Source organism: Escherichia whittamii (assembly GCF_014836715.1).
Taxonomy (GTDB): Bacteria; Pseudomonadota; Gammaproteobacteria; order Enterobacterales; family Enterobacteriaceae; genus Escherichia; species Escherichia whittamii.
Genome location: NZ_JACSQI010000004.1, coordinates 346,030 through 388,458, shown reverse-complemented (window position 1 = coordinate 388,458; position 42,429 = coordinate 346,030). Strand labels below are relative to the sequence as shown.

Sequence of the window (42,429 nt, the reverse complement as noted above, 5' to 3'; positions counted from 1 at the left end):
TAAGGAATATCTCAATTATTGAACATAAAATGCGAATCATTTAGTACAAAAAAGCAGCGTTACGTGATCTTTCCCTGGGCATAGAGGTGATCTCATTGAATTTGTTAACGCAATCAGTCGATCACAAAACCCTATGCCTGTCTTCTTTTCTGGGGATTCCTCAGCCTCAAAGAAGGAGAGACAAAAAACAGCGCTATTAAATACACGCAATTGATATTATAGCATTTAATCAAGGCTACTTATTAACATCTCTTTGCTTTTAAGAATACTAGTTAACTATTTTTGGATATTTCAAGCAATATATTTAATTCATCTTTTGGTAAATTCATTTTCCTCAGATATTGCTCTGGCATGGCTATTTTTTTCTTTTCCTCCAGCGAAAGTTTCTTATAGTAATCCATATTGAGTTTCTCATAGGGATAAAGCTGATAGGATTGAAGTTTAGGGATATACAAATCGAAAATCTTTTTTAAATGCTGGGGATGATCCTCATAAATAACAGAAGAGTATTTTTTAAAATACTCTTCCTGAGGTAGCGTTGCATCAGTTGTTGCCAGAGGATTGTTCCTTGCCACATCAGATCTTCTGCTATAATATTTTAAATAAACATGATCGCCTTCACGAAAAACATAAAACATATTAACATCATGGCCTTCCCTGGCATTTTTTGGAATCTCAGCATCTATTTTAAACATTCCAACCTGCTGCCTGTAAGTATAATGGATCACATAGTTTACTATGTCATCATTATTTTCAGAGAATTGAAATCGCTTGCCTTTGCATAAGAGACTGACGACTTTCCATATAGAAAATCCTGGATACTTTTCACTGTTAGCATAGATTTCTATATTAATTGTCATGTCATCAAGAACACTTTTCTCACCATAGACCTCAAATACTGGATTGATCATGTCTTTTTTCATATCGCACCCGCATATAATAAAAACACATACTAACAAATAAAAACAGTTAACTGACAATTTTCGATTTATGGTCATTAAATACCCCCTGGTGATTGCTTCCTACCTTAACACCATTTATGAACTTATTCATAAATCTGGCATTCGGATGAGGGCCTGTTATCGCTTTACTACCTTCCCCCGGGCCACCACCGACCAGGCACACCTTCCTTTTTATGCTATGCCAATAATGACAATTTATGTTCTACTTCCCGGGCTTGTCTGTAATCGGGGATAATCGGAATATGTACTATTTATTTTTCAAATTCCATTTCCCTCTCCTTGTTTATATAAGGAGTATTTGATTATACAATTTCAAGCAATGAGGAATATCTCATTTTTTGAACATAATATACAAATCATTTAGTACAAAAAGCGTGTCCCCGATGTTCTTTCCCTGGATTACGATCCCTTAACATTAAGCCTCAATACCCTTATTTATTTATCTTCAGCATCAATAATTGAGATACATAATTGCACAGATAACATAGCTTATATATCAATTAATTAATATCCGTAAACGCTACCGCCCCACCCTGATATTTTAATCTGCACCTGGCTATCTTAACGTTATGCCCCAAACATTAGTAATGTAAATTAAGAATTAGGAATATATCAAATTCACTTCACAAATTAATATCGAGAATGATATACACATTAATTATATTGAAGTAATTTTTAAGAGTCGTAATACCCATGGAACAGGACTAATTCAAGAAGTTTCTGTTGGGCAATAGCGCGTTTATCAACCAGCATTCCTCTTACATTTTTTGTCACTTTCTGTAACGTCGGCAACTGGCACATCAAATCTGCAATTGTATTGGTATTTGGCGTATTACCCCTGAAACCAGTCCCCTCACTATTCAATGATAATCAGCGAAGGGGTATGTTGGCGACCAACCACACTAGTGTTCACTGCAACCACTGGCGTTCAGAGCGACGAACGAGTGACGAAAGAGTCGGACTGCAGCCGAGTATCATCAAAGCAATAGTGCTTGTTTCTGTCATGATTTCATCAGGTTGCTATTTTGTCGCCAGCCGCCTTTATCCCCGTACATCTATAGTGGGATTATTTTGCATCGTTACACGATAAAAGGTAGGATTCTGCGCCGACCGTTATACCCATAAAGAATAATGGTGAATATTGTCATCGCCAGGATGAATAAACATTGTTCATGGCGACATAAAAGACTTTTTTCATTAAAGCAATCAGGGAGAGCAATGAGTAAACACGACACCGACACTTCAGATCAACACGCCGCGAAACGCCGCTGGCTTAATGCCCACGAAGAGGGGTATCACAAAGCGATGGGCAATCGCCAGGTGCAGATGATCGCCATTGGCGGCGCGATTGGTACTGGTTTGTTTTTAGGCGCAGGGGCCCGACTGCAAATGGCGGGGCCAGCACTGGCACTGGTCTATTTAATCTGCGGCCTGTTTTCGTTTTTTATTTTGCGTGCGTTGGGTGAGTTGGTATTACATCGCCCTTCCAGTGGCAGTTTTGTCTCTTATGCTCGTGAGTTTTTGGGAGAGAAAGCCGCTTATGTTGCTGGCTGGATGTACTTCATCAACTGGGCGATGACCGGGATTGTCGATATCACCGCCGTCGCACTGTATATGCATTACTGGGGCGCATTTGGTGGTGTACCGCAGTGGGTGTTTGCCCTTGGCGCTTTGACTATCGTTGGCACCATGAACATGATCGGCGTGAAATGGTTCGCCGAGATGGAGTTCTGGTTTGCACTCATTAAAGTACTCGCCATTGTTACTTTCCTGGTGGTAGGTACGGTGTTTCTCGGTAGCGGTCAACCACTGGATGGCAACACGACTGGCTTTCATTTAATTACCGATAATGGCGGTTTCTTCCCCCATGGTCTGCTGCCTGCTTTGGTGTTGATTCAGGGCGTAGTGTTTGCTTTTGCCTCCATTGAGATGGTGGGTACTGCCGCTGGGGAATGTAAGGATCCACAGACCATGGTGCCAAAAGCAATTAACAGCGTGATTTGGCGTATTGGCCTGTTTTACGTCGGCTCCGTAGTGTTGCTGGTTATGTTATTGCCGTGGAGCGCATATCAGGCTGGGCAAAGTCCGTTTGTGACGTTCTTTTCCAAACTGGGCGTGCCTTATATTGGCAGCATTATGAACATTGTGGTACTGACTGCTGCCCTCTCCAGCCTGAACTCGGGTCTGTACTGCACCGGACGTATTTTGCGCTCAATGGCGATGGGCGGTTCTGCACCAGGTTTTATGGCGAAAATGAGTCGCCAGCATGTGCCGTATGCCGGGATTCTGGCGACGCTGGTCGTGTATGTCGTCGGCGTATTCCTCAACTATCTGGTACCTTCGCGCGTATTTGAGATTGTGTTGAACTTCGCGTCGCTGGGAATTATCGCCTCCTGGGCGTTTATCATCGTTTGCCAGATGCGTCTACGTAAAGCCATCAAAGAAGGCAAAGCTGCGGATGTCAGTTTTAAACTCCCAGGCGCGCCCTTTACGTCATGGCTGACGCTACTGTTTTTACTGAGTGTGCTGGTGCTGATGGCGTTCGATTACCCTAACGGGACTTACACCATCGCGGCGCTACCGATTATCGGTATTCTTCTGGTTGCAGGGTGGTTTGGCGTACGCAAACGCGTTGCCGAAATTCACAGCACTGCGCCGGTAGTCGAAGAAGAGAAACAGGATATTGTCTTTAAGCCTGAAACGGCGAGTTAATTGCAAAATTTGCCCGGCGCAGTGCCGGGCAAATTGAAGTGCTCTTTGTTCATGCCGGATGCAGCGCTAGTGCCTTATCCGTCCTACGAGAGACACACTTCCCCATGTCTGTTACAGCGCAATACGAATCACATCGTCCGGCTGGGTGGCTTCTTGCTGTTTAGTGGATTTTTGTTTCACACTGACATACAGCGTTTTGCCATCGGCAGACAGCGCCAGACTGTTCGGATGAGTCGGCGTATCGAACGTTTTAACCACTTTGTAGGTTTTCGCGTCAATCACACTCACTTTACCCGCCTGACGATGAGTCACGTAGGCTTCATTACGCGCGGGGTTAAACAGCACAGCCAGTGATTCCGGTGCCGAAACCTTCGCCAGAACATTACCATCACGGGTATCGACCACTAACACTTCTGCAGCTTTAGCGTCGGTGATAAATGCGCGGTTGTTGTCGGTATCAAGACTGATATTGATAAAGAAATGCTCTTTGCCATCATCCAGAAGCTTTTTACGGCTTAGGATTTTGTTGTTGGCAGTGTCGACGGTGATCAATTCACCATCAGCGTTGGTGGTGTAAAGACGCTTACCTTTGCTATCCAGCGCTAAACCAGTGCTCATTTTACCGGTGTTCTGGATGGCGGTTTTCAGTTTGATATTCTCGCCATCAACGACCCAAATTACGCTCTCTTTACCAATACCACTGATGTAAACGGTATTCGTGGCATCGTCTGCCACCAGCTCACGCGGTTGCAGCGGACGCACCTCTTCCGTGCGCTTACGATCATCCAGCACCAGACGGCCTTTCACCGCCCCCGTTTTGGCATCAATTGCAGTAACCGCGCTATTTACCGTGTTACCAAACCACAACGTTTGAGTAGCGTTGTTAATGGTGGCACCAAACGGCTTGAGATCGTTATGGATCACCTGAGTCACTTCCAGAGTGACCGGATCGAGACGATAAACCACCCCGCCTTTATCCAGTTTTCGGCTTTGCGAAGTAGCAAGCCACAGCGCGTTCTCCTGCTGGCTATAAGCCATTTCGTAGGCACCTTTACCTACCGCTTTACGCAGCATTTCTTCTGCGGCCTGCGTACTGAATGATGAAGCAACGAGCAATGAACCTAACAGTAATGAACCACGCAGGCGCGATGAAAACAGATGACGTAAATGCATGACGACTCCCTTTGATGAACCGATATTTTTGCTGCTTCACAATGCTTCGCTGAACGTAATCTTCGTTACGCTCTTGTTATAAATGGGAATGGTAATCATTATTTTCTCAAATGTGGAGTATTTCTTGCCGTTACGACTACAATTTTTTCAATCAATTAACGTATTGTGCCGTTTCGTTTCCCATAAATTTACATTTTCATTACCATGGCAGCGTTTTTCCATCCTTAACCTGGCTTTTTTCATGAAGATTTTCTCCGTCCGACAAACCGTTTTGCCCGCACTGATTGCCCTTTCACCTTCCGCTTTTGCAACCAATGAACAAACCATGATTGTCAGTGCCGCGCCACAGGTGATTTCCGAGCTGGATACCCCAGCAGCTGTAAGCGTGGTGGATGGCGAAGAGATGCGCCTGGCAACACCGCGCATTAACTTGTCTGAATCACTGACCAGTGTGCCAGGTTTACAGGTACAAAACCGGCAGAACTATGCGCAAGATTTACAGCTGTCGATTCGCGGATTTGGTTCCCGTTCCACTTACGGTATTCGCGGTATTCGCCTGTATGTGGACGGTATTCCCGCCACTATGCCAGACGGACAAGGGCAAACATCCAACATCGATTTAAGCAGTGTGCAAAATGTGGAAGTGCTGCGTGGTCCCTTCTCTGCCCTGTATGGCAACGCGTCTGGCGGTGTAATGAATGTCACCACCCAGACCGGGCAACAGCCGCCAACCATTGAAGCCAGTAGTTACTACGGCAGTTTTGGCAGCTGGCGCTATGGACTGAAAGCAACGGGCGCAATGGGCGACGGCACACAGCCTGGCGATGTCGATTACACCGTTTCAACCACGCGCTTTACGACCCACGGCTATCGTGACCATAGTGGCGCACAGAAAAATTTAGCCAATGCTAAATTAGGCGTACGTATTGATGAAGCCAGCAAATTAAGCCTGATTTTCAATAGTGTGGATATCAAAGCAGATGATCCTGGTGGATTAACCGAAGCAGAATGGAAGGCCAATCCACAACAGGCGCCGCGGGCTGAACAGTACGACACGCGAAAAACCATCCAGCAAACTCAGGCTGGGTTACGTTATGAACGTAGCCTGAGCGCGCAAGATGATTTGAGTGTAATGATGTATGCCGGAGAGCGAGAAACCACACAGTACCAGTCGATTCCGATGACTCCGCAGCTTAATCCGTCACATGCGGGCGGCGTGATTACTTTGCAGCGCCATTACCAGGGTATAGACACCCGCTGGACACACCGTGCTGAACTGGGCGTTCCAGTCACGTTCACCACCGGTCTGAACTACGAAAATATGAGTGAAAACCGCAAGGGCTACAATAACTTCCGCCTGAATAATGGCGTGCCAGAGTACGGACTAAAAGGTAATTTGCGCCGTGACGAACGCAATTTAATGTGGAACGTCGATCCCTATTTACAAACCCAGTGGCAACTGACTGACAAACTGTCGCTGGATGCTGGCGTGCGCTACAGTTCCGTATGGTTTGATTCTAACGATCATTACGTCACGCCTGGAAATGGCAATGACAGCGGTGACGCCAGTTATCACAAATGGCTACCGGCAGGCTCACTGAAATATGCGATGACCGATGCCTGGAATATCTATCTGGCGGCTGGTCGAGGTTTTGAAACACCGACCATTAATGAGCTGTCTTATCGTGCTGACGGTCAAAGCGGTCTGAACTTTGGTTTAAAACCATCCACCAACGATACAATTGAAATCGGCAGTAAAACGCGTATTGGTGATGGGCTGCTTAGTCTCGCATTGTTCCAGACCGACACCGATGATGAAATTGTTGTCGATAGCAGTAGCGGTGGACGCACTACGTATAAAAATGCAGGAAAAACACGTCGTCAGGGCGCAGAACTGGCGTGGGATCAACGTTTCGCCAGAGATTTCCGCGTAAAAGCATCATGGACCTGGCTCGATGCGACCTATCGCAGCAATGTTTGTAATGATCAGGACTGTAATGGTAACCGGATGCCAGGAATATCCCGTAATATGGGCTTTGCGTCTTTGGGGTATGTGCCAGAAGAAGGCTGGTATGCAGGCACAGAAGCGCGTTATATGGGCGATATTATGGCGGATGATGAAAACACAGCCAAAGCACCTTCTTATACCCTTGTCGGCGTGTTCACCGGATACAAATATAATTTCCATAATATGACCGTGGATTTATTTGGCCGTGTTGATAATTTATTTGATAAAGAATATGTCGGTTCAGTGATTGTTAATGAATCAAATAGTCGATATTACGAACCTGCGCCCGGGCGTAATTATGGCATTGGAGTAAATTTCGACTGGCGGTTTGAATAAAAATCAAGATGCCCGGTCATTACTGGGCATCTTTTCGTCGTTATCATTCATGAGTATACTGCTGGTTAATAATCGCAATATTCTTTTTCATAATATCTGTCAGATAATGACAGCTTTGCTTTTTATCTTTTTCTTTCAACGCTGCGAGTAGAGCCTGATAAATTTCAATACCATCGCGCAATTCGTCAGGATTTACCGCTTCATAAAGATAATGTAACCCAGGCCCCATCCGAACCCACAGTTGCTCAATCATTTCACACAGGATGGGCATTCTTGAGTAACGATAAATTACAAAGCGGAATTGCCGATTAGTATTAATGAGTTGTGCCATATCGCCATTTTCTTGTGCCTGCTGTAATTCTTTGAGTAAATCCTGGAGCTCTGCTATGCCTTCCGGGGAAATATTTTCAACCGCTAAAGCGACTGCCATTAATTCCAGTTCGTAGCGGATACGATTGATTTCATCTAACCGCCCCGCCCCCACTTCCGGTACCGTAAAGGCCTGTGCCGGCGCGACAGATAGCGCATTAACAGAAACCAGACGCAATAACGCTTCGCGCACTGGTGTAATACTCATACCCAGTTGCTCCGCCAGATTTTTGGTGACCAACCGTGCGCCAGGTTTCAGTGCACCAATACTAAGTTGGTACTTCAGATTATTTTCAACCTGCATGGTCAAACTGACATGCTGCATTTTTTCAGTTCCAGGCATTTTACTTCCTTAAAAGTGTATTCTTTCCGACTCTGCCCACAAGGCAGAAGTAGTTTACCTGGTGTAATAATTAGATAATTAACAACCAATCACTTTTTTAGTTATTAGCAGTCGAGCAGTGACGTGGTTAGTTAATTAAAGCTGGGATTAAGATTTTTGCCTGGGTTTTTGTGGCGGCTTTACGCCGCCGTTGAATTGTTAGCCGTCAGCCGCGACACGGATCACCACCTTGCCGAAGTTTTTACCGTTCAACAGACCGATAAATGTCTGTGGAGCGTTCTCTAAACCGTCGGTAATTTGTTCACGATAGTGAATTTTTCCCTCTTTTACCCACTGCCCCATCTCTTGCTGGAACTCATGGATGCGATGACCATAATCCTGATTAATAATAAATCCTTGCAGACGAATACGTTTTTTCAGCACTGTGGCCATCAGCAGCGGTAAACGATCCGGACCGGAGGGTAATTCCGTAGCATTATAGCCGCTCACTAACCCGCAAACGGGGATCCGCGCGGATGTATTGAGTAAAGGCAGCACCGCATCAAATACCTTACCGCCAACATTTTCATAATAAATGTCCACGCCTTTCGGACACGCGTTCGCCAGTTGTTCGGCGAAATCATCTGCGTGATGATCAAGGCAAACATCAAAGCCCAGTACCTCGGTAGCATGGCGGCATTTTTCCGCGCCGCCTGCTACCCCCACTACGCGACAGCCTTTCAGTTTGCCGATTTGCCCCACCGTTGCGCCAACCGGACCGGTCGCGGCAGCAACCACCAGCGTTTCGCCCTCTTTTGGCTGGCCGATATCCAACAATCCCATATAAGCCGTAAAGCCTGGCATCCCCAGCACACCCAGTGACCACGAAGGATTTTCTGGCTGATCGCCAAGTTTCACCAGCTCATCGCCGCTGGATATGTCGTAGTCCTGCCAACCGCTGTAACTCAGCACCCAGTCGCCTGGCTGGTAATCAGGATGATTCGATTCGACTACCCGGCTCACCGTACCACCGACCATCACGCCCCCAATATCAACTGGCGGTGAATAAGAGGGCTCATCGCTCATACGTCCACGCATATACGGGTCCAGCGACAGATAAACAGTACGCAGTAACACCTGCCCCTCACCTGGTGTTGCGACCTCGTCTTCTTCAAGACGGAAATTCTCGGGAACCGGTGCGCCATGCGGACGCGAGGCCAGAACCCAACGGCGGTTACGCTGCTTTTGTTGCCCCATAATGCTCTCCTGTGCTTTTGGCATGAATCGATCAATGGTAGCAGGCTCACGGGATTGGATTTGTTTACGACCGTCACAACGCCTCTGCGACACGCAATAATTTCATCGAGGAATCCGTTGCTTCGGGCTGTTTTCGATAGTATTGATAACGTCATCATCAATATTTAATCGAGGCCAGATATGTCCATCCGTTTTGCCCGCAAAGCCGATTGTGCTGCAATTGCGGAAATTTATAACCACGCCGTGTTGTATACGGCAGCTATCTGGAATGACCAAACAGTGGATGCAGACAATCGCATTGCCTGGTTTGAAGCGCGGACTTTATCGGGTTATCCGGTGTTGGTGAGCGAGGAAGACGGCGTAGTGACTGGGTATGCCTCATTTGGCGACTGGCGTAGTTTCGACGGTTTTCGCCATACTGTGGAACATTCAGTTTATGTTCATCCTGATCATCAAGGCAAAGGTCTTGGGCGCAAATTGTTAAGCCGATTGATCGATGAAGCCAGGGACTGCGGTAAACATGTGATGGTTGCCGGAATCGAATCGCAAAATCAGGCCTCGCTGCATCTCCACCAGTCGCTGGGATTTGTCGTCACCGCACAAATGCCGCAAGTAGGCACTAAATTTGGTCGCTGGCTGGATCTGACATTTATGCAGTTGCAACTCGACGAGCGCACTGAACCGGACGCGATTGGATGAATCAGTCGCTCACCCTTGCCTTTTTGATTGCCGCCGGAATTGGTCTGGTGGTGCAAAACACGCTGATGGTGCGCATCACCCAGACTTCCTCAACTATTCTCATCGCCATGCTGCTGAACTCACTGGTGGGGATTGTGCTATTCGTCGCCATTTTATGGTTTAAACAAGGGATGGCAGGGTTTGGCGAACTGGTTTCCAGCGTGCGTTGGTGGACACTGATTCCTGGCTTGCTGGGATCGTTTTTTGTCTTCGCCAGTATCAGCGGATATCAAAACGTTGGCGCGGCAACGACCATTGCAGTATTAGTCGCCAGTCAGTTGATTGGAGGGCTGGTGCTGGATATTTTGCGTAGCCATGGTGTGCCGCTGCGGGCGCTGATCGGCCCAATTTGCGGAGCGGTTTTATTGGTAGTAGGCGCCTGGCTGGTGGCCAGACGCACGTTTTAATCACAGGATGGTGCCGCCTTTGGTTAACTGTTCGTGACGAGCTTCCATATCTTCTTTATGCTTACGCCCGTGATGAGCGATTGCTGTACGCAAACGCTGCTGCTGGGTGTAACGCTCTTCCCGACTTAACTCTGCGTCATCGCTCAGGGCGATTAATAATTCGTTCATATGGGCAATGACGCTCTCCTCAATCGCGGCATCCACGCGCGCGATGACTTCATCCAGATGCGACATACTTTCTCCTTAGCCACTTGTGAAATTTATCGATTCACTCAAATGATATAAGTCTGCGTTGTGCCGTCAAGCTAGCGCTCAAGATTTAAAATAGCGAAATCAGCAGTGCCACCGGAAAACTCATCGGCCAGGTCACCGCCACCAGGAAGGCGCTCAGAAAGCGAATACGCTTCTTATCGTGGGAAAGAAACCAGGTAGTAACAAACGCGATCGCTGCCATAACAGCATAAAAAACAAGCAGGTATTGATAAAGAGACATGTACGGGCGTCCAGCCAGAGGAAGAAAACGCGCGCAAATATGCGTTATTTTTTGATATACATCAAGTTTCCCAACCGTTTTGAGATATGTCTATAACCTGGGGTCTGCCCTTGTCCATCTTCAGAATGAGTATTATTGCGGATTTACTTAACCCGTACTATACACATAAGGGCTATGACAAAAGGTGGCAAAATATGAATGTTTCCAGTAGAACCGTAGTGCTGATAAATCTCTTTGCTGCTGTTGGGTTGTTCGCTCTTATCTCTATGAGATTTGGTTGGTTTATTTGATGTAGCAATATTGCACGCAGTACACACTGTCAGAGAGATATCAACTCTCTGACAGTGTGTTAGATCTTCTCACACTCTTCCAGGCTACAACATTATCCTTAGTGTTTAACCATTACGTGGCGGACAACGGTGTAATCTTCCAGCCCATAAAGTGACATATCCTTGCCGTAACCGGAAAGTTTCTGGCCACCATGCGGCATTTCACTTACCAGCATGAAATGAGTATTGACCCACGTACAGCCATATTGCAGACGTGCACTAACGCGATGCGCCCGCCCCACATCTTTCGTCCACACCGAAGAGGCTAAACCATACTGGCTGTCATTTGCCCAGTTAACCACTTGTTCTTCGTTGTCGAAGACAGTCACGCTCACTACCGGCCCAAATACCTCTCTTTGGACGATGGCATCTTCTTGTAACGCACCTGCCAGCAGTGTCGGCGCATAGTAATAACCGTTACCTTTTCGTTTCTCCCCGCCGGTAATCACTTTAATGTGTCCCGTCGCTTTTGCCTCTTCCACTGCTTTACTGACGCGGTCGAGATGCGCTTGTGAACTCAACGGCCCCAGTTCCGTTGATTCGTCATCCGGCGCGCCCGACTTCAGGGTTGCGACAGCGGCGCCGAGTTTTTCCACCAGCGCATCGTAAATGCCTTTTTGCGCGTAGATTCGACAAGCTGCGGTGCAATCCTGTCCAGCGTTGTAATAGCCAAACGTGCGTACACCTTCGACCACAGCTTCAATATCAGCATCATCAAAAACAATGACAGGCGCTTTGCCGCCTAACTCCATGTGGGTGCGCTTAATGGATGGCGCAGTATGGCTGATGATGTGCTCACCGGTGGCAATAGAGCCCGTCAGCGACACCATGCGCACTTTTTGATGCCCGGTCAGCGGATCGCCCACGGTTTGGCCTCTGCCAAACAGTACGTTGATCACGCCCGGCGGGAAGATATCTTTCGCCAGCTCGGCCAGTTTTAGTGCAGTCAGCGGCGTGATTTCTGATGGCTTCAGTACCACGCAGTTCCCCGCCGCCAGTGCCGGAGCCAGTTTCCATGCTGCCATCATCAGCGGATAATTCCACGGCGCGATAGAGGCCACAACGCCCAGCGGATCGCGACGGATCATCGAAGTATGTCCCTCGAGATATTCTCCTGCCGCCAGACCATTCAGGCAGCGAGCAGCTCCGGCGAAAAAGCGAAAAACATCGACAATCGCTGGAATTTCATCATTGAACGCACTATGCAGAGGTTTGCCACAGTTACGGGACTCCAGTTCGGCAAAAACCTGACCGTTTTCTTCAATAACATCAGCCAGTTTCAGCAGGCATTCTGCGCGCACCTTCGGCGTGGTTTGCCCCCACTCAGCAAATGCCGCATCTGCCGCGCGAACAGCAGCATCAACTTGCTCTGCAGATGCCTCGGCGATCTCCAGTAAAACGTCCCCCGTTGCCGGATTATAGACAGGCTGTTTTTCCCCTTCGCCGCTAACCAGTTCTCCGTTAATCAGTAACTTATGTTGCATAGCATATTCCTGTATCAGTGGTTATTGACCATTGTCGCCTTCGCGGGTTAGCCACCAGGCTCCCAGGATCGGCAAGGTTGTTACCAACATAACCAGCAGAGCCACGACGTTCGTTACCGGTACATCACGCGGTCGCCCAAGTTGATTGAGCAGCCACAGTGGTAACGTCCGTTCATGACCTGCCGTAAAGGTCGTAACGATGATTTCATCGAACGACAAGGCAAACGCCAGCATTCCTCCTGCCAGTAGCGCCGAACTGAGATTGGGCAGCACCACATAACGAAAGGTTTGCCAGCCATTGGCCCCAAGATCCATTGACGCCTCCACCAGACTCCATGAGGTGCGGCGAAAACGGGCGATGACATTGTTAAACACCACCACTACACAAAAAGTCGCATGACCGACCACGATGGTGAAAAAGCCAGGCTCCAGATTGATGGTTTTAAACGCAGTTAATAACGCCAGACCAGTAACAATACCTGGTAGCGCAATAGGCAGCAGCAGTAACAGTGAAATAGCATTTTTGCCGAAAAAGTCTCGTCGCCAGAGCGCAGCAGCTGCCAGTGTCCCCAATACCAGCGCAATTAATGTTGCCAGCGACGCCACTTTAAGTGACAGTGTCACGGCATCAAGGATATCGCTACGCTGCGCCGCCACGCTGAACCAGCGCAGTGTCAGGCCTTGCGGGGGGAAGCTAAATGCTGCCTCTTCAGTATTAAAAGCATAGGCAGCAATAATAAGGATAGGAAAGTGAAGGAAAACCACGCCTCCCCAGGCTGCCAGTTTGAGGAAAAACGGTGCGCGTTCAGAGTGCATCGAACGCTCCCAGGCGTTTCACAAACGCCAGATAAAGTGCGATAAGGACTATCGGAACCAGGGTGAAGGCCGCAGCCATCGGCATATTGCCTATTGCCCCCTGCTGTGAGTAGACCATATTGCCGATAAAATACCCTGGCGGGCCAACCAGTTGTGGGACGATAAAATCACCAAGCGTCAGCGAGAAAGTAAAAATAGACCCGGCTGCTATCCCCGGGATCGCCAGCGGCAATACCACATAACGGAAGGTTTGCCGTGGACGCGCGCCGAGATCTGCCGACGCCTGTAACAATGACGGAGGTAAACGCTCCAGCGCCGCCTGCACGGGGAGAATCATGAACGGCAGCCAGATGTAGAGAAACACCAGAAAGCGGCCCAGCCCTGAAGTTGACAGCGTATTACCGCCCACTGCCGGTAGTGTGAGAAACGCCGTGAGTAGTGGCTCCAGCCCCAGATGCTGTAAAAACCACTGCGCTACACCGTCTTTAGCCAGCAATAAGGTCCAGGCATAGGCTTTGACAATGTAGCTTGCCCACATGGGCAACATCACCGCAATGTAAAAGAACGCTTTCATTTTGCCACTGGTATAGCGCGCCATATACCACGCCATCGGGAAGGCCAGAATGGCACTGGCGACAGTCACTGCCACTGCCATCGTCAGTGTGCGGATGATGATGTCGTAATTAGCCGGGTTAAACAGCGCACGGATATTCGCCAGTGTCAGTTCTGGCATTACTGACATGGTGAAATCGTCAAAGGTATAAAAACCCTGCCATAACAGCGTCAGCAGCGAGCCAAAATAAACGATGCCAAACCACATCAGTGGACCAAGCAGTAGTAAAAATAGCCCCAGTCCTGGTTTACGCCAGAAAAATCCGGATATCTTTCCAACTCCCGGGCGCGAAGGTGACTGCAATACGTTCATCGCCATTCACCTCTCCTCAACCAGCGGCACCATCACATCACGCGCCCAGGAAACCATCACCTGTTGACCAGGTATGAGCGTGTTAGGTAAGTCTTCGCCCGTTACATTTGCCCGGCTAACCAGCAGTTTTTCTCCACCGCTAAGTTTCAGTTCAAAACGTGTGGCTGCTCCCTGATATTGCACCGCCTGAATCGTGCCATTGGCCTGCACTTCACCAGGTGTATTCAGGCGGATATGTTCCGGCCGCAGGGCAAAACTGCCCATCATGCCGCAAATATTCTCGGCCATTAGCGGATCAAAAACGTTGGATGTCCCGACGAATCCCGCAACAAACGGCGTGCGTGGGCGCATATAGAGATCGCGCGGGGAATCGACCTGTTCAATGCGTCCATTATTGAAAACCGCCACACGATCGGACATCGATAACGCTTCGCCCTGATCGTGGGTAACGAAGATAAACGTGATGCCGAGAGACTGTTGCAGCTTTTTCAGCTCCAGCTGCATTTGCTCTCGCAATTTGAGATCCAGCGCGCCGAGCGGTTCATCCAGCAACAATACGCGCGGTTCGTTCACCAGTGCTCTGGCGATGGCGACTCGCTGGCGCTGACCACCAGAAAGCTGTGACGGCTTACGTTGCTGAACAAAACCAAGCGCCACTTTCTCCAGCGCTTCTTGCGCCATAGCATGTCGCTGTTTTTTATCCACGCCTTTAACCATCAGCCCGTAAGCCACATTCTCGAGAATCGACATATGGGGAAACAGCGCGTAGTCCTGGAAGACGGTATTCACATCCCGCTCCCAGGGCGGCAGATTACTGGCCGGTTTGCCGAAGATAGCAATCGCGCCGCCGGAAAGCTGTTCGAAGCCAGCAATCAGGCGCAGGCAGGTGGTTTTGCCGGAACCGGACGGCCCCAGCATAGAGAAGAACTCACCATCTTTTATCGCAATACTGACGCCATCTACCGCGCGCACGTCACCGTACAACCGCGAGACGTTGTCAAACTCCACTGCGTACGTCATAAAACACCCCAGTGAAGTTAGCGGCCGCCCATAATGGCAATGTAATCCTGCGTCCAGCGACTGTACGGGACAAATTTGCCCCCTTGCGCAATGGGCGTTTTCCAGAAGGCGATTTTATCGAAATAGTTAAACCCGTTGGTTTCACAGCCTTTATCGCCCAGCAACGGACTGGCTTTGCAGCCTTCCGGCACTACCGGAAGCGAACCAAACCAGGCTGCTACATCGCCCTGCACCTTCGGCGTTAATGACCAGTTCATCCATTTGTAGGCACAAACCGGATGTTTCGCTTCACTATGTAGCATGGTGGTGTCAGCCCAGCCGGTAACGCCCTCTTTCGGGAAGACGGTGGCGATCGGTTGCCCTTCTCCTTTCAATGCGTTGGCCTGATACGGCCATGCACTGGAAGCCACCACCCCCTCGTTCTTGAAATCGCTCATTTGGACGCTGGTGTCATGCCAGTAGCGATGGATCAAGCCATGTTGATCGCGCAGTACTTTCAGAACCGCCTGATACTGTTCTTCGGTGAGTTGGTATGGATCGGAGATGCCCAACTGTGGCTGAGTCGCTTTGACAAACAGCGCAGCGTCCGCAATGTAGATAGGACCGTCATAAGCCTGTACGCGACCTTTATTGCTTTGGCCGTCTGGCAGATTTTGCTCAACAAAAACCACTTGCCAGCTATCTGGTGGTGTCGGGAAGGTTTTGGTGTTGTACATCAACAGGTTAGGACCCCATTGATATGGCGTGCCATAAACCTTTCCCCCCACGTTAAACCAGTCGCCCTTCACGACCCGAGGATCAAGCGTTTTCCAGTTGGGGATTAACGCAGTATTAATCGGCTGCACGCGTTTGCCCATAATCAGGCGTAGCGAAGCATCGCCGGATGCCGTGACCAGATCGTAACCGCCTTTGGTCATCAGGCTGACCATTTCATCGGAAGTCGCCGCAGTTTTCACGTTTACCGCGCAACCTGTTTCTTTTTCAAATTGCGTCACCCAGTCGTATTGTTTATCGGTTTGTCCGCGTTCGATGTATCCCGGCCAGGCGATAATATCCAGTCGCCCTTCCGGTTTATCTAAATTTAAGGGAGGTTCGGCGGCGTGAGCGGTCATTAATGTCATGGTAAGCGCACACAAGCTGCTGCGGGCAAATGTCTTGCTCATAAAGTCTTACTCCTGTCGTAATTAATTGTTCAGCCGCCGTGCCGTAAAAATATCTCCTTGTTTAACCATAGACGTCGGCTTGCAGGCGCACCCTCGCCCCCGAGAAAATTTAATCAGGATGTGAGCTAACGCGCATTATGCCGTTTGTGAAGCTATCTTCTGGAGTATAGACAAGGGGTTAGGAAATATAGCTTCTATTCGAAATTCATATTACCCAACCTGAGAGAAATTAAATGAGGATCTATTTCAGGTATTCTTTAATAAGGTGGCCTAATTGTTTAACCGCCTGTTCTTCACGCTCGCCCCACTGCCATGCAGTATTAAAACGGAAAAAACGTGACCAACTTTCGCCAGTAGAAAACATTTTACCCGGTGCGATGCTGATGTGATGCGCCAATGCCTGAACACTTAATTCGCCCGCATCTAACGGTTCGGGAAGCTCCAGCCAGAGAAAATAACCACTGTCGTTATGGTGTATTTTGACTTCCGCAGGCAGGTATCGCAGCAGCGCCTGCCAGGCGCGTTGTTTACGTTCGACAAGCTGGCGACGTAGACGACGAAGATGGGCATCGTAACGGCGAGTAGAAAGGTAATCCACCAGTGCAAGCTGCATCGGTGAACTGGTGGAAAGCGTGCTCATCAACTGCAATCGCTGGATTTTGCGTGCATGTTTTCCTGCAGCGACCCAACCAATGCGAAAGCCTGGCACCAGACATTTAGAAAATGATGAGCAAAGCAGAACACCATCGTGACGATCCCACGCTTTCGCGGGTAGCGGTTTTTCCCGGCCAAAGAAAAGCTCACTATAAACGTCATCTTCAATTAACATCACATTGTACTGATTGAGCAACTCTACCAGTTGCGCTTTTTTCTGCGGTGTTAAGGTAAATCCGAGTGGATTCTGGCTATTAGTCATTAGCCAGCAGGCTTTGACCGGATACTCCTGTAACGCCAGTTCCAGCGCCTGAAGATCTATCCCTTCTTTAACATCCGTCGCTACCGACAACGCCTTCAACCGTAGCCGCTCCAGTGCCTGCAACGCGCCGTAGAAACAAGGATTCTCTACTATCACCCAATCGCCCGGTTCAGTTACCGCTTGCAAACTGAGGTTTAATGCCTCTAACGCCCCGGCGGTGATAACGATTTCATCGGGCGAAATAGTCATGCCCTGTAAGGCATAGCGGCGAGCAATAGCCTGACGCAGTTCTGCATTCCCTGGCGGCAAGTTTTCAATCACGCTCATCGCCGTTGCGGTTTTGCTTACCTGTGCCAGTGAGCGGTTCAGTTGCTGTAGCGGAAAAAGGTGTGGATCGGGAAAGGCCGAGGCAAACGGCACCACTGACGGATCGCGACTGGCCTGCAACATGTCAAAAATATAGGTGTTAATATCGACCGTTTCATCACGCGTTACCGGAATAGCTGGTGCCTGCGGTGATTTCACCGTGCGTGGCGCAACGTAATAACCTGACTGCGGCCGCGCAATAATATACCCCTGACTTTCGAGCAACTGATAAGCATGACCGACGGTCATAAAACTCATGCCAGAAAGCGCAACCTGTTCACGGAGAGAAGGCAGGCGATCGCCGGGTTGCCAGATATCCGACGCAATTTGCTCGCGTAATTGTTCTGCCAGTTGCTGGTATTTTTTCATTATCGGATCGTTTTTATGTACAGGTGATCCGGCAGTCTATATCAGTTGTTAAAAATGACAACTTTTCGTTAACTGTAATTAAACCATCACCAGCGATAACTCTTTGCCCAGGGCTTTAGCCGCAAGCTGGACGGCGTCGATTTTCGTCGCGTGATGTAAATCAAACAAGCGGGTGATCTCCTGCTTAGGTTTACCAATTCGCTTCGCCAGCTCTTGCTGGGTGATTTCTGACTGCAAAAAAGCATTTAGCAGCAATACCTTAGAGGCAACGCTTAAAGGTACTTCAATAAAGTGGTCGTTATTATTTAATGGCGAAGGTAACGGGATAAGCTCGTTGTCTTCAAAATAAAAATCAAATGCGGTGATTAAGGCATCTTTTGCTGCCTCCATCGCTTCAGCGACAGTTTCTCCCTGCGTCAACGCTTCAGGGATATCTACAAAAGAAACCACATAACCGCCTTCCGGCGCGGGTGTAAGAGTGACGGGATAACGCATAATTTCGACTGTCTCTCGCATGTCATTAACCTTTTAATTGGCGATTAACTCAAACCGAGTTGTTTCAGAATTGCTTTACGCAACGGTTCTTTGATCTCATCGCCAGGGTGGCGTGGCATAACACTGCGCCTCCCGCGAAACCTGAGTTTCAAATGGTTGCTGCCATTCGCCACATCGACGCCCTGAGATTCGAGCCAACGTCTGAACTCGTTTTGTTTCACATCGCCTCCCTGCCGCTGAGTATACCCATAAAGTAAACATAAATGCTTACCTCCTTTTGTGGTTTTCTCGAAAATAGCACTTATTCGCCGCACCGACAGAAAGCAATGCCAAATCAGGAAGGCTGATTCCAGAATTTCTTTGCGCTAATTTGCAAAACTGAATAATAACCTAAAGAAACTATCGGCATCATAGCGGCAAAGAGTAATAAAAGGGTGGCGGGATGTTTACGAAAGCGTTATCAGTTGTCTTATTAACCTGTGCACTGTTCTCTGGACAGTTGATGGCAGGACACAAAGGGCATGAATTTTTATGGGTGAAGAATGTAGATCATCAACTGCGTCATGAAGCGGACAGTGATGAATTGCGCGCCGTGGCGGAAGAGTCGGCAGAAGGTTTGCGCGAGCATTTTTACTGGCAAAAGTCACGCAAACCAGAAGCGGGACAGAGTTGAGTCGTTTGTTGCCGGATGCGGCGTGAACACCTTACCCGGCCTATAACATCTGTAGATTCAATGAGTTGTGAATAACCCTGAAAACTTGCGTTTTATCCTTTCCGCTTCGGCAATGTTTTCAGCAGGTCATCCGGGCTTACGGATGCGACAACGCTTCCCGGTAACGGCATTTTCAGAATGTGATTTTTGATTTTACCGATGACGTGCATCTCACACGGGCGGCAATCAAATTTCAGCGTTAGCACTTCATCGCCGTTAACCAGTTGCATCGGCGTTGCCTTCCAGCTTTTAATGTTGCCTTTCGCCTGTTTCGGACACAGATTGAAGGCAAAGCGCAGGCAGTGTTTGGTGATCATCACCGGGACTTCGCCCTTCTCTTCATGCGCTTCATACGCCGCATCAATCAGTTGTACGCCATAGCGATGATAGAACTCGCGTGCTTTATGGTTGTAGACGTTCGCAAGGAAGCTCAAATGCGTTTGCGGATAAACCGGTGCAGGTTCAGCAACCGGTTTACGACTGCCGCGCTGGTAGCTGGCAAGACGTGCAGCATCCAGCATTTCGACGGCTTCACGGCGGAACTGATTTAACAGACTGTTTGGCACAAACAACGCCCCCGGCAAATTAATTTGCACATCGCGGGCGTAATAGATGGTTTGCCCCAGTTTTGCTAGCCCATCCTTAAGGTTGTTCAGCGCTTTTTCGGCGTTATTCGCTTCGTCGAACTGCCCATCCAGGGTATGAGTGATGCTGACGCCCTCTTCGCTGGTTAATGTCAGAATGAGCTGTTCTTGCCAGCCACCCAGTTCAATATCTACCACGACCCGACGTTCACTGGAGGTTTTGGTCAGTGCCTGTTGCCAGTTATGGTCAAGGTTACGGTTAAGTGGATGGTGTGGGCGAATTTTATGCAAATCCGCAGGCATTTCATTTGGCCAGACGCGGTACTGATTTTCCCCTGTTTTCTCTACCGTATTGGCGCGAAAGCCAACCACTTCACGTTTAATCATCACGTTCAGGCCATCGCCGTTAGCCAGCGGTTCGGTAACCTCAACATCGAGATGATCTTTCGCCACTTTCAATACTTCACCCACCGGCAGGCCGATGAATTTTGGTGAATCGAACGCGCCAATGTCGCCTTTACGCGCGTTAACAAAGTAGTCGGTGCTACCACGATGGAAGGTTTTTTCTGTCGAAGGCACAAAGAAATGTTCAGTACGGCCTGATGAAGCACGAGCCAAATCGCCGCGCTCTTCAATAATAGCGTCCAGCATCTGGCGATAATGGGCAGTGATATTCTTCACGTAACTCATATCTTTGTAGCGCCCTTCAATCTTGAAAGAACGCACGCCCGCATCAATCAACGCGCCCAGGTTGGCAGTCTGATCGTTATCTTTCATCGACAGCAGATGTTTTTCATAGGAAACCACCCGCCCCTGATCATCTTTCAACGTGTATGGCAAACGGCACGCCTGGGAGCAATCACCACGGTTGGCGCTACGCCCCGTTTGTGCATGAGAGATGTAGCACTGACCGGAATATGCCACGCACAATGCGCCATGAATAAAGAACTCAATAGTCGCGTCCGTGGCCTGATGAATCGCACGAATCTGCTCCAGGTTAAGCTCACGCGCCAGCACAATCTGGGTAAAGCCGACGTCCGAAAGAAACTTCGCTTTCTCTACAGTACGAATATCACACTGCGTACTTGCGTGCAGTTCAATCGGCGGAATATCAAGTTCCAGAATCCCCATGTCCTGAACAATCAGCGCATCTACGCCTGTCTGGTAAAGATCGGTAATCAGTCGTTGCGCCGGTTCCAGTTCATCGTCATGCAAAATGGTATTAAGCGTGACGAAAATTTTTGCGCCATAACGGTGGGCAAATGGCACCAGTTCGGCGATATCTTTCAGACTATTACTGGCGTTATGACGGGCACCAAAACCAGGGCCGCCGATATAAACAGCATCGGCACCGTGCAAAATAGCTTCGCGGGCAATGGCGGCATCGCGTGCCGGACTTAACAGTTCAAGGCGATGAGAAGATACGGTCACTTTCTTATCCAGTAGCTGAAAAAAGGCGGTTATTTTAGCCACAAGCGCGACGTTGCGAAATAGTTTTCCTGTTCAACTACGCGGGTAATGGATAATGGAATGAAAATGCACGGTTTGCTCGCCACGGTTGCAATAGGCATGGGCGACATCTGCGGCAAAGCGTTCACCTTCTCCACTTTTAAGGCTTCGCCACTCACCATCAACGCACAGGTCAAGCTGCCCATCAATGATGACAACATGCTCGATAACTCCCTTTTCGTGCGGTGTTGATTCGCTTACTGCACCGGGGGCCATCATGATCGAGAAGTGTTCATAGCAGAGTTGCGGATCATAAGGAAATAGAGAAGTGATCACCATTGCCTGCTGTTGTGGATCATAAACGGATGGCGTAGCGGTCTGCGGCGGCGAAATAAACGTCGAAAACGGTACGTTCATTCCGGTAGCTATTTTCCACAATGTTGCGACCGTCGGGCTGGATTCATTACGTTCAATCTGTCCTAACATCGCTTTTGAAACGCCCGTAGCTTCTGCCAGTCGCGAAAGACTCCAGCCTCGCTGCTGACGAAGATGTTTAAGCGTAGTGGATAAAAAGCGAGCGAGATTTTCCATATGACTCCTCCTGCAAAACGGGAGTTTATCACTTGTGCGTTATAACGGACAAATGCTACGGTGCCTGTACGTTATAACGCACGAGGTAACTATGCGTCTGTTTTCCATTCCTCCTCCCACACTGCTTGCTGGGTTTCTGGCGGTCCTGATTGGCTATGCCAGTTCTGCGGCAATAATCTGGCAAGCGGCGATCGTCGCGGGAGCCAGCACAGAGCAAATTTCCGGCTGGATGACGGCGCTGGGACTGGCGATGGGCGTCAGTACTCTTGCCCTGACATTATGGTATCGCGTGCCTGTTCTTACCGCATGGTCAACACCCGGTGCTGCGTTGCTGGTCACCGGGTTACAGGGACTAACGCTAAACCAGGCCATCGGCGTTTTTATTGTCACGAATGCGCTAATTGTTCTCTGTGGTGTGACAGGATTATTCGCCCGTCTGATGCGTATTATCCCGCACTCGCTGGCAGCGGCAATGCTGGCAGGAATTCTGTTACGCTTTGGTTTACAGGCATTTGCCAGCCTGGATGGTCAGTTTACATTATGCGGTAGTATGTTGCTGGCGTGGCTGGCGACAAAAGCTTTTGCGCCGCGTTATGCAGTAATTGCGGCGATGATTGTTGGGATCGTGGTCGTTATCACGCAAGGTGACGTTGTCACAAAAGATATCGTTTTCAAACCAGTTCTCCCCACTTATCTCGCCCCTGAGTTTTCATTTGCTCACAGTCTTAGCGTTGCCTTGCCTCTGTTTCTGGTGACGATGGCATCGCAAAACGCGCCAGGGATTGCAGCAATGAAAGCCGCTGGTTATTCAGCTCCGGTTTCTCCGCTGATTGTCTTTACTGGATTACTGGCGCTTCTGTTTTCTCCTTTCGGCGTCTATTCCGTAGGTATTGCAGCTATCACTGCGGCTATTTGCCAGAGCCCGGAGGCGCATCCGGACAAAGACCAGCGTTGGCTGGCTGCCGCTGCGGCTGGCGTCTTTTATTTACTAGCGGGTCTGTTTGGCAGTGCCATTACCGGGATGATGGCTGCACTGCCTGTAAGTTGGATCCAGATGCTGGCTGGCCTGGCGCTGTTAAGTACCATCGGAGGCAGTTTGTATCAGGCTTTGCATAATGAGCGTGAGCGCGATGCTGCTGTGGTGGCCTTTCTGGTAACGGCAAGTGGGCTGACGCTGGTAGGTATTGGTTCGGCGTTTTGGGGATTAATTGCTGGTGGTGTCTGTTATGTCGTATTGAATTTGATCGCTAACAGAAACCGATAATCAGAAGCGCCATCTTGCGATGGCGCGACTGGCATTACTTTTTGTTCACGTCAAACATGGTCGCATCGGTCGCCATGTCATCAATAACTTGCTTAATATTTTCGAAAGCCATTGGTGTGCTTTCGTTGTTCAGGTCTTTACCTTCGCCCTGACGAACCACTTTGATAACCGGTTTGTTGGTAGCCGCATCAATCAGCTCACCTTCAAAGTACAGACGGGTATCCATGGTACGGTGACCGGTTGCCATTTGTGTTCCCGCTACCACTAATGCAACAGGAACCACTTCATAGAATTGCAGCCCTTCTTTGCTGGTATCTACACCAGTAATAGCACCACGGAAAATCAGACTACGAGGCCCAGCAGTAGTAACCAGAGGTTTACGCTGTGAGATGGCTTCTTTCATTTCAGTGTTGGTATAGCTCAAAATTCTATCCAGAACTTTCTGCCCTACCTGGGTAGACGGTTTAGGCACCGGATAATAGGTGATTGGGTTCCAGACGATACTGTCATATTTGCTTTGATCAAAATTTGGATCAACCCAGCGTAATACCGGTTTACCCGTTGCTGAAGTTGTTTCTTGAAGGTTGGAGTAATTGTTTAAAAAGCCAGAATATTTATCTGGCTGGGTGATTTTAGAGGCACAACCTGACAGAGCCAACAAGCCGCATAAAGCCGCAACTTTCGCAATTGATGTGGTACGCATGAATAGTTTCCTGAGATGATTATATTACTTTTTAAGTTATAGCAAAAAGTACCGCTTCGTGTTGTGGCAAAAAAAGTGTTGGTGAAAATTAATTTTCCAGCCCCTTTTCTGACAATATAGTCAATGACGAAAAGGGGGCTGAGTCAATCTTCAGTTGTTAAATTTCAGGCATTTAAGCCGATAAAAAACTTCAACCACTGTGATTTATTTCACATCACATCGATAAAAAATATGCTTACCGAAAAAAAACAGCAGTTACACATCTCAACGTGAGCATTTTCATGCGCCTTTGCCCTGCTAGCTTATTTTTTACGAGCCAGCATCGTGGCGAAACGTAGTTTAATGCGGTTGCCGTTGGCGTCGGTGCGGTGTAATTCACCCACGTTTTCATTGTATTTCAGCATCTCCCAGCCTTCGTAATATCGACGTAACTCCCCTTCTTTAAAGGCAAAGGGGAAGCCGACGGTACATGGAAAATCAGCTGTATCCATTGCTGCCACAATCAGATTATAACCACCGGGTTTGGTGCAGTGCTGCATATTGGCAATCAGCCCAGGAATGGTTTTAGCCTCCAGGAACATGAGCACCACGGTAGAAAGAATAAAATCGTATTGTCCATCAAACGTCAGGTTATTCAGATCAACAACCTGGGTGCGTAAATTTTCCAGTTTTTCAATGGATTTGATGCGCTCGACGTTGGCAATGCTCATGGCATTTTTATCCCATGCGTCGACATCATAACCATTGGCAGCCAGATAAAGGCTGTTACGGCCATTACCACAGCCCAGATCCAGCGTTTTACCCGGCTTAACCACTTTCACCGCTTCCAGAACTTCAGAGTGTGTGCGGGTTAATTCATATTTATCAGTGAAGTAGTTTTCATCACGAATGATCATTCTTTGTCCTCAGCTTTCATTAAAACGGCGCGCTCTGTTCTGATTAACAATTTTCCCTGCATCAGAAGCGCGAAAGTACGGATGAGCAGTAATGCGATAATAAAATTGGTAAAAATAAATAGCGGCACCGCCAGTGTATGGAAAAAACCATTGTCGTTACCGCTCCCTAAATGCAACCCGGTAGTTGCCAGTGCGGAAACGCCAAACGAGAAACTCCAGAATGAGGCATTAAACGGCTGGGAGAGATACCACGGCATCAGACGTAACATAAAAAGAAGTTGCAGCAGACCATAACCAAAAAGCATTTTCGCCAGCGTGTCGCCCTCGCCACCATTGACGCTCAACCAGGCGCTACATGCCACCAGTGCAGGTGCAAGCTGAATACCCAGCGATGTACGCAGTGCCGTGGGTAATTCTCCCGAGCTGCGCAGACGCTGAAGGATCACCGGCTCAAGACTTAACCAGGAGAAAACACCAGCCCCTAAAAATACCAGACCGGCATCGGTGTAACCCAATGCGCCACAGGCCATCGCGCTAATGAAGTTATTGGCAACAGTCGGTAAATAAAGTCCGGGTGTCGTAGCTTCCTCAGGATGGGAACCACGCCATAAACCGGCTGTTTGCCAGGCGGCATAAGCCAGTTGTACCACCACACCAATACTGAACAAGCCCACCGCCAGCGGGTGAAACCAGGGGACAAAACCAATTGCCACCAGCATCGTTGTTGCCGGAAATAAACTAACAAAACTACTCATCACCGGATGGCGTACTTCCGCCAGCACGCTGTGAGGAAAGCGTACCAGTCGGGTAATAAATGCCGTAGTCAGTAATCCCCAAATGATCATCGCCAGAATCACTAGCCCATCGCCCAACCAGTGACTGACCTGCCAAACCTGACTGGCATAGCGCCAGGCAAATCCCATCCCTATCGTCCCCAACACAATGCCAAAGTAGCCTGCCGGTAAATTGAGCACTTTATCGCTCTGCATCTTCTTACTCATTTTGTTTAATTTATAAAGTATATTTGAAATGCATTTTATGGAAATTTGCTAAACATAGCCAGAGTCACAGGATTTGCTACGGTTATAGTAGGTCACCTGCAGGAAAACGCTATGCGCAAATATCGTCTTAGTGAAGAACAACGAGCTTTTAGTTATCAGGAAGATAGCGATAAAAAAAGTGTTTTATTGCGGCAGATTATTGCCGTCGCTGATTTTAATGACGTAATAGCCGGAACGCCTGGCGGCTGGATTGATAATGAAACCGTATTGGCCCAGGACGGAAATTGTTGGATCTATGACCAGAATGCCATCGCGTTTGCCGGAACGGTGATATCCGGTAATACACGCATCACCGGAAGCAGCGAGCTATGGGGCGATGTTTACGCGACGGATAACGTGTGGATCGATAATAGCAAAATCAGTCAGGGCGCCCTGATAAGTGACAACGTCACAATTCATGATTCATTAATATGCGGAAATTGTAGAATTTCTGATCACGTCTGCATTGATCAGAATTCAATGATTGTCGCTGCACAAGGTTTAACGCCCGACCACCATCTTCTGTTGCAAATTTATGATCGCGCAAGAGTCAGCGCCTCGCGCATTGTTCATCAGGCGCAAATATATGGTGATGCCATTGTGAAGTTTGCGTTCATTGAGCATCGCGCCGAAGTTTTTGACTCTGCCCATATTGAAGGTAATGAAGAGAACAACGTCTGGCTGTGTGACTGTGCGAAAGTTTACGGACACGCACGTGTGATCGCCGGAACAGAAGAAGATGCCATTCCCACGCTTCATTACAGTTCGCAGGTAGCGGAATATGCCTCGGTGGAAGGCAATTGTGTGTTAAAACATCATGTTCTGGTGGGCGGTCATGCACTCGTACGTGGTGGACCGGTTTTACTCGATAATCACGTCACCATACAGGGGAACAGCCGCATTACAGGTGCGGTGATGATTGAAAACCATGTCGAAATAACCAATGACGCCGTCGTTGAAGCCTTTGATGGCGACACTGTTCATGTACGCGGTCCAAAAGTCATTAATGGTGAAGAACGCATAACCAGAACGCCTCTGGCAGGGCTATTGTGAATCAATGATGCGCGCATATATATTTACATCATCATAAGTGTCGTTGAGAAATTCAGCCTGTTTCAGACATCCTTCAAGCGTGAAGCCATTACGCAGCGCTACTTGATTGCTTTGTAAGTTCGCTACCCGACATTTAATGACGAAGCGTCTGATTTCTCCACGTTTTGCGTAATGATGAATAAGTGCCTGCAAAGCTTGCGAAATAATCCCCTGCCCCTGATGGGATTCATCCAGCCAGTAACCGATTTCTGCGGTTTTGTTCAGCGGTTCAATGCGGTTAAAAGACAGGACGCCAACAAGTTCATCTTCACTAAAGATCATGAACATTTTGGCATATCCACGCTGATGCAACATCATATTACCCTGCACCGTTTTCCGCGTGTCATCTTCGGTATTAACAGACTGTGGCCAGTTTAGCGAATTCTGCAACCAGCTTTTATTTTTACAGATCAAGTGATGGAGCGGCGTGATGTGATTTTCTTCAACGGCACGTAATTCAATTGAGTCACTAACTTTTATCGTCTCGGTCATGTCAATTTCGGTCAATCTGCGCGGCGATTTAAAAAGCCGCCTGCAAGGCGGCTTAAGGAAGTTTACACCTCTTTGACGCTCTCCTGTTGCAGGATTTTGAGCATCTCATCTTTCAACTGGAGCTTCTGTTTTTTCATGCGGACCACCTCCGCATTGTATCCACGACCATCAGATCCTTCCATTCTGGCAATCTCATGATCAAGTTTGTTGTGCTTATCGAACAAGGACATAAAGCGAGGATTTTCGTTTTTCAGGCGGGATATCAAATCTCGGTATTCTGGAAACATACGCACTCCCTGTTAGTGGCTGACAAAGTGTACATGAAATACACATCATCAGATTACTCAGATAGCTTGGGGAAAAATGCGAGCGGGATCGTGTTTCACCAGACGGCACCTTCCATGAGAAGGTGCCGAAAAAAATGACGAATCAATTCATCTCGCGATCGTCAACGTATTTGCGCTTATCAGGTGCTGGTGGGAAATACTGATACAGCCATGTTTCACTGATGGCATCGCCCTGACAGCGGAGATACATCCGCATATCAACCGGATCAGTAGAGTCCGAAGTCGGATACCAGTCAAACTGAATACGGTAACCATCGATCGGTTCAATGTAGAGAATTTCGATTTGCTTCGCTTCACCGCTGGAGAGCGTAATAACAGGTTCAATCCCCTTAGGTGCAGCCGCTTTCAGGTCACCACCAACAAAATCTACAGCAAAACGACGCGCCCATTTTTCTGGATAATGCTCACCCGGCGCCCAACCTTCCGGAAAACCTCCCATGCCGGTACGCGTCGCCATAACACGAGCCAATGGACATTGAACGGGGGGATGTGCGCTCCAGTACAGACGATACTGGAATGCAAGCTCATCACCTGCTTTTACTGCTTTTTCTGGCTGCCAGAAGCAGACAATGTTATCCAGCGTTTCACCCGTTGTTGGGATTTCCATCAGACCAATGGTGCCTTTACCCCATTTATTACGCGGTTCCACCCACAAACTTGGTCGTTTGTTGTACCAGCCCATGATGTCTTGATAATGGGAGAAATCACGATCCAGTTGCAACAAACCAAAGCCTTTCGGGTTATTGTCAGTGTAGGCATTGAACTGCAATTTCTGGGGATTATTTAGCGGACGGCAGATCCACTCACCATTGCCCCGCCACATGGAAAGACGGTCGGAATCATGGATTTGCGGATGAATAGTATCGCACATACGACGTTCGTTAGTGCCGCAGCTAAACATGCTGGTCATCGGCGCAATGCCTAATTGCTTGATGTCTTTACGCGCATACAGATGATTTTCAACATCCATAATCACCTGACTCTTTTCACACTGGATGGTGAACTTGTAAGCACCGGTAATGCTGGCGCTATCGAGTAAGGCATAAACGGTAAAAGTGGTAGCACCTGGTTTTACGGTATCAAACCAGAAGGCGGTAAAGTCGGGGAACTCTTCTTTGCTGTCGGTATAAGTATCAATCGCCAAACCACGGGCCGATAAACCGTATTGATACGTGTCATCAACGGCGCGGAAATAGCTTGCACCGAGGAACGATACCACATCGCGGCGAGCCAGTTCCGGTGCTTTAAATACTCGGAAGCCAGCAAAACCGAGATCGCTTTGCCCTTCTAATTGTTTGGTATCAACACCCGCATCATTGTATTTGAACAATTCTGGACGAAAGTGAATTTCACGCGCCAGATGTGTTGCAGGATCAACCGAGAACATACGAACGCGGCGGCGGAATCCCATCCCCATATGGAAGAATTGAGCGTCCAGCTGGCGGTTCTCAACGTTATGCCAGAGCGATTTTTCGGCGTCGTATTGAATGCTGTTATAAGCCTGCGGGGTCATTGTCGCCAGTGTGTCAGGCAACGGACGCGGCGCACCACGCCACGCTGTTTGCGCTAAGTCGTGCGCCATTGACTGTAAAATGGAGAAGTCAAAACGCTGAGTTTGCCCATCGGCAATATCAGAATCTGCCGCGAATGCCGCCTGAGAAAAAAGAGAAGCAATGCCGCTGGTACCGCACACGGCGGCCATAGCCATTGAACCTTTAATAAATCGTCTACGATCCATACCTGAAAGTGAGTCCTTCTGGTGTTGTGAATGGTCCCGCGCTGGTCTTTTTCAGCGGCAAGAAAGTGCTTATTTATGACCGCTCACTCTAGACAATATTTATTAATAATCCAATTGCTGAACTCAGAGAATATGCATAAATCGGCAATTTTTTTATGTCGATGGGATGAGCCTGATTCGTTTGTAAAATCAGGCAAATTTTTGCAAAGCAGGATGGTCCTATTTTAAAGCAAACCACAGCGGCGTTTACTGCGTTCTTCCGCTTCCTGATAAAGCTGGAACTCATCAAAAACCGGGCAGCCCAACGCTTGTTCGAAGGCTTCGCGGCTGGCATTACCGTGACTGCGTGACTGCGTTTCATTACCCAGATTTGACTGGAAGATCCCCGCCGCACTAACGGGCAAGAAATCTTCATAGGTAATGGGCTGTGCCACTACCCAACCGCGTTCAATTAAGGGCTGTGGATCGTCCCCTGGATGAATCGCCTGACGATGCGCTTCACCCGATGGTGTCAGTCGATAACGGAACCATGCCAGCCCTTGCTGGCGCATCAAAAATTCGCTGTCCGGGAAAGCGCGAAAGGTTTCCTGCAAATGCAGTTGATGAGTGAGATTATCCTGTCCGGTTCCGGCATTACGCAGAAGTTCATCATACAGTTGCCGCCCTTTCGGCGTTAACGCCACTCCGCGCTGCTCTATCTCACCAAATCGCGCGGAATGTCTCCCCTGCTGTTGCCCCACAAACAGAACCGTTTCCTCCAGAGCCTTAAAGCTGGTCTGACGCAATAAAATCGGCACCTCGCGGCGCGGCGGCCCTTCGATGAGAATTTTTGGCTCAATACCGCATTCCGGCATCATCGACTGCACCCGATCAATGTCCAGCGTGCGTGGCGTCAGGTGGTTGATATGACAGCCCGGAAAGCAGACTACATCAGCGATCAGCCGATGCTCGTTATGTAATGCGTGATAGGTTTCTTCATCTACCGTTGCTGACTGATGCCAGCGAAATGTCTCCAGGGCTTCCTGCACAAACTCCCGCGCCTGCGCTTCGCTAAAACCGCCCTCTCGATCATGTTCATCTAACAGTTGCCGACAACGTGGGGTAAAGATATCGCGCTGGCGTAAAATTTCCGCCGCCTTATGGCGCAATGTTTTGTTTTCGATAAGTTCAAGACGGAGCAATGAGGTAAAAACGCGGAAAGGATTACGCGTAAGCGAGGCATCATTGATGGGCCGAAATGCCGTAGAATGTACCGGCACGCCGGCCTGCGAGAGATCGTAATAACTCACCGGATACATTCCCATAATGGCGAATATCCGCCTTAATGTGGCAAGTTCCTGCGCGGTTCCCACACGTATCGCCCCATGACGTTCAACGTTAAGCCTCGCCAGCTCATCCGCATTCACCATTTTTTCATGCAGTTGGGGGTTATTTTCCAGCACAGCCAGATTCACGTCAGCGACCAATTCCAGCAACGTACCGTACTGTGGAACTTCTTGTTGATACATGGCTGACATTGCCTGCGAAAACTGTTCCCGAATCTCATCCGCTGTGATGCTGTTCGCCATGATGTCTACCCCCAGTGGTCAATAATCTGGAGTGTAGGTAACCGCATTCATTCTGGTGGGAAGAATTTACAAACTGTGATCTCGCCGCGAAATCATCAATATTATCGATATTGATGTAACATAATTACTTTAAATGTTAAAAATATTTTGCAATCAAGTTATCATAATCAAACAACATCACTTGTCAGCGGCACTGCTTCGTTTTTAACATCGCTTATGGAAAAAAATAGTCTGTTTAGTCAGCGCATCCGTTTGCGCCACCTTCATACATTCGTAGCTGTCGCACAACAAGGAACTTTGGGGCGCGCGGCTGAAACCCTTAACCTGAGTCAACCGGCACTGTCTAAGACATTGAATGAGCTGGAGCAATTGACGGGAGCTCGCCTGTTCGACCGTGGACGTCAAGGCGCGCAGCTTACCTTACCTGGCGAGCAATTTTTAACTCACGCAGTCAGAGTTCTTGACGCCATCAATACCGCAGGACAGTCATTTAATCGTAAAGAAGGCCTTAACAAGGATGTCGTCAGAGTGGGCGCGCTACCTACCGCGGCGCTGGGGATATTACCTTCTGTTATAGGTCAGTTTCATCAGCAACAAAAAGAAACCACACTGCAAGTTGCCACCATGAGTAACACGATGATCCTGGCGGGATTAAAAGCAGGTGAAATCGATATTGGTGTTGGTCGGATGTCAGATCCTGAACTGATGACCGGACTTAATTACGAACTGCTGTTTCTCGAATCACTGAAGTTAGTTGTTCGGCCTAATCATCCTCTGCTTCAGGAGAACGTAACGTTAAGTCGGGTACTGGAATGGCCTGTTGTCGTATCACCAGAAGGCACCGCGCCACGGCAGCATTCAGAGGCGCTAGTAAAAAGTCAGGGATGTAAAATCCCTTCAGGCTGTATTGAAACGTTGTCTGCATCGCTTTCACGTCAGCTTACGGTTGAATACGACTATGTGTGGTTTGTTCCCTCTGGCGCTGTGAAAGACGACCTGCGTCATGCCACGCTGGTGGCCCTGCCTGTTCCGGGGCATGGAGCAGGCGAACCTATTGGAATACTGACCCGCGTAGATGCAACACTCTCTTCCGGTTGCCAGTTGATGGTTAACGCCATTCGAAAATCAATGCCATTCTGAAAAAAAAGGGATCTTGCGATCCCTTTTTTAGCATTATCACACCGTTGCCAAATCCACTGGATCACCAACACCGCGTTGTTCTGCCAGCACAGCGCGTTTCTTCAGACGGAACACATCTACGGCTTCAGTTAACCGCGCCGCCTGTTCTTCAAGAGACACCGCCGCAGCTGAAGCCTCTTCCACCAGAGAAGCGTTCTGCTGCGTCACTTTATCCATTTCAGAAATCGCCTGGCTAACCTGTGTGATACCTCTGCTTTGTTCATCCGATGCGGCGGCTATTTCTTGCATGATATGCGTGACGCTCGCCACGGCATCAACAATAGCGCTCATGGTTTTCCCTGCCGTTGCCACTTCATCGGCCCCCTGTCCAATTAACCTGACGGACTCACTGATCAAGCCTTCAATCTCTTTCGCCGCTTGGGCGCTGCGGCTTGCAAGTGTACGCACTTCGCTGGCGACAACGGCAAATCCGCGTCCTTGCTCACCGGCTCGAGCGGCTTCAACGGCGGCGTTGAGCGCCAGGATATTGGTCTGGAAGGCAATACTGTTGATAACAGCCGTGATTTCAGAAATTTTCTTCGAGCTACTGGAGATATTCCCCATTGTCCGCACTACACCGGAAACTGTTTGTCCGCCAGCACCGGCTTTACTTGAGGCCTCTTGCGCCAGTTTGCTGGCATGATGTGCGTTATCAGAATTTTGCTTCACTGTTGCGGTGAGTTGCTCCATGCTGGCGGCGGTTTGTTCAATTGCCGCCGCTTGTTCTTCGGTACGTGAAGAAAGGTCATCATTACCAGCAGAAATCTCACTGGTGCCACGATAGATCGCTTCAGCCCCCTGGCGCACCGTTCCCACCGTCAGCGCCAGCGAATGCTGCATTTGCTGTAGATGGCGACTTAAGCGGCCAATTTCACTGCGGCCAGTGGGTTCGTCAACTGAAGTCAGATCGCCACTGGCTATTTTTTCAATCCGTTGGGCAGCATGTTGCAGAGGACGAATGACAATCCGGCGTAACACCATAAAGGTTATCAGCGTCATAACCAGCGCAAGTAAAAATGCGCCAATCATAAACATCCCTCCCTGACGAGTACGCTGATGCGCCAGTTCCGCAAGCTGGTTTGCTCTGGCGCTACGTATCTCAATGGCTTTGCTTAACTGCTGGTTATAGGCGTTATCAAGCGTTCTGATCTGCTCACTTTCATGATTGATAATGGCTTCAAACATGCCATTTTTGGCATATTTCAACATGGGTTGCAGGCCGGAAATATAAGCCTGGAATCGCTGATTTAATTCGCCGTCCAGCGCATCGTCAGCGGGAGTTTTCACCATGCGAGTACGGTAAACGTTATAGCCTTGTTGCGATCGCTTTATTTGCAATTCCGCTTGCGCAATATTTCGCTTCATCTCTTCCATTTCAGCGATACGACTCGCTGCCCCGGCCTGAATCATATTGATCCGAGCTGAACGCAATAAATCAGAGCTGTTTGCTAAACCCGTGCGTATCTGGATCTCGTCGCTGACATCGCGCTGATCGCGGTCTGCCTGCCAGAGAAAATACCCTGCCAGGGATGAACTCAATGCAAACAGAAACAGGATGCCGCCAAGAATGCAGGCAAATAACGGAACCAGCCTGATGTGATGTAAAAAGCCTAAGCGGTGTGCGGATGTTGTATTCATGACCGTTGTCTCTCTTCCTGGTTTACTCCCGATAGAGAGTCATCGGCAATTAATGGTAATTGCTTACTGCCAAAAACCTGCTCATATCACATTTTTACAACAATTATTTATTACCGTCGGAATGAAGAGACTTACGAGTAGTTATACCTTGTAAGGCGTATTACGAAAAATTCTGGAAAATGCCACGCAATTTCGTGAAGTGATTATTTCGTTGATAAGGGTAATTGCATAGGATGTTTGCGGGCGCCTGAGACTTTCTGTTTTCAGGCTTACCGGGAATCAGAAAGACGAAGGCCCCGACCGATATTTCTATCAACCGAGGCCAACGAATGAACCTAGCAATTCAGATGTTAGCCTCTTACCTGCCATCCGGCAAGGAGAAAGGCTATGAAGCGAAATCCCCTGGTAGTGTGTCTGCTTATTATCTGTATCACGATTCTGGCATTCACCCTCCTGACCCGACAAACGCTCTACGAACTGCGATTCCGGGACGGTGATAAGGAGGTGGCGGCTCTCATGGCCTGTCAGTCCAGGTAAGGGCCTGCGCGGGGAACTCTCCCCACGCATCTGGTTGACGAGTTCATTTTCTCATGACGCCCCTTATTCATGCCTCAACTGGAAGCTCACTCGCATTAAGTCTTGCAGCGAGTGTTCTCTGATAACGATTTACCGGAAGCCGCCACACAATTTCGTGAAGTGATTATTTCGTTGATAAGGGTAATTGCATAGGATACTTGCGGGCGCCTGAGACTTTCTGTTTTCAGGCTTACCGGGAATCAGAAAGACGAAGGCCCCGACCGATATTTCTATCAACCGAGGCCAACGAATGAACCTAGCAATTCAGATGTTAGCCTCTTACCTGCCATCCGGCAAGGAGAAAGGCTATGAAGCGAAATCCCCTGGTAGTGTGTCTGCTTATTATCTGTATCACGATTCTGGCATTCACCCTCCTGACCCGACAAACGCTCTACGAACTGCGATTCCGGGACGGTGATAAGGAGGTGGCGGCTCTCATGGCCTGTCAGTCCAGGTAAGGGCCTGCGCGGGGAACTCTCCCCACGCATCTGGTTGACGAGTTCATTTTCTCATGGCGCCCCTTTTAGTTAGTGCATGTTTTTTTCGATGCGCTGATAGAACCATCGTTACAGACAAATTTGCCGCCAGTTGTACAGTGAGAGATCCCCCCTTTTGCACCAGAACAGGGTTTGCGCCCGGCATCAACATAAAAAGACATCAGTAATCCCATCAGTAGAATAAATAGCAACTTTTTCATACAACCTCCATGGTTTGCCGAATCTTATGTTCGGTATAAAAGTTATACGCTGTGCGGTTTTTATTTCACTTAGGGAGATCAATGATTGGGGAAATTGAATTTCAATCTTAACAGAAGATATTTTGATTAAATATCAATCAACTAAACATATAAATTCGGATTATGGTTTTATTTGTCATACAAATAAATATAATAGGCGCTTCCGATGTAGGCCCGTATTCTTCGCCTGTACCACGGGTCTGGTTTAGTACAGGCGCTTTCTTCTAATACCCTCAGGAGCGCTTGCGCGGCATCATGCGCAAAAGCGTGTTGTCTTTCCATAAATAGTGGTGTGCCAGAGCGGCCGCCGCATGAAGCCCTATAACGAAATATCCCAGATTCGCTAACGTTTCATGCCACCACTTCAATCTATCCACCAGGTCAAAATTGGTCTCTGACGCGTAAGGCATCGTCACACCAAACGCAAACCACGGATTACCCCGGTTATACATCATCACCAAACCAACCACTGGCAACACAATAAACAGGAGATAGATCACCAAATGTCCCAAATGAGCGAGTCCCGTCATCATGGGCCTGGGTTTCGGTACAATAGGCGGCGTTGGGTATTTCAATCTAAGTAACAGACGAACCACCATCAGCACGAGAATTGAGATGCCACATGAAACGTGGATCATGTTGATCACCGGTCGATCGCTACGCGGGAAAAAACCACGAAACTCCATTGCACAATAGGCTGCGATAACCAGCAAAAAGACCAGCCAGTGAATGCCAATTTGTAACCTTGAATATCTAATTCCCATAACATTTCCTGCTTTAACACAATTTTCCGTTAACATAACGAGCTTTTCTTAAAATTTCATTAAATATTGTTCACCCGTTTTCAGTGCGTTATGTTTCACGGCAAAAATGTAGATTGCCCATCCCGTCATCCTGGTCTAAGCCTGGAAAGGACTCATTTTTACCCATAAGTTCTTGACAGGAGAAAACCATGAGCAAAGTTGGCATTAACGGTTTTGGTCGTATCGGCCGGCTGGTATTACGTCGGCTACTTGAGATTAAAAGTAACATTGACGTTGTCGCCATTAATGATCTTACATCTCCGAAAATTCTCGCCTACCTGCTAAAGCACGATTCAAACTACGGTCCTTTCCCCTGGAGCGTCGATTTCACAGAGGATTCACTTATTGTTGATGGAAAAAGTATTGCGGTTTACGCCGAAAAAGAAGCGAAAAATATCCCCTGGAAAGTAAAAGGTGCTGAAATTGTCATTGAATGCACTGGTTTTTATACTTCCGCAGAAAAATCCCAGGCGCATCTGGACGCTGGCGCGAAGAAGGTGTTGATTTCCGCTCCAGCAGGAGAAATGAAAACCATCGTTTATAACGTCAATGATGACACTCTGGATGGCAACGACACCATTGTTTCTGTGGCGTCATGCACAACCAACTGCCTTGCGCCGATGGCCAAAGCATTGCATGACAGTTTCGGGATAGAAGTTGGCACAATGACAACGATTCATGCCTATACTGGCACCCAGTCTCTGGTGGACGGTCCGCGTGGTAAAGATTTACGCGCATCGCGGGCGGCGGCGGAAAATATCATCCCCCACACTACCGGTGCGGCAAAAGCCATTGGCCTGGTGATCCCGGAACTTAGCGGCAAACTTAAAGGCCATGCGCAACGCGTGCCAGTAAAAACAGGTTCAGTGACCGAGCTGGTGTCTATCCTGGGGGAAAAAGTGACTGCTGAAGAGGTGAATAACGCACTTAAAAAAGCCACGACCAATAACGAGTCATTTGGTTATACCGACGAAGAAATTGTCTCTTCCGATATCATTGGCAGCCATTTTGGTTCGGTGTTTGACGCTACCCAGACGGAAATCACCGCCGTGGGCGATTTACAACTGGTGAAGACCGTCGCCTGGTACGATAACGAGTATGGTTTTGTCACTCAACTCATTCGTACCCTGGAAAAATTCGCCAAACTGTGACCAGCACAGGCGGAGGAAAAACCTCCGCCTCTTTCATACATTACGACTGTAAATAGACCACCTGAGTCTGCAGATACTCATGCAAACCATGTTTGCCATCTGCGCCGCCAATACCCGACTTACGCCATCCAGCATGGAAACCTTGCATAGCTTCGAAGTTTTCTCGGTTGATGTAGGTTTCGCCAAACTTGAGTCCTTTGATGGCTTTCATCGCCACGTTAAGATTCTCGGTATATATCGATGACGTCAGGCCATAATCGCTGTCGTTGGCCATGGAGATAGCGTGTTCCAGCGTGTCAAAAGCGACTACCGGCAGCACTGGCCCAAAGGTTTCTTCGTGCATAATGGACATTTCCTGGCGGACATCCAACAGCAACGTTGGCGGATAATAATATCCTTTCCCTTCTACAGCCTTACCGCCCAACGCGATTCTCGCGCCCTCTTCTACTGCCCGCGCCACCTTTTGTTTCACCCTTTCCAGAGCCGCAGCGTTAATCAGCGGCCCCATGGCAATGTCGTTACGTTCGGCGGGGTTACCAAATTGAACTGCCTGCATTGCCTCACCCAGTCGATTAACAAAGCGATCGTAAATACCTTTCTGCACATAGACACGTTCCGCACAGTTGCACACCTGTCCGGTATTTATCACGCGTGAATCAACAATGGCTTTAACTGCCAATTCAAGATCGGCGTCATCCATGACGATAGCAGGGGCTTTGCCCCCCAGCTCCAGACACACTTTGGTGATATTTTTCGCCGCGGTCGCCATGATTTTTTCTCCGGCAGCGACGCTGCCTGTCATACTGACCATTGCGACCTTCGGGTTCCCCGCCAGTTCCTGACCAACCGTTTCACCGCGCCCTAATACAAGGTTAAACACGCCACGCGGCAGGCCAATTTCGTCGACGATTTTAGCAAATGCGATCGCATTGTTTGGCGTAAATTCACTGGGTTTAATAACAATGGTATTGCCTGTAACAAGTGCAGGCGCCATTTTGCGGGCAATAAGGAAAAACGGGAAATTCCACGGTAGGATACCGGTCGTTACGCCCAACGCACGTTTAAACAGCAGGATGTTTTCCCCGGGACGATCACTTTGAATAATCTCGCCCTCATAGCGACGAGCCCATTCCGCCATGTAATCGATATAGTCAGCAGTAAAAGCGACTTCGACTTCGGCCAGCTGTTGAATTTTGCCACCTTCCTCGACGATCAATGAGCTAATTTCACTGGCCCGTTCGCGGATCCCCGCAGAGATTTTCCGTAACCAGTTAGCTCGTTCGATCGCGGGTAATGCTTCCCATTCTGGCTGCGCACGCTCTGCTGCGTCGATAGCTTTGCGAGCATCTTCAGCCTGACCATCAGGAATACGCGAAATCACTGCCTCTGTTGCGGGGTTAATCACATCAATCCATGCGTCGCCGCGCCAAGTGACAAACTGTCCATCGATATACATAGGATGTTGAACGGGTACAGACATGAGCTACTCCTGTGATTGATGTGTTTATATTTTGTAATTCGCATGTTAATTAACATCAATCACAGCAGAGAAGGCATCGTAGATGTGCAATTTTGTGAAAGGCTTCATAAAAAGAGATGCGACGGGAATAAAGAGAGGAAGAAAAAGATGAGATTATTACCCGTTTGCAAGCATGTGTTCACAAACGGGCAATTATTAGCGCAGTGAGCGACTCTCCATTGCCTCAATAAGCACAGCGTCATGCTGTAATATCTGCCATGCCTGCGTAACTTCTGGCGGGAAATCAACGTGAACGATAAAATCGCGTCCACGTGGCCCATAGCCATCGCTGTCATCGCGCAAGCGTGGCAGCTCGCCAGTAAGTAGGGACAAATATCGTTCAACTGGCCATAGTCCTGTCAGCGGATTAGCAAACGTCACACTGCCTGCATCATTTTCCAACAGTGGAACGAATCCCGGATAACTTAGCCAGCGAGGTGCATCAGGGTTATCTCCTGTAATACGACGAAACGTCGCCATGGTTCGGCGTTGCATAGTGGGATCCTGGACGACGATCGTTGTGTGGACTCGCTCTGCTAACTGATCCAATAATGCGATACTGAAACGGGCATTTTCTCCACAGTTAGTTGACTGATCTTCAATCCAGATTTTTTCACGTGGAATATGCCAGAACTGATGGGCGATATCCGCAAGGATGGTAGCCTCTGATCTGCCCGTAGTGCGAATGGTGTTGTAATGCGGATGCTGTGCGACAGCGCTATACAAAAAAGTTGTCGAGTGACCTATACCACCACTGATCATTAATGGAATTTGCTGATCTCTTGCAATTTTACAAGCGGCATCGATAGTGGGAATGACAGCATTGCCTGCAAGTATTACGCAATCGGCCTGATACGGAGCTTCACCGGAGAAATCATCCTGCGCCAGCCATCGACCGATAACGTTTATAGCATCAATGGTTGACGCTGAAAGCGTCGGAAACGGGTTAATATTCATGGTCCCTCCTTCTCATTTCCTTAAGAATACTGCGTGAGATAATAATGAGAAGCGGAGCACTCTGAAAGGAAGAACTCGAATTTTTTCAACCGCCCCTTTACCAGGTTGCTATTAAGTTTACTCATACTGTATATGCGGAGAAAGCGTAGATAAAACATCAACGACATCATTAGATGCTGCAATCACATAATGCTCGATCATTTTATTTTCATGGATCCCACAACTTTGCTCAATAAACCATGCCAGGTAAGATGAATTGACTACCCGATAGATCCCCGTTTGATTAATACCGTGTACTCCCAACATATCTAAAAGGTCACCTTCATCAGTGACGCGAAATGAATGTATCCAGTCAAAGGATATTTTGATATCTGACTTGATCGCCGGGCATATCAGCGTGATTTCAAGCCTGGCATTCTTATAGCTTAATCCAGACAGGTCAGCGTTTTTAAACGATAACGAAGTTGGTGTGATATTTATATAATATTCATTCATATCGACAGCCCTCAATATATTATGCTGCACTCGATAGCAGACACATTAACTTGCTGCAAAAATGGTGCGAGTGTGTTTAAGTACCATGAGTAATCAATAATACGTTTCAGCTCATTGATATAAATACGCTTGATTTTCTGTGACAGTGATAAACACTCATGGTTAATTATTTAAGATAGATGCAGTAGAGATGCCCATCAAATTTACTCACCACTTCCTGAGCATTAACAATTGCCCATCTGTATTCATTTTCCCAAAAAACAAGATTGGGCGTACGTTTTGTATATCTTTCTAAAATTTTCTGAATACTCTGTTTTTGGTTCTCATAAAATATTGTGTTCGCACTTGAAATTTGTCGACTCATTCGCCAACGGATTTTTTCTTCATAAAAAAGGAAATTCTCACCTTCATAAGGGGTAGTATTCATTGTCTATGATTCACAACTTCCTGAATGAGAATTTCAAAAAAAAGAATAAATTAATCATTATTTTATATTTACCCTTCTTATACAAAATCATTGCATCTTTAATATTCCCAGCACCAGGGTAAGATTACGAAAGCCCGCACCCCGCAAGGACTGACGCCAGGTAGTTTCTGTCCATGGCTGCTTTTCGCATCTTACTAATTTCACCGGTAGCAAGATTTTTATACGCAATAAAGTCAGCGCTCGCCGTCCGCAGGCGAGCGTCTTTAATTCGCCCGGCATCTCCGCCAGTATCGCTAAATAGCACCAGTATTTCTTCGTCATCATGTTGATACAGCCGCATAACTTGTTGATATTCTGTTGAATAAACGACCATCCTGGATCTCCTTTTCATTTAGAATTGCGCCCTGCTCCACGGCTTATCCCATCGGCACATGGCGTGCTACCGCCCCACCCTGATTGATGTATCTGCACGCAAAAAGGTTACACTTATCTCCGGGCTTACCCTATTGCACGGGGGCTTTTTCGGAATTCATAAAGAAAAAACCCGGCAGCTTTGAACTGACCGGGTTTAGATTTATCAACCAGATAGCAGCGTTATCAGCTAATTTGCTCCATCGCCTGCAAAATACGCTTATCTGATATCGGATACGGTGTACCGAGTTGTTGGGCGAAATAACTGACGCGCAGCTCTTCTATCATCCAACGGATCTCTTTTACGTCTTCATCCTCACGACGTGCTGGCGGCAGTTTGTTGATCCATTGCTGCCATGCCTGTTGAACGTTTTCAACTTTCAGCATCTGAGCGCGATCACGATGCGGATCAACCGCCAGTTTCTCCAGGCGTTTTTCAATCGCCTGCAAATAACGCAGCGTGTCGCCCAGACGTTTGAAGCCATTCCCGGTGACAAAGCCGCGATACACCAGCCCGCTCATCTGCGCTTTAATGTCCGAGAGTCCCAACGCCATCGTCATATCAACACGCCCTTTCAGCCGTTTGTTGATATTGAACACCCCCGTGAGGATTTGTTCGACCTGCTTCGCAATATCCACCACCGTGTCGTTCAGTTCTGCCCGCACTTTTTCATGCAACGCAGCAAAACCTTCTTCGGTCCAGACCGGACCACCGTTGGCGTCAATCAGTTTATCCACGCCACAGGAGATACAATCGTCGATCAGCTCCAGAACTTTACCATACGGGTTAAAGTACAGCCCCAGCTTGGCTTTGTTTGGCAACTTCTCATGCAAATACTTGATGGGCGATGGAATATTCAGCAGCAGTAAACGGCGAAGACCATTCCACATCGCTTGCTTCTGTTCGAGCGGGTTATCAAACAGTTTGATCGCCACGCTGTCGCGTTCATCCACCAGAGCAGGCCACGCCTTGACTTTGTAGTTGCCACGTTTCTGCTCGTAGCTTTCCGGCAGTTTACCAAAGCTCCAGATATGCAGGCCACTCTGCTCAATGCCGTCATCGGCCACTGCAGACAACGTTTCCTGTACTTTGCCTTTCAGCGCATCTTTCAGATCCTGTAATGAGCGCCCTTCTTTTAGCTTCTTGTTTTTGTCATCCACTACACGGAAGGTGATTTTCAGGTGATCGGGCACCTGATCCCAATGCCAGTCTTCGCGGTCAACGGTGACGCCAGTCATCCGCCTCAGTTCGCGCTCAAGGCTGTCGAGCAACGGCAGTTCCAGCGGCGTGACGCGGCCTAAAAACGCTTCGGCGTAGTTTGGCGCAGGTACAAAATTACGGCGTACCGGTTTCGGCAACGATTTTATCAGTGCAATAACCAGCTCACGGCGCAGGCCTGG

At 48.4% G+C, this 42,429-nt stretch carries 43 protein-coding genes and 2 pseudogenes (1 of these 45 only partly in view); 12 read left to right on the top strand and 33 right to left on the bottom strand.

Going from position 1 to position 42,429, the window contains the following annotated elements; translation table 11 throughout:
* Window positions 1-272: 272 nt before the first annotated feature.
* On the bottom strand, window positions 273-923 hold the full coding sequence (locus tag H9644_RS09650; RefSeq protein ID WP_191774325.1) for a hypothetical protein: 651 nt from the start codon (window positions 921-923) through the stop codon (window positions 273-275).
* Window positions 924-2,180: 1,257 nt separating this feature from the next.
* Between H9644_RS09650 and ansP the strand changes: the two genes are divergently transcribed.
* Entirely contained in the window at window positions 2,181-3,674 is a 1,494-nt protein-coding gene (gene ansP, locus H9644_RS09645; protein WP_191774323.1) for an L-asparagine permease, read from the top strand.
* Between the two features lie 111 nt (window positions 3,675-3,785).
* On the opposite strand, the gene yncE is transcribed toward ansP, so the two are convergent.
* The gene (gene yncE / locus H9644_RS09640; RefSeq protein WP_191774321.1) at window positions 3,786-4,847 is read right to left on the bottom strand and encodes a 7-bladed beta-propeller protein YncE; all 1,062 of its coding nucleotides are present in this window, start codon (window positions 4,845-4,847) and stop codon (window positions 3,786-3,788) included.
* Between the two features lie 241 nt (window positions 4,848-5,088).
* On the opposite strand from yncE, the gene pqqU reads away from it, so the two are divergent.
* Window positions 5,089-7,191 (top strand): TonB-dependent receptor PqqU, encoded by a 2,103-nt coding sequence (gene pqqU, locus H9644_RS09635; protein WP_191774319.1) that lies wholly within the window; start codon window positions 5,089-5,091, stop codon window positions 7,189-7,191.
* A 43-nt stretch (window positions 7,192-7,234) separates the two neighbouring features.
* On the opposite strand, the gene H9644_RS09630 is transcribed toward pqqU, so the two are convergent.
* Both H9644_RS09630 and curA read right to left on the bottom strand, forming a co-directional pair.
* The gene (locus H9644_RS09630; protein ID WP_191774317.1) at window positions 7,235-7,903 is read right to left on the bottom strand and encodes a GntR family transcriptional regulator; all 669 of its coding nucleotides are present in this window, start codon (window positions 7,901-7,903) and stop codon (window positions 7,235-7,237) included.
* 198 nt (window positions 7,904-8,101) lie between these two features.
* Window positions 8,102-9,139: an NADPH-dependent curcumin/dihydrocurcumin reductase gene (gene curA, locus H9644_RS09625; RefSeq protein WP_191774315.1), complete on the bottom strand. Its 1,038-nt coding sequence runs from the start codon at window positions 9,137-9,139 to the stop codon at window positions 8,102-8,104.
* A gap of 180 nt (window positions 9,140-9,319) precedes the next feature.
* On the opposite strand from curA, the gene H9644_RS09620 reads away from it, so the two are divergent.
* Window positions 9,320-9,838, top strand: a complete 519-nt coding sequence (locus H9644_RS09620; RefSeq protein WP_064527461.1) for a GNAT family N-acetyltransferase — start codon at window positions 9,320-9,322, stop codon at window positions 9,836-9,838.
* The gene (locus H9644_RS09615; RefSeq protein WP_064527459.1) at window positions 9,835-10,284 is read left to right on the top strand and encodes a DMT family transporter; all 450 of its coding nucleotides are present in this window, start codon (window positions 9,835-9,837) and stop codon (window positions 10,282-10,284) included. The genes H9644_RS09620 and H9644_RS09615 overlap by 4 nt, the downstream gene beginning before the upstream one ends.
* On the opposite strand, the gene ydcY is transcribed toward H9644_RS09615, so the two are convergent.
* Window positions 10,285-10,518, bottom strand: a complete 234-nt coding sequence (ydcY, locus tag H9644_RS09610; RefSeq protein WP_000018638.1) for a DUF2526 family protein YdcY — start codon at window positions 10,516-10,518, stop codon at window positions 10,285-10,287.
* Between the two features lie 85 nt (window positions 10,519-10,603).
* The gene (locus H9644_RS09605; RefSeq protein ID WP_064527458.1) at window positions 10,604-10,777 is read right to left on the bottom strand and encodes a GhoT/OrtT family toxin; all 174 of its coding nucleotides are present in this window, start codon (window positions 10,775-10,777) and stop codon (window positions 10,604-10,606) included.
* A 194-nt stretch (window positions 10,778-10,971) separates the two neighbouring features.
* Here H9644_RS09605 and yncL point away from each other — a divergent pair, with 194 nt between their 5' ends.
* Window positions 10,972-11,067, top strand: coding sequence for a stress response membrane protein YncL (gene yncL / locus H9644_RS09600; protein ID WP_074399477.1), 96 nt, complete (start codon window positions 10,972-10,974; stop codon window positions 11,065-11,067).
* A gap of 98 nt (window positions 11,068-11,165) precedes the next feature.
* Here yncL and patD read toward each other — a convergent pair whose 3' ends face one another.
* From patD to hicA, 8 genes are all read right to left on the bottom strand, one after another.
* On the bottom strand, window positions 11,166-12,590 hold the full coding sequence (gene patD / locus H9644_RS09595; protein WP_135487800.1) for an aminobutyraldehyde dehydrogenase: 1,425 nt from the start codon (window positions 12,588-12,590) through the stop codon (window positions 11,166-11,168).
* Between the two features lie 21 nt (window positions 12,591-12,611).
* Complete coding sequence (locus H9644_RS09590; RefSeq protein WP_064527454.1) at window positions 12,612-13,406, bottom strand: ABC transporter permease; 795 nt, start codon at window positions 13,404-13,406, stop codon at window positions 12,612-12,614.
* Entirely contained in the window at window positions 13,396-14,337 is a 942-nt protein-coding gene (locus H9644_RS09585) for an ABC transporter permease (RefSeq protein WP_191774313.1), read from the bottom strand. The genes H9644_RS09590 and H9644_RS09585 overlap by 11 nt, the downstream gene beginning before the upstream one ends.
* Complete coding sequence (locus H9644_RS09580) at window positions 14,338-15,351, bottom strand: ABC transporter ATP-binding protein (RefSeq protein ID WP_191774311.1); 1,014 nt, start codon at window positions 15,349-15,351, stop codon at window positions 14,338-14,340.
* A gap of 17 nt (window positions 15,352-15,368) precedes the next feature.
* Window positions 15,369-16,514 (bottom strand): putative ABC transporter substrate-binding protein YdcS, encoded by a 1,146-nt coding sequence (ydcS, locus tag H9644_RS09575; RefSeq protein WP_064527448.1) that lies wholly within the window; start codon window positions 16,512-16,514, stop codon window positions 15,369-15,371.
* A 241-nt stretch (window positions 16,515-16,755) separates the two neighbouring features.
* Window positions 16,756-18,165, bottom strand: coding sequence for an aminotransferase-like domain-containing protein (locus H9644_RS09570; RefSeq protein ID WP_191774309.1), 1,410 nt, complete (start codon window positions 18,163-18,165; stop codon window positions 16,756-16,758).
* A gap of 78 nt (window positions 18,166-18,243) precedes the next feature.
* Window positions 18,244-18,660 carry a type II toxin-antitoxin system antitoxin HicB gene (gene hicB / locus H9644_RS09565; RefSeq protein ID WP_077630331.1) on the bottom strand — a complete coding sequence of 139 codons (417 nt, stop codon included), beginning with the start codon at window positions 18,658-18,660 and terminating at the stop codon, window positions 18,244-18,246.
* A 44-nt stretch (window positions 18,661-18,704) separates the two neighbouring features.
* Entirely contained in the window at window positions 18,705-18,881 is a 177-nt protein-coding gene (gene hicA / locus H9644_RS09560) for a type II toxin-antitoxin system mRNA interferase toxin HicA (RefSeq protein ID WP_064527446.1), read from the bottom strand.
* A 221-nt stretch (window positions 18,882-19,102) separates the two neighbouring features.
* On the opposite strand from hicA, the gene H9644_RS09555 reads away from it, so the two are divergent.
* Window positions 19,103-19,333 carry a DUF2554 family protein gene (locus tag H9644_RS09555; RefSeq protein WP_000494240.1) on the top strand — a complete coding sequence of 77 codons (231 nt, stop codon included), beginning with the start codon at window positions 19,103-19,105 and terminating at the stop codon, window positions 19,331-19,333.
* Between the two features lie 92 nt (window positions 19,334-19,425).
* Here the strand turns inward: H9644_RS09555 and rlhA are convergent, their stop codons facing one another.
* Together rlhA and H9644_RS09545 are read right to left on the bottom strand one after the other, a co-directional pair.
* Entirely contained in the window at window positions 19,426-21,387 is a 1,962-nt protein-coding gene (gene rlhA, locus H9644_RS09550) for a 23S rRNA 5-hydroxycytidine C2501 synthase (RefSeq protein ID WP_191774335.1), read from the bottom strand.
* 72 nt (window positions 21,388-21,459) lie between these two features.
* Entirely contained in the window at window positions 21,460-21,996 is a 537-nt protein-coding gene (locus H9644_RS09545; RefSeq protein WP_064527445.1) for a helix-turn-helix domain-containing protein, read from the bottom strand.
* A 52-nt stretch (window positions 21,997-22,048) separates the two neighbouring features.
* On the opposite strand from H9644_RS09545, the gene ydcO reads away from it, so the two are divergent.
* Entirely contained in the window at window positions 22,049-23,260 is a 1,212-nt protein-coding gene (ydcO, locus tag H9644_RS09540; protein ID WP_191774333.1) for a BenE family transporter YdcO, read from the top strand.
* 34 nt (window positions 23,261-23,294) lie between these two features.
* Here the strand turns inward: ydcO and H9644_RS09535 are convergent, their stop codons facing one another.
* From H9644_RS09535 to tehA, 3 genes are all read right to left on the bottom strand, one after another.
* Window positions 23,295-23,963 (bottom strand): DUF3313 domain-containing protein, encoded by a 669-nt coding sequence (locus H9644_RS09535; RefSeq protein ID WP_064527441.1) that lies wholly within the window; start codon window positions 23,961-23,963, stop codon window positions 23,295-23,297.
* Window positions 23,964-24,265: 302 nt separating this feature from the next.
* Complete coding sequence (tehB, locus tag H9644_RS09530; RefSeq protein ID WP_191774307.1) at window positions 24,266-24,859, bottom strand: tellurite resistance methyltransferase TehB; 594 nt, start codon at window positions 24,857-24,859, stop codon at window positions 24,266-24,268.
* A complete protein-coding gene (tehA, locus tag H9644_RS09525) occupies window positions 24,856-25,848 on the bottom strand; it encodes a dicarboxylate transporter/tellurite-resistance protein TehA (RefSeq protein WP_191774305.1) in 993 nt (330 codons plus the stop codon). The genes tehB and tehA overlap by 4 nt, the downstream gene beginning before the upstream one ends.
* 123 nt (window positions 25,849-25,971) lie before the next feature.
* Here tehA and ydcK point away from each other — a divergent pair, with 123 nt between their 5' ends.
* Window positions 25,972-26,952 (top strand): YdcK family protein, encoded by a 981-nt coding sequence (gene ydcK / locus H9644_RS09520; RefSeq protein ID WP_064527435.1) that lies wholly within the window; start codon window positions 25,972-25,974, stop codon window positions 26,950-26,952.
* Here ydcK and rimL read toward each other — a convergent pair.
* The 4 genes from rimL to hglS all read right to left on the bottom strand — a co-directional run bounded on the left by rimL (window position 26,944) and on the right by hglS (window position 31,136).
* Complete coding sequence (rimL, locus tag H9644_RS09515) at window positions 26,944-27,483, bottom strand: 50S ribosomal protein L7/L12-serine acetyltransferase (RefSeq protein ID WP_064527433.1); 540 nt, start codon at window positions 27,481-27,483, stop codon at window positions 26,944-26,946. The genes ydcK and rimL overlap by 9 nt on opposite strands.
* Window positions 27,484-27,545: 62 nt before the next feature.
* Complete coding sequence (locus H9644_RS09510) at window positions 27,546-27,770, bottom strand: YdcH family protein (protein WP_064527431.1); 225 nt, start codon at window positions 27,768-27,770, stop codon at window positions 27,546-27,548.
* A gap of 142 nt (window positions 27,771-27,912) precedes the next feature.
* Entirely contained in the window at window positions 27,913-29,568 is a 1,656-nt protein-coding gene (opgD, locus tag H9644_RS09505; protein WP_105289324.1) for a glucan biosynthesis protein OpgD, read from the bottom strand.
* A 224-nt stretch (window positions 29,569-29,792) separates the two neighbouring features.
* Window positions 29,793-31,136 carry a 2-oxoadipate dioxygenase/decarboxylase HglS gene (hglS, locus tag H9644_RS09500; protein ID WP_064527428.1) on the bottom strand — a complete coding sequence of 448 codons (1,344 nt, stop codon included), beginning with the start codon at window positions 31,134-31,136 and terminating at the stop codon, window positions 29,793-29,795.
* A gap of 216 nt (window positions 31,137-31,352) precedes the next feature.
* Between hglS and H9644_RS09495 the strand changes: the two genes are divergently transcribed.
* Entirely contained in the window at window positions 31,353-32,276 is a 924-nt protein-coding gene (locus H9644_RS09495; RefSeq protein ID WP_191774303.1) for a LysR substrate-binding domain-containing protein, read from the top strand.
* A gap of 36 nt (window positions 32,277-32,312) precedes the next feature.
* On the opposite strand, the gene H9644_RS09490 is transcribed toward H9644_RS09495, so the two are convergent.
* A complete protein-coding gene (locus H9644_RS09490) occupies window positions 32,313-33,953 on the bottom strand; it encodes a methyl-accepting chemotaxis protein (RefSeq protein ID WP_191774301.1) in 1,641 nt (546 codons plus the stop codon).
* A 387-nt stretch (window positions 33,954-34,340) separates the two neighbouring features.
* Here H9644_RS09490 and H9644_RS09485 point away from each other — a divergent pair, with 387 nt between their 5' ends.
* Entirely contained in the window at window positions 34,341-34,490 is a 150-nt protein-coding gene (locus H9644_RS09485; RefSeq protein WP_064527420.1) for a type I toxin-antitoxin system Hok family toxin, read from the top strand.
* 347 nt (window positions 34,491-34,837) lie between these two features.
* Window positions 34,838-34,987 (top strand): type I toxin-antitoxin system Hok family toxin, encoded by a 150-nt coding sequence (locus H9644_RS09480; protein WP_064527420.1) that lies wholly within the window; start codon window positions 34,838-34,840, stop codon window positions 34,985-34,987.
* Between the two features lie 65 nt (window positions 34,988-35,052).
* Here H9644_RS09480 and H9644_RS09475 read toward each other — a convergent pair whose 3' ends face one another.
* Both H9644_RS09475 and cybB read right to left on the bottom strand, forming a co-directional pair.
* Window positions 35,053-35,226: a YdcA family protein gene (locus H9644_RS09475; protein WP_064527418.1), complete on the bottom strand. Its 174-nt coding sequence runs from the start codon at window positions 35,224-35,226 to the stop codon at window positions 35,053-35,055.
* A 272-nt stretch (window positions 35,227-35,498) separates the two neighbouring features.
* On the bottom strand, window positions 35,499-36,029 hold the full coding sequence (gene cybB, locus H9644_RS09470) for a cytochrome b561 (RefSeq protein WP_191774331.1): 531 nt from the start codon (window positions 36,027-36,029) through the stop codon (window positions 35,499-35,501).
* Between the two features lie 188 nt (window positions 36,030-36,217).
* Between cybB and gap the strand changes: the two genes are divergently transcribed.
* On the top strand, window positions 36,218-37,219 hold the full coding sequence (gene gap / locus H9644_RS09465) for a type I glyceraldehyde-3-phosphate dehydrogenase (RefSeq protein WP_064527414.1): 1,002 nt from the start codon (window positions 36,218-36,220) through the stop codon (window positions 37,217-37,219).
* 40 nt (window positions 37,220-37,259) lie between these two features.
* On the opposite strand, the gene aldA is transcribed toward gap, so the two are convergent.
* The 7 genes and pseudogenes from aldA to hrpA form a co-directional block, all read right to left on the bottom strand.
* Complete coding sequence (aldA, locus tag H9644_RS09460; RefSeq protein WP_064527412.1) at window positions 37,260-38,699, bottom strand: aldehyde dehydrogenase; 1,440 nt, start codon at window positions 38,697-38,699, stop codon at window positions 37,260-37,262.
* 195 nt (window positions 38,700-38,894) lie between these two features.
* Entirely contained in the window at window positions 38,895-39,695 is an 801-nt protein-coding gene (gene ydcF / locus H9644_RS09455; protein ID WP_064527409.1) for a DUF218 domain-containing protein YdcF, read from the bottom strand.
* 117 nt (window positions 39,696-39,812) lie between these two features.
* Window positions 39,813-40,190: a hypothetical protein gene (locus H9644_RS09450; protein ID WP_064527402.1), complete on the bottom strand. Its 378-nt coding sequence runs from the start codon at window positions 40,188-40,190 to the stop codon at window positions 39,813-39,815.
* Window positions 40,191-40,356: 166 nt separating this feature from the next.
* The gene (locus tag H9644_RS09445) at window positions 40,357-40,617 is read right to left on the bottom strand and encodes a hypothetical protein (protein ID WP_074399469.1); all 261 of its coding nucleotides are present in this window, start codon (window positions 40,615-40,617) and stop codon (window positions 40,357-40,359) included.
* A 124-nt stretch (window positions 40,618-40,741) separates the two neighbouring features.
* A pseudogene (locus H9644_RS21565) lies at window positions 40,742-40,810 on the bottom strand (hypothetical protein); the annotation flags it as partial.
* Between the two features lie 9 nt (window positions 40,811-40,819).
* Window positions 40,820-40,957 (bottom strand): annotated as a pseudogene (locus H9644_RS21935) (DUF2262 domain-containing protein); the annotation flags it as partial.
* Between the two features lie 257 nt (window positions 40,958-41,214).
* Window positions 41,215-42,429, bottom strand: partial view of an ATP-dependent RNA helicase HrpA gene (gene hrpA / locus H9644_RS09435; protein WP_064527398.1) — the 3' portion only. Its footprint extends 2,685 nt past the window's final position; the window shows 1,215 of its 3,900 coding nt (coding positions 2,686-3,900); its start codon lies beyond the right edge, outside the window — the gene reads right to left on this strand; its stop codon occupies window positions 41,215-41,217.

Bases quoted from the DNA above. Each gene is read 5' to 3' on its own strand.
- H9644_RS09650 (WP_191774325.1), bottom strand. From the start codon at position 923: ATGAAAAAAGACATGATCAATCCAGTATTTGAGGTCTATGGTGAGAAA.
- ansP (WP_191774323.1), top strand. From the start codon at position 2,181: ATGAGTAAACACGACACCGACACTTCAGATCAACACGCCGCGAAACGC.
- yncE (WP_191774321.1), bottom strand. From the start codon at position 4,847: ATGCATTTACGTCATCTGTTTTCATCGCGCCTGCGTGGTTCATTACTG.
- pqqU (WP_191774319.1), top strand. From the start codon at position 5,089: ATGAAGATTTTCTCCGTCCGACAAACCGTTTTGCCCGCACTGATTGCC.
- H9644_RS09630 (WP_191774317.1), bottom strand. From the start codon at position 7,903: ATGCCTGGAACTGAAAAAATGCAGCATGTCAGTTTGACCATGCAGGTT.
- curA (WP_191774315.1), bottom strand. From the start codon at position 9,139: ATGGGGCAACAAAAGCAGCGTAACCGCCGTTGGGTTCTGGCCTCGCGT.
- H9644_RS09620 (WP_064527461.1), top strand. From the start codon at position 9,320: ATGTCCATCCGTTTTGCCCGCAAAGCCGATTGTGCTGCAATTGCGGAA.
- H9644_RS09615 (WP_064527459.1), top strand. From the start codon at position 9,835: ATGAATCAGTCGCTCACCCTTGCCTTTTTGATTGCCGCCGGAATTGGT.
- ydcY (WP_000018638.1), bottom strand. From the start codon at position 10,518: ATGTCGCATCTGGATGAAGTCATCGCGCGCGTGGATGCCGCGATTGAG.
- H9644_RS09605 (WP_064527458.1), bottom strand. From the start codon at position 10,777: ATGTCTCTTTATCAATACCTGCTTGTTTTTTATGCTGTTATGGCAGCG.
- yncL (WP_074399477.1), top strand. From the start codon at position 10,972: ATGAATGTTTCCAGTAGAACCGTAGTGCTGATAAATCTCTTTGCTGCT.
- patD (WP_135487800.1), bottom strand. From the start codon at position 12,590: ATGCAACATAAGTTACTGATTAACGGAGAACTGGTTAGCGGCGAAGGG.
- H9644_RS09590 (WP_064527454.1), bottom strand. From the start codon at position 13,406: ATGCACTCTGAACGCGCACCGTTTTTCCTCAAACTGGCAGCCTGGGGA.
- H9644_RS09585 (WP_191774313.1), bottom strand. From the start codon at position 14,337: ATGGCGATGAACGTATTGCAGTCACCTTCGCGCCCGGGAGTTGGAAAG.
- H9644_RS09580 (WP_191774311.1), bottom strand. From the start codon at position 15,351: ATGACGTACGCAGTGGAGTTTGACAACGTCTCGCGGTTGTACGGTGAC.
- ydcS (WP_064527448.1), bottom strand. From the start codon at position 16,514: ATGAGCAAGACATTTGCCCGCAGCAGCTTGTGTGCGCTTACCATGACA.
- H9644_RS09570 (WP_191774309.1), bottom strand. From the start codon at position 18,165: ATGAAAAAATACCAGCAACTGGCAGAACAATTACGCGAGCAAATTGCG.
- hicB (WP_077630331.1), bottom strand. From the start codon at position 18,660: ATGCGTTATCCCGTCACTCTTACACCCGCGCCGGAAGGCGGTTATGTG.
- H9644_RS09555 (WP_000494240.1), top strand. From the start codon at position 19,103: ATGTTTACGAAAGCGTTATCAGTTGTCTTATTAACCTGTGCACTGTTC.
- H9644_RS09545 (WP_064527445.1), bottom strand. From the start codon at position 21,996: ATGGAAAATCTCGCTCGCTTTTTATCCACTACGCTTAAACATCTTCGT.
- ydcO (WP_191774333.1), top strand. From the start codon at position 22,049: ATGCTACGGTGCCTGTACGTTATAACGCACGAGGTAACTATGCGTCTG.
- H9644_RS09535 (WP_064527441.1), bottom strand. From the start codon at position 23,963: ATGCGTACCACATCAATTGCGAAAGTTGCGGCTTTATGCGGCTTGTTG.
- tehB (WP_191774307.1), bottom strand. From the start codon at position 24,859: ATGATCATTCGTGATGAAAACTACTTCACTGATAAATATGAATTAACC.
- tehA (WP_191774305.1), bottom strand. From the start codon at position 25,848: ATGCAGAGCGATAAAGTGCTCAATTTACCGGCAGGCTACTTTGGCATT.
- ydcK (WP_064527435.1), top strand. From the start codon at position 25,972: ATGCGCAAATATCGTCTTAGTGAAGAACAACGAGCTTTTAGTTATCAG.
- rimL (WP_064527433.1), bottom strand. From the start codon at position 27,483: ATGACCGAGACGATAAAAGTTAGTGACTCAATTGAATTACGTGCCGTT.
- H9644_RS09510 (WP_064527431.1), bottom strand. From the start codon at position 27,770: ATGTTTCCAGAATACCGAGATTTGATATCCCGCCTGAAAAACGAAAAT.
- opgD (WP_105289324.1), bottom strand. From the start codon at position 29,568: ATGGATCGTAGACGATTTATTAAAGGTTCAATGGCTATGGCCGCCGTG.
- hglS (WP_064527428.1), bottom strand. From the start codon at position 31,136: ATGGCGAACAGCATCACAGCGGATGAGATTCGGGAACAGTTTTCGCAG.
- H9644_RS09495 (WP_191774303.1), top strand. From the start codon at position 31,353: ATGGAAAAAAATAGTCTGTTTAGTCAGCGCATCCGTTTGCGCCACCTT.
- H9644_RS09490 (WP_191774301.1), bottom strand. From the start codon at position 33,953: ATGAATACAACATCCGCACACCGCTTAGGCTTTTTACATCACATCAGG.
- H9644_RS09485 (WP_064527420.1), top strand. From the start codon at position 34,341: ATGAAGCGAAATCCCCTGGTAGTGTGTCTGCTTATTATCTGTATCACG.
- H9644_RS09480 (WP_064527420.1), top strand. From the start codon at position 34,838: ATGAAGCGAAATCCCCTGGTAGTGTGTCTGCTTATTATCTGTATCACG.
- H9644_RS09475 (WP_064527418.1), bottom strand. From the start codon at position 35,226: ATGAAAAAGTTGCTATTTATTCTACTGATGGGATTACTGATGTCTTTT.
- cybB (WP_191774331.1), bottom strand. From the start codon at position 36,029: ATGGGAATTAGATATTCAAGGTTACAAATTGGCATTCACTGGCTGGTC.
- gap (WP_064527414.1), top strand. From the start codon at position 36,218: ATGAGCAAAGTTGGCATTAACGGTTTTGGTCGTATCGGCCGGCTGGTA.
- aldA (WP_064527412.1), bottom strand. From the start codon at position 38,699: ATGTCTGTACCCGTTCAACATCCTATGTATATCGATGGACAGTTTGTC.
- ydcF (WP_064527409.1), bottom strand. From the start codon at position 39,695: ATGAATATTAACCCGTTTCCGACGCTTTCAGCGTCAACCATTGATGCT.
- H9644_RS09450 (WP_064527402.1), bottom strand. From the start codon at position 40,190: ATGAATGAATATTATATAAATATCACACCAACTTCGTTATCGTTTAAA.
- H9644_RS09445 (WP_074399469.1), bottom strand. From the start codon at position 40,617: ATGAATACTACCCCTTATGAAGGTGAGAATTTCCTTTTTTATGAAGAA.